Raw genomic sequence first — 56,834 nt, 5'->3', positions numbered from 1 at the left:
AGCAACGCGCCGTCGGCGAACAACGGCCTCAGGCTGTCACGCAGCAACGCGCTTTCGTGATCGCTGTTGCACAAGGCGGGCGCCAGTTGGGTGAATTGCACCTCGATCTCCACGCCATAGCTTTCTGCGTGCCCCTTGGCCAGGGCGTCAATGCGGCTGTTGATCTTCTGCTGGGTCTGGGCCGTGTCAGTGCGCACGCTCAGCAACATACAGGCCTCGTCAGGGATGATGTTGTAGACGGTGCCGGCCTGGATCATGCCGATGCTGATCACGGCGTAGTCCTCGACGCTCAGATTGCGCGACTTGATGGTCTGGATGCCACTGATCAGGCTGTTCAACGCCATCACCGGGTCTACCGACAGCTCAGGCATCGCTCCATGCCCACCTTTGCCGGTAATCCGAATGCTGACACGTTCGGAAGACGCCATGGTGGGCCCCGCCTGCACCACGCACGTGCCCACCGGCAGGCCGGGCATGTTATGCAGCGCATACACCGAGTCGCACGGGAAGCGCTCGAACAGGCCGTCGTCGATCATCGCCTTGGCCCCCGCCAGGCCTTCCTCGTCGGGCTGGAATATCACGTTCAACGTCCCGTTGAACTGGCGCGTAGCCGCCAGTTGCGCAGCGGCTGCCAGCAGGATCGCGGTATGCCCGTCATGGCCACAGGCATGCATGCGGCCGGGGAGCTTGCTGGCATGCGCAAACGCATTCTTTTCGCCCATCGGCAGTGCGTCCATGTCTGCACGCAAACCGATGCTGCGCGGGCTGTCCCCCACTTTCAGCACGCCGACCACACCATGCCCACCTACATTGCGATGCACTTCATAGCCCAACGCTTGCAGCTTGTCGGCTACCAGGGCCGCTGTATCGGAGGTGTCGCCGCCAATTTCCGGCGCAGCGTGGATCTGCCGGCGCAGCATGACGAACTCATCCAGCTCGGCGGCTGAGCTCGGTGTTTGATTGCTCTGCAAAATACCCATATCACTCGCATCCTTTATTTTCGGGGAAGTACCTGAGGCAGGCCAGGCTGACGATGCCGCCGGCCAGCAAGAAGTAAGCTGGCGCCAACGGCGTGCCCAGCGCTGCAATCAGCCAGGTGGCCACCAACGGCGAAAAACCACCGAACAGGGTCACACCCAGGCTGTAGCTGACCGAGGTGCCGAACGAGCGCCTGGCCTTCGGGAAGCCCTCCATGATCAGCGCGAAGAACGCACCGGCACCGATACAGGTCGGCAAGATCAGGATCGCCACGCCCATCATGGCCAGGCCCATGTGCTGCACGTGCCCAAGCAGATAGAACACGGGCAGGGTCAACACCACCGGCGCGGCGACCGTCCACACCAGCAGGCGTTTTCTGAGCTGATACTTGTCGGCGAATTTGCCGGCCAACGGGCAGATGACGGCCATGCAACCGCTACTGATGCAGGCAATCGCCATCGCGCTGCCGGGTGGGTAATGCAAGGCGGTGGTCAGGTAGGTCGGCATGTAGAACACGAACAGGTACATGCCAATGGTCGAGCTGGCCATCAGGCCGATGCCTTGGGCGATGCGTTTGAGCAGTTCGGCATCCAGCCCCTGCTCTGCCTTCTGCGCCGGTGCGGCCTCATGGGTTTCCGGCAACCGCGTGCGTATGTACCAACCGACCGGCCCGATCAGCAGGCCGAAGATGAACGGTATGCGCCATCCCCAGCTTTCCAGCGCCGTGGGGTCGAGCAACTGGCTGAGGGCCAGGCCAAAGCCGGCCCCTACCAAGGCGGCATAGCCTTGGCTGGCGGCCTGCCAGCTGACGCTCTGGCAGCGATTGCCGACTGCACTGGATTCCATCAGGAACACCGACGCGGTACCGACCTCCCCGCCTGCCGACATGCCCTGGATGAGCCGGCCGGTCACCAGCAGCAAGGTGGCGAAAATCCCGATCTGTGAATACGTGGGCGCAAAGGCAATCATTGCGGTGCCCAGGGTCATCAGCCCGATGGTCAGGCTCAAAGCGGCCTTGCGTCCATGCCGGTCAGCATAGCGGCCGATGACCATCGCCCCGACCGGGCGCATCAGGAAACCGACGCCAAAGGTGGCCAGCGACATCAACAACGACGCCATGGCCGAGTCAGAGGGGAAGAAGTGCTTGCCGATCAGTACAGCGAAGAAGCTGTAGATCGTGAAGTCGTACATTTCCAGCGCATTGCCCAACGAGCAGGCGACCAAGGTTTTACGGGAGGACGATACCTGCGCGGCTGAATGCGCACCTTTTTGCAGGCTCGGCGATGTGGGTAGCGGTCTGATCATTGTTGTCTCCGTTGGCAAATCGCGGCGTGCAGCGAATATCAGCCAATCGGGCACCCAATACACTTGCAGTTTCGGCATAGGGATAACCAATGATTAATTAGCTGGCGCGATCGTTGGCCAAATTGCCCTGAGCTGGCGCACAGTCCGCCCTCGCTCCGCGCGCGGCCCCAATAACGCCCACAAATCAGCAGCCGTAGCGCAGCGTTGACGCAGGTACGAAGCCTGTCTAACGTGGATGCGCTCGCCAATCCACACGCCGCGCCAGCCCCTGATTAACCAAACGGCATGACCTGACCGAATAAGCAATCACGCTGCAACGTTCTGTTCACCGACGCTAAAGCCACCCCATCACCGTGCTGGCCTGGAGTCGTGAATGAACACTCGCATTACATCGTTGCTGTTGATGATCCAAGGGGCTTGCCTTGCTGCGCAGGCACAGGCAGAGGGTTTTCCGACGCTCGCGCGGATTGCGCCGGGTTTTGGTTATTACGGGCTGGATTACGGCTTCGATGACACGCTCAAGGTGTACGGCACCGTGGATGCATTCGCCAGCTATCACGACTCACAGCACCACTCGGGTTTCAGGCTGGCCGGTGGCGGCGCCTGGACCAACAAGCTCGGGCTGTACGCACGCAAGGCGCTTGACCCCGATACTGTCGTGGAGCTTGACGTCGAGGAGGGTTTCAACCTCAATGGCGAGGCCCTGGAGGGCACCTGGGACACCGTCGGTACCCTGCGCCTGGCGACCGTCGCCCTGCGCTCGCGCACCCTGGGCAAGCTCGAGTTCGGCAAGACCTACGGCATGGCCACGCCCACCTACGCCGACCCGTTCCTGGCCACCTATGGCTCGCCCTACACCTACCTGGCCCTGCCTGCCGCCGGCAAGGGCGCCTATTACCTTGACCTGCGCCCCAAGCACACCCTGGCCTACACCAGCCCGACCTTCAGCGGCTTCAGCCTCGGTACCGCGCTGAGCTTCGGCTTCGACGATGCCGCCAGCGCTGGGCGCACCGTGCGTGGCGGTGGCGCCCGGCTGCAGTACCGCAACAGCCGGGTGATGTTGCTGGCCTCCTACAACCGTTACTACAGCGACCCATGGGACGACGGCGGCGTTTCACGCCAGACCGCCAACGATTTCAAGAGCCTGTCGGCGTTCTACGATTTCGGCCCGCTGGCCACCAGCCTCACCTGGCAGCGTCAGGATGTGGACCAGGCCGGCACGCCCAGCACCACGCTGTACACTTTCGGCATGATGGCGCCAGTGGGCGAACTGGACGTGCTGCGCCTGGCTGTGATGCAACGCCAGGTCAGCGCCCGCGACAAGGACGCGTGGGGTGTGATGATCGGCTATGACCATTTCATCAACCCCCGCTGGGCCCTCTATGGACGCCTCGGCATGATCGCCAACCAGCGCGCCTCGTCGGTCACCTACGCCGGGACCCCGGTGGACCAGGCGGGCGATAACCCAAGCAACGTCTCGCTAGGCATGTACTACCACTTCTGACCCCACGGGGCGGGTCTGCTTGAGCACCTGCCCGCGCAAGCTGTGGAACAGCTCCTGGGCAGGCGCCGTGAGGCTGTGGCGGTCAATGCAGACCAGGTTGATGGGGTAATCCGGAATCAACTCCTGCACCGCCATGGCTACGAACTCGCAATCGATACCGTAGGTAGACCCTTGGTCCACCGCCAGCTCGCTGATGGCCATCAACGATTCCGTGTTCTTCAACAGCTTCAGCGCCATCATCACTGAAGTGCATTCAACAGTGTTCTGTGGCACCCGAAGGCCATTGGCTTCGAACAGTTGGTGAAACTGCGACGCCTGGTCCGACAACTCGTCCAGGCTGATCCAGGGGGCGTATTGCAAGGTGCGCAGTGACTGGCTGAACTTCTGCCGATTCGAGGCGTGGCAAATCACCCTGCCCTTGATACTGCCCAGCGCCTCCCAGTCCAGGCTCAGCCGACTCAGCGGTTGCTGCGAAGTAATGGCAAAGTCCAGGCTGCCATCGCGCAAGCGCTGCAGGATCTGGCTGGGACGCAGGTCGGTGATGGTGATCTTCACCCGCGGGTACTTGCGCCGAAAGGCCAGGATACTGTCATCGACGCCATCGAGCATCGCCGTCAACGACGTCACCCCGATCGACACGGCGCCCAGCGCCGCATCCTGAATGCTCGCCGCTTCGATCTGCAGGCGGCGTATGCTCTCTACCACGAGGTTGGCATGGCGGATGACACGTTTGCCTTCCTCGGTAAGGGCCATGCCTTTGTGCGACCGCTGCAACAGGGTAAACCCCACCTCCCGCTCCAGCTCCTTGATCGAACGGCTCAGCGCGGGCTGAGTAATGTGCATGAGCTTGGAGGCTTCGAGGATGCTGCCTGCGTTATGAATGGCGACCAGCGCCCTGAGTTGGTGAAGTTTCAACCGTCTGTACCTTGTTGTTAGCGGCCGGTTCGAAAGGTGTTCTGGCAGCCCTGACAGCCGTTGTCGGCAAGGCCTGAAAGGTATGGCTAGCGCAACACAGCCAGCAGGCTGGCCGCATCGCTGACCTCGAACTTGCCGGGGCTTTCAACCGCAATGTACTGGACTACCTGGTCGTCGACCAACATTGCATACCGCTGCGAGCGCCGCCCCAAACCGCGTGCCGAAAGGTCCTGGGTCAGTCCAAGCGCCTCGCTGAATTCGCCATTGCCATCGCCGATCATCTTGACCGCATCCCCGACCTGCATGCTGTTGCCCCAGGCGTTCATGACAAAGGCATCGTTCACCGAGACGCACAGGATTTCGTCAATGCCAGCCGCACACAACGCAGGGGCCGCCGCGACATAACCGGGAACGTGACGTTCAGAGCACGTCGGCGTGAATGCGCCCGGCAACGCGAAGATCAGCACCTTCTTGTGCTTGCAACGCTCGCGAATGGAAAAGGCCTTCGGGCCGATCGCGCAGGCGCCTGCGTCGTTGTTGTATTGATAAAGGGTAACGTCGGGCAATTGATCGCCGGTTTTGATCATCGCTGTCTCCTGGGTGAGGTGAGGGCCAGGCAGCCATGATGCCGCAGTCGACCTGGCAACGCATCATGAGCAGGGCTAAAAAACCTGTGAAATAACTTCAATATCATTCATGCAGCGCCCCGCCTAGGATACGCCTCAATCAAACACATCAAGATTACGGTGTGAACGACTCAGCCTACGCAACTGACCAGCACTGAGTTGCTCACACTCAGGCATCTGGAAGCCGTCACCATGAATAAAACGCCAACATTCACCGTCAAGCGCATTGCGTTCGACGAACATTATCACCCCGCCGAAAACACCCGCATCACGACCAATTTCGCCAATTTGGCACGGGGTGCAAACCGCCAGCAAAACCTGCGCAATACCTTGACGATGATTAATAACCGTTTCAATGCGCTGGCGCACTGGGACAACCCCGAACATGATCGCTACCGCGTAGAGCTGGACATCATATCGGTGGAAATGAATATTGAAAATGCGCAGCACGGCCATGCACTGCCGCTGATCGAAATATTGAAAACCCATATTGTCGACCGCCAAAACAATACGCGCCTCGAAGGCATGGTAGGCAACAACTTCTCTTCGTACGTGCGCGATTACGACTTCAGTGTGCTGTTACTGGAGCATAACAAGCATCGGTCGACCTTCAGCACACCTGATCATTTCGGCGAGCTGCATGGCAACCTGTTCAAATGCTTCGTCAACTCGCAAACCTACCAGGAGCATTTCAGCAAACCACCGGTTATCTGCCTGAGCGTATCCAGCAGCAGGACTTACCTACGCACCGAAAATCAGCACCCTGTGCTAGGGGTTGAGTACCAGCAGGATAAATACTCCCTGACGGATGAATACTTCAAGAAAATGGGCTTGAAGGTGCGCTATTTCATGCCGCCGAACAGCGTCGCCCCGTTGGCGTTTTATTTTGCCGGCGACTTGCTGGCTGACTACACCTACCTTGAACTGATCAGCACCATCAGCACCATGGACACCTTTCAGAAAATCTACCGACCCGAGATCTACAACGCCAATTCTCCCGCAGGCAAGGCCTACCAGCCCAGCCTGCAAAACCAGGATTACTCGCTCACGCGCATTGTCTACGACCGGGAAGAGCGCAGCCGCCTGGCGATCGAGCAGGGCAAGTTTGCCGAGGAGCAATTTGTCAAACCCTACCAGGCCACGCTGGCGCAATGGTCCGCTCAATACGCACGTTGAACATTCAAAGCACAAGGTCACAGTTCATGAACACATTGCTACCCACCTCCACGGCCGGCAGCCTGCCTAAACCCGCCTGGCTTGCTCAACCCGAAACACTTTGGTCACCGTGGAAGTTGCAAGACGCGCAACTGATCGAAGGCAAACAGGATGCCTTGCGCCTGGCCTTGCAAGAACAACAACACGCCGGTATCGACATCGTCAGTGACGGCGAGCAAACCCGGCAGCACTTTGTCACCACGTTTATCGAGCACCTCAGCGGCGTTGATTTCGAACAACGGAAAACCGTTAGAATCCGTGACCGCTACGATGCAAGCGTACCGACGGTTATGGGTGCTGTCGCTCGACAAAAGCCGGTGTTTGTCGAAGATGCCACGTTCTTGCGCCAGCACACCACACAGCCGATAAAGTGGGCGCTGCCCGGCCCCATGACCATGATCGACACACTGTATGACAACCACTACAAAAGCCGCGAGAAACTGGCCTGGGAATTCGCCAAGATTCTCAACCAGGAAGCCAGAGAACTGGAAGCCGCGGGCGTGGACATCATTCAGTTCGACGAACCGGCATTCAATGTTTTCTTTGACGATGTGAATGAATGGGGCGTGGCTACCCTGGAAAGGGCCATCGAGGGCCTCAAGTGCGAAACGGCCGTCCATATATGCTATGGCTATGGCATCAAAGCGAACACCGACTGGAAAAAGACCCTCGGTTCAGAATGGCGGCAATACGAACAGGCCTTCCCCAAACTGCAGCAGTCCAGCATCGATATCATTTCGCTGGAATGCCATAACTCGCATGTTCCGATGGACCTGCTCGAACTGATTCGCGGCAAGAAAGTCATGGTCGGCGCCATCGATGTGGCCACCCATGTCATTGAAACACCCGAACAGGTCGCCGCCACCCTGCGCAAGGCACTGCAATTCGTCGATGCCGACAAGCTCTACCCTTGCACCAACTGCGGCATGGCGCCCCTGCCCCGCCAGGTAGCCAGCGGCAAGCTCAAGGCCTTGAGTGCAGGCGCAGCCATTGTCCGTCAGGAACTCGCTAACGCACGCTGAAATGAATGCAGCCACAGGACCTACCATGTTGCTTTCCGGTACGGCGATCGAGCCGTCGACTTTTCGCCAGGCACTCGGGCACTACGCATCCGGCATCACGGTGATTACATCGCACCACGAAGGTGAGCCGATCGGCTTCACCTGCCAGTCGTTCTACAGCGTATCGATGAGCCCGCCGCTGGTGTCATTCAGTGTGATGTCCCGTTCGGCCAGCTACCCGAAAATTCGCCAGGCTGGCCGCTTCACGGTCAACATCCTGTCAGGTGAGCAGGTCGGCATTTCCAACCAGTTTGCCCGGCGCGGCGCCAACAAGTGGCACGGCGTCGAATGGCAAGCGTCGCCGTTGGGCAACCCGATCATTGCCGGCAGCCTGCATTGGCTTGATTGCGAAATTCACGCCGAACATGCCGCCGGGGACCACCTGATCGTGATTGGCGAAGTCAAAGCGTTGAACCTGCAGGCCACTGCTGCCACGCAGCCGCTGCTGTATTTCAAGGGGCAGTACTGCAACCTCGCCGCGCATCACGCGGCTTGAGCCTCACCCCACTCACGGAAAACCCATCAAAGGAATTGTCAGGATCACGCAGCAGTGAAGAAAACCCGCCATTACTGCGTTGATCCGCCATTTTACTCATGATCGATTTACGCCACCTGCGAACCCTCCACGCGCTGCGTGAAACCGACAGCCTGCACGAGGCCGCCGAGCGCCTGCACCTGACACAATCAGCCCTGTCGCACCAGTTCCGCGATATGGAAGAGCGCATCGGCATGCCACTGTTCGTGCGCAAATCCAGGCCGGTGCGCTTCACCAGCGCCGGGCTGAAGCTGCTGCAGCTGGCCGATCAGGTGCTGCCTCAGATCCGCAATACCGAACGGGACCTGGGCAAACTGGCCGGCGGCTGCGCCGGACGGCTGCACATCGCCATCGAGTGCCACAGCTGCTATCAGTGGTTGATGCCTTCAGTGGATGAGTTCCGCGGCGCCTGGCCTGAGGTGGAACTGGACCTCGCCTCCGGTTTTTCCTTCGCGCCACTGCCAGCCCTGGAGCGCGGCGACCTGGACCTGGTGGTCACCTCCGACCCGGTGACATTGCCGGGTATCAGCTACGTGCCGTTGTTCAGCTACGAGGCACTGCTGGCCATCGACAACCACCACGCCATGCGCCACAAGCCGTACCTGGAGCCCACCGATATCGCCAGCCAGACACTGATCACCTACCCGATCGAACGCACCCGCCTGGACATCTTCACCCGCTTCCTCGACCCCGCCGACGTCGAGCCCGCACAGGTCCGCACCTCAGAACTTACCGTGATGATGATGCAACTGGTTGCGTCCGGGCGCGGCGTCTGCTGCCTGCCCAACTGGGCCGTGCACGAATACAGTTCGCGCGGCTATGTAACCGCCAAGCGCCTTGGCGAACACGGCCTGCAGGCAAACCTCTATGCGGCACTGCGCAGTGACATGCTGGAGGTGCCGTACGTGCGTGATTTTCTGCTGACGGCCAAGGATATTTCGTTCACCACGCTGGCAGGTGTCAGCGTGCCTTCAGGCCCGGTTCTCTGAAAGCCGGGCGTGCGTTTGCGAACCTCAGTGCCGGCCATGGCGCGCCATGCCCCTACGGCCAACGAATCAGCCAGCCTTCGCCAACTGCACTTGCAGAAACGCCATCAGTGCCCCCGCCACAGGTGACAAGCTGCGCCCTTTGCGGGTGAGCATGCCGATGTGCCGTTCTACCTTGGGCTCGACAAGGGGCACGAACGCCAGTTTTTCGTTCTCCTGCGGAAAAGCGAGGTACGGCAAGGTACTGATCCCTACCCCCTCCTCCAGCATGGCGATCAACGAAATCATGTTGGAAATGAACAGCCGGCTATCGGCCAGCAAACCCTCGGCCTCGGTACCCGCCAGTAATTGCGAGGTACCGTTGCGGATCATCGGCACGCCCAGCAACTGCGCCCAATGCAGCTGCCCCCCCGCCTGCACCAGCGGGTGGTCGCTGCGGCACACCACGCCAACCTGATCATTCACGATGGGGGCGAATTCGAGCTGGTCATCGTCCACCCACAGGCTGCTGATGCCGAAATCCACTTGCCCTTGAGCGAGCAACTGCTGCACACGTTCGGCCGTGCCGTCCTGAATGCTGACCTGCACATTGGGGTGCGCGGCCACAAAGCGGGCCAGCGGCCCTGGCAGCATTCGGCTGGCCACAGAAGGCACGGTGGCGATGCTGACCTGGCCGATTTCATGCCGGGCAAACAGCATGGCTTCACGCGCAATACGGTCATGGTGCTCGATCAAGCCACGAAACAACGGGAGGCAATGCTCGCCATATGGCGTCAGCTCTACCCGGCCACCGCCCTTTTCGACCAGTGCCTGCCCCAGCTTCTGCTCCAGTTCACGCAGGGCCAGGGATATCGCAGGCTGGGTGCGAAAGGCCTGGCGGGCGGCCGCGTGGAAACTCTTGTGTTCGGCGACCAGTACGAAGTAACGCAACTGCGCGATTTTCAGCTCGGGCAACATGGTTAGCATTCCTTATCAAAGCATTTTTTTTATTAATTTTTATTTGCTGCATATTGCTCGCATGATGAATGCCATGCAAACGGAGGCGTTCATCCATGTCACACAAGACCTACAACAACTACATCGATGGCCAGTGGTGTGAAGGCCACGCCACTTTGGGCAACTACAGCCCCTCGGACACTGGCGACCTGATCGGCCAGTACCATCAGGCCAGCGCCGGACAGGCCCGCCAGGCCATTCAGGCCGCCCGCGCCGCTCAACCCCTGTGGGCCGCCAGTGGACTGGAAAGCCGCCAGCAAGTGCTGATGGCCATCGGCGACGAGCTGATCGCCCGCAAGGAAGAACTCGGCGAACTGCTGTCGCGAGAAGAAGGCAAACCCTTGGCCGAAGGCATCGGCGAGGTCAACCGCAGTGGCCAGTTCTTCCATTACTACGCCGCCGAAGTGCTGCGCCAGATGGGCGAGACTGCCGCCTCGGTGCGCCCAGGGGTGGACATCGAAGTGCATCGCGAACCGGTGGGTGTGGTGGGCATCATTACCCCATGGAACTTCCCCATGGCCACCGCCGCCTGGAAAATCGCCCCGGCCTTGGCCTTCGGCAACGCCGTGGTGTTCAAGCCGGCCAACCTGGTGCCGGCCAGTGCCTGGGCGCTCACCGAGATCATCAGCCGTCAGGGCCTGCCCAGCGGTACCTTCAACCTGGTGATGGGCAGCGGTGCCGACGTCGGCGAGGCCCTGATCGAGTCCGCCGAGATCGATGCCCTGACGTTCACCGGTTCTCTGCAGACGGGCCGACGCGTAGCGGTGGCCACCGCCGGTAACCTGGTGCGCTGCCAGCTGGAAATGGGTAGCAAGAATGCCCTGGTGGTCATGGACGACGCCGACCTCGAACTGGCCGTGGAATGCGCGCTCAACGGGGCCTTCTTTGGCACTGGGCAGAAATGCACTGCGTCATCACGGCTGATCGTCTGCGACGGCATCCACGACCGCTTCGTCGAGGCGCTGCGCCTGCGCATGCGCCAGCTCAAGGTCGGCCATGCACTGGAGGCTGGCGTCCAGATCGGCCCGGTAGCTGACGCGCGCCAGCTGGAACAGAACCTGGCCTACCTGCAACTGGCCCAGGCCGAAGGCGCCACCCTGATAGAAGGCGGCGAGCGCCTGCAATTGGCCTCCGATGGCTACTACATGCGCCCGGCCTTGTTCATCAACAGCCGCAACGACATGCGCATCAACCGCGAGGAAGTGTTCGGCCCCATCGCCTGCGTGATCCGCGTGCGCGATTTTGAAGAGGCGCTGGCCACGCTCAATGATACCGAGTACGGCCTCACAGCCGGGATCATCACCCAGTCGCTGCGCCACGCCAGCCACTTCAAGCGCCGCGCCCAGACCGGCTGCGTGATGGTCAATCTGCCCACCGCCGGGACCGACTACCACGTGCCATTCGGGGGCCGCAAAGCCTCGAGTTTCGGCCCCCGGGAACAGGGGCAATACGCTCGCGACTTCTACACCGTGGTCAAGACCACCTACCTGCGGCCCTGAAGGAATACATGCCATGCACGACCTTTTGATGATCGACGGCCTGCAGTACTCCAACTGGAGCCAGGAAATATTCCAGCAGATGCAGGCCGGTGGCCTGAGCGCGGTGCACGCCACCATCGCCTACCACGAAAACGCCCGCGAAACCCTGTCACGCCTGGGCGAGTGGAACCGCCGCTTCGAGACATGGCCCGAGCTGATCCGCCCGGTGCGCACGGCCGGCGACATCCGCCTGGCCCACGAGGAGGGCCGGGTGGGTATCTTCTTCGGCTTCCAGAACTGCTCGCCGATCGAGGACGACATTGCCCTGGTGGAGGTTTTCCGCCAGCTCGGGGTGTTCGTCATGCAGCTGACCTACAACAACCAAAGCCTGCTGGCCAGCGGTTGCTATGAGCGCGAGGACAACGGCATCAGCCGCTTCGGCCGCCAGGTGATCGCCGAAATGAACCGCGTCGGCATGCTCATCGACATGTCTCACAGCGCCGAGCGAAGCACGCTTGAGGCCATTGAACTGTCCAGCCGACCGGTGATCATCTCCCACGCCAACCCTGCCAGCTTCCACGCCGCCAAGCGCAACAAATCCGATGCGGTGCTACGCGGGATCGCAGAGTCCGGCGGGCTGCTGGGCTTCAGCACCTATCCGTTCCACCTCAAGGGTGCCTCGGACTGTAGCCTGGAAAGTTTCTGCGACATGGTCGCGCGCACCGCCGACCTGATGGGTGTGGAGCACATCGGCATCGGCACCGACCTGTGCCAGGCGCAACCCTTGTCTGTGCTGGAATGGATGCGCAACGGCCGCTGGAGCAAGGACAAGGACTACGGCGAAGGCTCCAGGGACAACGCCAACTGGCCGGCGCCCTTGCAGTGGTTCCGCGACAGCCGCGACTTCCGCAACATTGCCCAAGGCCTGCGCGCCCGCGGCTTTGCCGAGCACGACGTGGGCAACATCATGGGGCTGAACTGGTTGCGCTTGCTGGAGACCGCCACCACGGCACAGGCCTGAACCCCTTGCACGGACAGCATCAACAATAAAAAGAATCGCAGGTTCCGGAGGTTTCATGAAAAACCCAACTACCTTGCAGGCCGACGGCCAGGCCATGGGCCTGCCTATGGCACGCGATATCGACTGGCCGTTGTTCCTGATCAGCGGCGGATTCCTCGGCGCCTTCCTGCTGGCGGCGCTGATCGACATCGACACCGTGTCGGCGCTGGTCAATACCCTGTTCGCCTGGTCGACAAAGGCCTTTGGCCTCTATTGGCAAGTGCTGATGCTGGCAACCTTCGCCGTCAGCCTGTTCATCGGTTTTTCCAGGTGCGGGCGTGTACGCCTGGGCGGGGTCACCCAGCGCCCGGACGTCAGCACCTTCAACTGGATCGCCGTGATCATGTGCGCCCTGCTGGCAGGTGGTGGCGCCTTCTGGGCCGCTGCCGAACCCTTGATGCACTTTGCCAGCCCACCGCCCTTCTTCGCCGGCCTGCAACCGCACAGCGAAGCGGCGGCCACCGCGGCACTGGCGCAATCGTTCGTGCACTGGGGCTTCCTGGCCTGGGCCGTGCTGGGCAGCCTGCTGGCGATCGTGCTGATGCACCTGCATTACGATAAAGGCCTTCCGCTGGCGCCGCGCACCCTGCTTTACCCCCTGTTCGGCCAGCGAGCGCTCAAGGGCCCGATCGGCACCTTGGCCGACGCTGCCTCGATCATCGCGGTAGTGGCCGGCACCATCGGTCCGATCGGTTTCCTTGGCCTGCAGATCAGCAGCGCCATGCACGCCGTGTGGGGGCTGCCCAACACTATCGTCACCCAGTCGCTGACCATTGTCCTGGTGACCGCGATGTACACCGTCTCGTGCCTGGTGGGCCTCAAAGGCATCCGCTTTGTCAGCGAGATCAACGTCTGGTTGATGATCGGCCTGGCCCTGTTCATGGTGGTATTCGGACCGACGCTGTTCATCCTCGGCGGTTTCCCGGCGGCCTTTGCCCTGCACGTGGAGCACTTCATCCCCCTGACGATGTTCCGCGCCGACCCCAAATGGCTGGACTGGTGGACGGTGTTCTACTGGGGCTGGTTCATCGGCTACGCGCCCATGGTGGCCCTGTATGTCGCGCGGATCTCGCGGGGCCGCACCATCCGCGAGATCATCATGACGCTGTCGATCATCGCACCGCTGGTGACCATGTTCTGGTTCACTGTGGTGGGCGGTACCGGGATCGGCCTGGAGCTGCAAACGCCAGGCATCGTCACCGCCCATGGCGCCAAGCCTGAAGACCTGTTGCTGGGAGTGACGCAGCACCTGCCACTGGGTGGCCTTGTCAGCGCGCTGTTCCTGTTCTTGAGTTTCATCTCGGTGGCCACCAATGGCGACGCCATGGCCTTCACCGTGGCGCTGGCGATGTCCAGCAACGATAAACCGAAGAAGTGGTTGCGCGGTTTCTGGGCAATCGGCATGGGCCTGGCGGCGGTGGTGCTGATCACCATTGGCGCAGGCGGGGTGACGGCCCTGCAATCCTTCATTGTCATCACCGCGGTGCCGGTGTCGCTGGTGATCCTGCCAGCGCTGTGGGATGCCGTGCGCATCGCTCGACACATGGCCCGTGAACAAGGCGTCTGAACATGATCCATCCAGGTACAACAACAATGCCCAACAGCGTGCCTGCAATACCCGCGTTGCGCCCTGCCAGCCAAGTCATGGACCTGGCCCGGCTGGGTAGCCACTTCCAGAGCCCGCTAAGCTTCGTGCGCAGCAGCATGCGGCGGATGATGCAGCAGCGCTGGCAAATCCGGCGCAGCTGTTTCGACCTCGATGGCCAAGGCTTCGGCACTGCGATCTACCGCATCGAAACGCCAAACGGCCATTACCACTGCGTGATCTTCTCGGCCTACCTGCCGCCCGAAAAGCGCAGCGATCGAGTCATCGCCGACCAGTGGGACGTCAGCTTCGTGCTGGTGGCCGGCGATGTCGACTCGGTACAACTGGCCGACCTGCAACGCAACGTGCCGCTGCAGGAAGCCGGTCGCTTCGATGCACGCGTGCTGGTGTTGTCGCGGGCCAACCGTAGCTTGCGCAATTTCGACCGGTTTCTGGCGGCGCTGGCAGAAGGACGCCAGCCCGATCCACAACAACTGGCTGAAGTCGGCTACCTGTATCGCACCACCGCGGTGTACGGTAACGGCAAGTTCGGCATCGCCGATTTTGGTTGCCTGCAAGATAACCCGGACTTCAACCAGCCGTTCAGCGCGCAGATGTTCACCGTCTACCTGCTGCGTCACTTCAGCATCGAGCAGATCAACCACATGGCCCGGGCACTCGCCCCGCAGCGGGCAGTGCAACTGGCCCCGGCGCTACAACGCTACCTGGGGGTCGGCAACGCGACCGGGCTGGGAATGGCCCCTTTTCTGATCAACCACCCTCAACTGGTGGAGCACTGGATCAGTACGCGGGAAACGGCCCTGGCCCTGGTGCTGGCGCAGTCGGCGGAGCCCGACCAATTGGCACGCCTGCAGCAATTGCTGGCGCGCGCCCAGTTGCACCTGAGCCAGTCCCGGACCGAAGACCAGCGCCAGCATGAGCAGAACCTGCAAACCTTGGCCGAGCTTGCTTTACTGGCCACCTGGCTTGGCACGCAAGCCGACGGCGCGGGCCTTTGGCCGCGTCTGCTGGCCTGGGCGCAATTACACACGGGGGTGGGCTGCCAGGAGCTTCTGGTCAGCCTGCTGCTGGAGCTGTACCCCGAGCAGGTCACGCCCCTGGCCGAGCACATGGGGGTCAACGAAAGCTGGCAGCTGGACGCCCAGATGCCCCTTGGGCAACTGCGCCAGCTCATCGAGCAGCAGTATGGCTGGGCGTTGCGCTACGACTTCAGTGCTGCCGATGCGGAGCACTTCTTCTGGTACCGCTCAGCTGAAAAAGAAGAGCCTCGCCTGGGCATTCGCGCAGAGGAGCCAGGGGCCGAAAAAGAAATGCAGCTGGGTATTGCCCGCAATATCCAGCAGTGCCATGGCGCGCTGCTGGAGCACCTGCAACGGCAGCCTCAGGCGCTGACCGCTCACTTCCTGATCGCCCAACCGAGGTTCAAGGGCGCGGTACGCCGCCTGCAAGGCATGGCAAAAACGACCTACGGTGAAATCCGTGCCAATCTGCTGGCCCGGGACATGCTGCCGATTCACCTGCTGCGCTGCAAACTGGCATTTTTCGGCGCGGGGAAATTCGACCCCAAGTCAAGCCGCTGGGTGCGTATCACGCTGTTCCAGGGCGCGCCGCTGGTCAGCGACATCGGTCAGCCGTTCGCAGACGACTGGAATTTCGCAGTCATGCCGCAAAGGGAGCTTTGACCATGCGCGTATCGCTTAACGAAATACAGGTGATGTGCCGCAAGGCATTCGAAGGCATGGGCTTCGCCCCGGGCGACTGCGAGGATGCCGCCGAACTCGTGGGCTGGTTGCAACTGCAGGGGCTCGATGGCGTCGGTGCACTGGAAAAGGCGTTGCGTTATCTGCAAGCCGAAGCTGCACGGCCATACGCCTTGTGCCATGAGGATAACGCCCTGCTGGTGATCGACGCCAAGGGCCAGAGCGTGTTGCGCTGCGCCGCCACGGTGGTGGAACTGGCGGCAGCCAAGGCCATGCGCTGTGGTCAGGCTGAACTGCGCATACGCCACTGCCACAACCGTTTGCTGTTGCTGGGCTACCTGAGCCGGGCAGCGGTGCAGGGGCTGCACGTGCAATCACGCTGGGAGGACGCCCGCCAATGCCACCTGGCCGATTTTACCGCCGGCATGCCGCGCCCGGAACTGAGCAGTGAAACCCGGCCCCAGGCCATTGAAGCGGCCGCGCAAGACGTAACGGTGCTGTTCACCCGAGCAGGCCAGACCGCCCAGGCAATAAGCGACCCGCAGCGCCCACTGCAGCAAGGTTTTACCGTCAACGAACATACCTGGCAAAGGCTCAGGCAGCTGGCCGAACACATCCTTGTCGAGAGCACCGATGCCTCACGCCGCCACGGTGCAGGCGGCGGCAGCGACGCCGACTGAACACCCTTGCCACTGAGGAAAAAACCCATGAAGCATGCGATAAAGACCGAGCTGTTCGCCTCCAGGGCGCCACTGGAATGGGCGGTCGTCGGCAACGGTACGTTGTACACGGCCCAGATCCCAATCGATACGCAGGGCCAGGTGGTTGCCGGCGGCATCGAGGCCCAGGCCCGCCAGACACTGGACAACCTGCGCCACACCCTGGAAGCCGCTGGCAGCTCGCTGGATGCCGTGACCCAGGTACTGATCTACGTGACCGACCGCCGTTATCTGGCGACTGTGAATGCCGTGTACGCCGAGTATTTCCAGGCACCCTACCCCAACCGTGCGGCCGTAGTGGTGGCTGGCCTCGCCCGGGAAGAAATGCTGGTGGAGCTGGTGGTCTACGCCTGCCTCTGACGCCCTGAAGGCGCCCGTCTCACGATATTCAGCGTTCGCGCAATCGAGTGCCGCCCGCGCGGCGCTCGATGCATGCACCCTCCACCCCACGTCATGCACCCGGAATACTCCCTTTTTCTCCCGCCAGGCACCGGCCTGCGCCCCATTTCGGTTCAAAACCCGCGCCCGGATCAAAAGCGCCCTTTTTTGATGCGCCGGCCCTTGCGGCCAGGCAGCACACATCGGGTGTGCCCCTCACATTTCCTGCATCGCCAGAACCGCCAGGCGTATTCGGCACTTTTATTGCACAGACTGGTTGTACTCAACGCACAGGCAATCTACCGAAACCGAGGTTAACGCGAGACACAGCTCCCACTTACCCCAGCAAGGCAGCACCCTGAAAGACGCAGATGAACCGCAATGAAGCTGCCGGCAACGGCGGCAAGGAGTGGGTATGTCCCGGGCTTTTTTCAATGAAATGTACGAAGCGGACGGCAACTGCCGCCCGCATTACCAGGAGTTCGCCCGCTGGCTGGCCAACACCCCGCTGGAGTTGCTGGAACAGCGCCGGCGCGAGGCCGACCTGCTGTTTCACCGCGCAGGCATCACCTTCACTTTGTATGGCGACAAGCAGGATACCGAGCGCCTGATCCCCTTCGATATCATCCCGCGCAGCATCCGCGCCAGCGAATGGCGCACGGTCGAGCGTGGCTGCATTCAACGGGTACAGGCGCTGAACCTGTTCCTGGAGGACATCTACCACGACCAGCGCATTCTCAAGGCCGGCATCATCCCGCCAGAGCAAGTGCTGGCCAACGAGGGCTACCAGATCGCCATGCAGGGCCTGGACCTTCACCGTGGGCTGTATGCGCATATTGCCGGTGTCGACCTGGTACGTGACGGCGATGGCAGCTACTTCGTGCTGGAAGACAACCTGCGTACCCCCAGCGGCGTCAGCTACATGCTCGAAGACCGCAAGATGATGATGCGCCTGTTCCCCGAACTGTTTGCCGCCCAGCGCATCGCGCCCATCGATCACTACCCCAACCTGCTGCTGGACACGCTCAAGAGCGCCAGCCCACTGGACAACCCCACCGCGGTGCTGCTCACGCCCGGCCGTTTCAACAGCGCCTATTTCGAGCATGCCTTCCTGGCCCGGGAAATGGGCATCGAGTTGGTCGAAGGCGCCGACCTGTTCGTGCGTGATGAGCATGTCTACATGCGCACCACGGCCGGCCCCCAACAGGTGGACGTGATCTATCGTCGCCTGGACGACGACTACCTCGACCCGCTGTCCTTCAACCCTGACTCCATGCTGGGCGTGCCGGGGCTGATCTCGGTTTACCGCGCCGGCAATGTGGTACTGGCCAACGCCGTCGGCACTGGCGTGGCCGATGACAAATCCATCTACCCCTTCGTCGACGACATGATCCGCTTTTACCTGAGCGAAGAACCGATCCTGAACAACGTGCCGACCTGGCAGTGCCGCAAGCCGGCGGACCTGTCCCATGTACTGGCCCACCTGCCCGAACTGGTGGTCAAGGAAACCCAGGGCTCCGGCGGTTATGGCATGTTGGTCGGGCCCGCCTCGACCAAAGCCCAGATCGAGGACTTCCGCGCGCGCATCAAAGCCCGCCCGCACGCCTATATCGCTCAACCGACGCTGTGCCTGTCAACCTGCCCGACCTTCGTCGACAGCGGCATCGCACCGCGTCACATCGACCTGCGCCCGTTCGTGTTGTCGGGCAGTGAAACCCGCCTGGTGCCCGGTGGCCTGACGCGCGTGGCGCTCAAGGAAGGCTCGCTGGTGGTCAACTCGTCGCAAGGCGGCGGTACCAAGGACACCTGGGTAGTGGAGGACTGAGCCATGCTTTCGCGAACCGCTTCCGACCTGTACTGGATGTCCCGCTACCTGGAGCGTGCAGAAAACCTCGCGCGCATGCTCGAGGTCAGCTACTCGCTGTCGCTGATGCCCCAGGCCGGGCGCAGCGACGGCCATGCCGAACTGGCAATGTCGCTGATGGCCTCGGGCATGCTGGACGACTACCTGCGTCGGCACAATGAACTCGACACCGAGCGCATGCTGCACTTCTTCGCCCTCGACGCCACCAACCCCAGCAGCATCTATTGCTGCCTGCAGGCCGCCAGGACCAATGCCCATGCAGTGCGCGGCCGTATCACCGCCGACATGTGGGAGAACATCAACGCCACCTGGATCGAAATGCGCAACATTGCCAGCAACGGCCTGGGTCGCTATGGCATCAGCCAGTTCTGCGACTGGGTAAAGGAACGGTCGCACCTGTTCCGCGGTGCGACCTCTGGCACCATCATGCGCAACGATGCCTACAGCTTCATTCGCCTGGGGACCTTCCTGGAGCGGGCGGACAACACCCTGCGCCTGCTCGATTCGCGCTATGAAATGTTCGGCGAGGCCTCCGAAGAGGTCAGCGACGACTCCGCCCGCGGTTATTACCAATGGAGCGCCCTGCTGCGCGCGCTGACCTCGTATGAGGCCTTCAACGAGCTCTATCGCGCCGCGCCCAGTGCCCGGCCGGTGTCCGAGCTGCTGCTGTTGCGGGTGGACGTGCCGCGCTCGCTGCATGCCTGCATCGAGGAACTGGACCTGATCCTGGCGGGCCTGCCGGGCAGTACCGGGCGTGCCGCCCAGCGCATGGCCGCCGAACTGAACGCGCGCCTGCGCTACACCGCCATCGACGAAATCCTTGATGCAGGGTTGCACCCCTGGCTAAGCGACTTCATCGGCCGCATCAACCAACTGGGCCAGGCCGTCCATCACTCCTACCTGGAGGTTGTATGAAACTGTCCATTCGCCACGACACGACCTATAGCTACGCCAGCGACGTGTGCAACAGTATCCAGTTCCTGCGCCTGACGCCGCGCAGCAGCGAACGCCAGCGTATCAATCAATGGCAACTGGACCTGCCCTGCAAGGTCAAGGGCCAGATCGACCCTTACGGCAACATCCTGCATGTGCTGACGCTGGACAAACCCCATGGTCATCTGGCGCTTACCGCACACGGCCAGGTCGAGATCGACCCGGATTGCGAACACGAAACCGAGAGCCAGTCTCCCCTGCCGTTCCTGCGCGGTAGCCACCTGACGCTGGCCGACAACACCCTGATTGCTTTCGCCGCCCGGCAATGTGGCAGTCACCGTGACCGGGCAGCACTGATCGGGCTGATGCAAGGCCTGGCCGAGCACATGCCCTACAGCCCTGGGGCCACGTCGGTGGGCACCACGGCCATCGAAGCCTTCAACGGTGGCGCAGGCGTGTGTCAGGACCACACCCACGCCTTCCTGGCCTGCGCACGCAGCCTGGGGGTGCCGGCACGCTATGTGTCCGGCTACCTGTGCACCGAGGACGAACAACACCTGGCCAGCCACGCCTGGGCCGAAGCCTGGGTCGACGAAGCCTGGTACAGCTTCGACATTACCAACCGCCTGACCCGGCCAGAGCGTCACCTGAAGCTCGCGGTGGGCCTGGACTACCTCGATGCCTGTCCGGTCAGGGGCGTACGCCGCGGCGGCGGCGCCGAATCGATGCAGGCCAGCGTCCACGTGCATCGCCAGTGACAGGCTGGCGTCAGACCGGTCTTGCCGCGCGAGTGCGGCAAGACCCTTCCACACGCAACACAAGGGAAACCGCATGACTTACTGTGTCGCCATGCACCTGGAGGACGGGCTTGTCTTCATCAGCGACTCACGCACCAACGCCGGCATCGACCAGATCTCCACGTTCACCAAGTTGTTCGTCTTCAGCGCCCCGGGCGAGCGGCTGATCGTGCTGCAGACCGCCGGCAATCTGGCGACCTCGCAGTCGGTGGTAAACCTGCTGCAGCAACGCACCCAGGGCAACGGCCCCCATCTGCTGAACGTTGCCACGCTCTACGATGCAACGGTGCTGGTCGCCGACACCCTGCGCGAGGTGGTCAAAAGAGACCGCAGCAAGCTCACGGCCGATATCGACCTTAGCAGTTCATTCATCGTCGGCGGCCAGATAGCCGGCGGCCCCATGGCCATCTACAACGTGTATGCACAAGGCAATTTCTTCCAGGCCACACCGGACACCCCGTTTCTGCAACTGGGTGAAAGCAAGTACGGCAGGCCAATACTCGACCGCAACCTGGATTACCGCACGCCGCTCGATGAAGCGCTGCGCTGCGGCCTGATTTCGTTCGACTCCACCATCCGCAGCAACCTGTCGGTGGGCATGCCGCTGGACTTGCTGGTGTACCGCAACAACAGCCTGGAAAGCATGACGCGCAAGCGCATTACCAGCGACGATGCCTATTACCAGCAGATTCGCAGGCAGTGGAGCGACGGCTTGAAAACCCTGCTGGCCGAACTGCCAGCGCCGCCTTATGGCTGAGTAAGCGAACTGTCCAGATCCTTTGGTGCCTGGACAGGCACCTTCGCGGTCTGGCCCGCGCCCACAGGTACTGTGCAAGCCTTGAAGGCGGTGATGGCCTGTGGGAGCGGGCGAGCCCGCGAACAGGCCGGTACAGGCAACACCTCAGTAAAACCAATGTGTAATGTTCGAAACTCCGTGGGTTATCCTGCGCCTTCCCCCCCTGTCACGAGCCTGTCATGTCGTGCGCTGCCACACCGGTGCAAATCCGCCGCGCCGACCAGACTCCCGCAATGCCGCCCCATGCCATGCATGACATGGGCTCACCTATGGGGTGAGGAGTGATCGTTTGAGTCGATCAAATCGCTGAAATCTAATGGGTGCAAACCAACAAGAAGCTCGCACGGAAGCGATCAGCGATAGAGAAAACCACACGATGACTCCAACGTTCTCATTACTCGTCCTGGGCACCGCGATACTCCTGATCGTCGTCATGATCAGCAAACTCAAAGTACACCCGTTTCTGGCCTTGATGGCCGCAAGCCTGGTGGTCGGTGTCGGCACCGGCATGGCGCCAACGGCAATCGTGGCGGCATTCGAGAAAGGCATGGGCAGCACGCTGGGCTTTCTTGCCGGCATCATCGGCCTGGGCAGTATCCTCGGCAAACTGCTGGAGGAATCCGGAGGTGCCAGGCGCATCGCCACCACACTGCTGAACAGGCTGGGGGAACGCAATGCCTCGTGGGCAATGATGCTCGTCGGCTTCATCGCCGGCATCCCGGTATTCTTCGAAGTCGGCTTCGTCCTGCTGATTCCGTTGATCTACGTGGTTGCACGGCAAACCCGTATCAGCATGCTATACCTCGGCGTGCCGCTGGCCACCTCGCTGATGGTGGTGCACTGCATTCTCCCGCCACACCCGGCCGCCACAGCCATCACCGGCATGCTCAATGCGGATATCGGTACGGTCATCCTGTACGGCCTGATCGTTGGCCTGCCGACCGCTATCATCGCGGGCCCGGTGTGGGTTCGCTTCACCTGTAACCGTGAAGCCGGCGAATCCCAGCAGGCCTTCCTGTCTGCGCGCACGGTGGCTCAAGCAGAAGAGCAGGCAATGCCCGCGTTCGGCATCACACTCACCACCGTACTGCTGCCACTGGTGTTGATGGTCGGCAAAACGTTGGCCGTCACGGTCCTGGACAAGGGCTCTGCGCTGTACGAGTGGGTGGCCTTCCTGGGCAGCCCACTGATTGCCCTGACGCTGTCGGTGGTGTTCGCCTACTGGGCACTGGGCTTGCGCCGCGGCCTGGATATGGCAGGCCTGCTGAGCCTGACCCAGCGCTGTTTCCCTCCCCTGGCCGGCATTTTGCTGATCATCGGTGCCGGCGGTGCCTTCAATGACATGCTCGTGGGCAGCGGCATCGGCAAGGCACTGGCCGATGTGCTGAACCAGACGCAGCTCAACCCGATCATCCTCGCCTGGTTGGTCGCCGGGATCATGCACTTTGCCGTCGGCTCGGCCACCGTCGCGATGATCAGCGCGGCCGGCATGGTAATGCCAATCCTTGGCCAGCACCCGGAATACAACCGGGAAATCCTGGTGATCGCCATCGGCGCCGGCGCCATCGGCTGGACCCATATCACCGACTCGGCGTTCTGGGTGGTGAAGGAGTACCTGGGCCTTTCCCTGAGTGATGCACTGAAGAAGTTCACTGCCGCTACAGTGCTGGCCTCGGTAGTCGCCTTGTGCCTGACCCTGCTCCTTTCGAAGATTGTCTGATCTACTCTGCACATACCGCACTACAGGTGAAATCATGATTCACGGAAAAACCCTGGAAGCCTGGCAACAAAGCCACCCGATCATCGCCGAGCTGGTGGCCCTGAAGCCAACCAGCTGGTTCAACCCTGGCATCGCCAAGGCTGCAGAAGCCCTGCACGACGTGGGCCTGACGGCGGCCGACGTGCAAGTCACCAGCGCGCGACTGCAGCGGTTCGCGCCTTACCTGGCCACCGTGTTCCCCGAGACGGCAGCGGCCGGCGGGGTCATCGAGTCGCACATCACCCCGCTGCCTCAGCTGCGCCAGCTGCTTGTCGAGGAGGGATCGCTGCAGAACGCAGGCAGCCTGTGGCTCAAGGCGGACAGCGACTTGCCTATCTCCGGCTCGATCAAAGCCCGGGGCGGCATCCATGAGGTGCTCAAGCACGCCGAGGACCTGGCCCTGGCTGCCGGCTTGATCACGCCAACGGATGACTACACCAAACTGGCGAGCGACCAGGCCCGCGCATTCTTCAGCCAGTACACGATCGCCGTGGGCTCGACCGGCAACCTGGGGCTGTCGATTGGCATCATGAGCGCCAAGCTGGGCTTCCAGGTGAGCGTGCACATGTCGTCTGACGCCAGGCAATGGAAGAAGGACAAGCTGCGGGCCAACGGTGTCACGGTGGTCGAACACGCCTCCGACTACAGCGTGGCGGTCGAGCAAGGCCGCCAGCAGGCAGCATCCGACCCCAGCTGTTACTTTGTCGACGACGAAAACTCCCCGCAGCTGTTTCTCGGCTATGCCGTGGCCGCCGAACGGTTGGCGCGGCAATTCGACCAGGCGGGCATCCAGGTAAACGCAGATCATCCATTGTTCGTGTACCTGCCGTGCGGCGTAGGGGGCGGCCCAGGCGGTGTTGCGTTCGGGCTGAAACTGGTATTCGGCGATGCGGTGCACTGCATCTTTGCCGAGCCCACCCATTCCCCCTGCATGCTGCTGGGTGTCTATACCGGCCTGCACGATGAAACCAGCGTGCAGGACTTCGGCATCGACAACATCACCGCCGCCGACGGCCTGGCGGTCGGGCGCCCATCAGGGTTTGTCGGCAAAGCCATGCAGCGCCTGATCGATGGTTACTACACCGTGACCGACGAAGAACTGTACCGCTTGATGGTCATCGCCCATGAGCAGGACAAGGTCAAACTGGAACCCTCTGCCCTGGCCGGCGTACCCGGTATGCTGCGGGTGCTGCAAGCAGGCGAGTACCTGGCTCGCCAGGGCTTCACCCCAACCCAGCTGCAGCAGGCTACACACCTCGTCTGGGGGACGGGTGGCAGCATGGTGCCGGACGATGAATTCAACGCCTATCTGGCGAAAGGGCGCAGCCTGCAGGCAAACGTGTAACCGCAATCAGCTCACGGCGCAGGAAGGATTGATCAATGAAAAAGCCCGGCGGCGGCGCCGTGAAACTCAATGGCTCGCACCTGGGCAGCCTGCATGTCTTTCTGGTGGCGGCACGCCACTTGAGCTTCTCGCGCGCCGCCGATGAGCTGTGCCTGACGGCCAGTGCCGTGAGTCACCGCATCAATCGCCTGGAAGATGAGCTGGCGCTCAAGCTGTTCCACCGCATGCCGCGCAAGGTCAGCCTCACCGAAGACGGCGAGCGCCTGTTCGCGGTCATGCAACGGACCATGGATGAGTTAAGCGAGGCCGTGCAGGAACGTGCTCACGCCGAAATCGCCGGCCAGTTGACGTTGTATGTGCGCCCGTCAGTCGCACAATGCTGGCTGGTGCCGCGGCTGGCGCAGTTCACCGCCCGCTACCCTGATATCCAGCTGGATATCAGGGTGGGCAACGAGAGCATCGATTACCGCACCCGCAAGATCGACCTGGTCCTGTGTTATTCGGATGGTCATCACCCGGGGTTGCAGAGCATCCACTTGATGGACGAGCGGATCGCCCCGGTGTGCTCCCCCCGTTACGCAGAAACCCATGCATTGACCGGTGACCTGCACCCGCTGGATCATTGCACCGCCTTGCATGACGTAGCGGCCTGGGACAACGCTGCATTCGATGCAGAATGGCAGCTCTGGGCCAACACCACAGGTGCGGGTATCAGCCTCCCGCGCCGATTCCTCACATTCGATCGCTCCGACCTGTGCACGCTCGCCGCGCTGAATCACGTAGGCATCGCCATTGGCCGCGAACAGCTGGTCAAGGATCGCATTGCACGAGGTGAGCTGGTTTTGCCGTTCGGTGGTTTCGTCGACACCCCCAACTATGGCTATTACCTGGTCTACCCGCATCATGACCCGATGCCCAAACGCCTGCAGGTGTTGATCGACTGGCTCGTGGAATGTGCCCACTCATCCAGTGCAAGTCATTGAGCGACTCAACCTGTTCAGCAGTCAACGGGTCTCAGCGTTCGCTGGGCGGGGCCGTATCAAGGCCTACCCCAGTAACTGGCTCAGCACCGCCCGTAACTTGCCCGGTTTGACCGGTTTGTTCAGCAATGGCGCGCCTAGCTTCTGCAATGATCGCCGGCACTGGTCACTACGATCTGCGGTGATGATCACGGCAGGAATGGCACTGGCAAAGTGTTCGCGCAAGTGCCTGACCACCTCACATCCGACCACGCCGTGGTCCAGGTGAAAGTCCGCCAGGATCAGTTCCGGTGCCTGCCCCTGCAGCGCCAGCAAAGCCGCCTCCTGGTCGGTAGCGGTGACCACCTCGCAGCCCCACTGCCCAAGCAGAGCCCCCATGCTCTGGAGAATGCTCACTTCGTTATCCAACACCAACAAGCGGCGGCCCGGCAATGGATTGCCGGCACTTGGCTGCAGCAATGCCTGGTGAACGGCCTGCGGCAGCTGCTCGCCAATCGGGACCTCGATGCTGAACACCGAACCACGCCCCGGCCACGAACGTACCTCAATCCGGTAACCGAGAATCTTGGCGATCCGCTCGACGATGGCCAGCCCCAGGCCAACGCCCTTGCGATCCGCTGCGCGGCCAACGTCCAGCTGGTTGAACTCGAGAAATATGGCCTGCAGCCGATCCTGCGCTATGCCCCGCCCGGTATCCCACACCTCCAGCCGCAAATGACCACCGCGGCGCCTCGCCCCCAGCAAGATCCGGCCTTCGTCGGTGTAGCGGCAGGCGTTGCTGAGGAAGTTGCGCAGGATACGTGTCATCAGTCGCAGGTCAGTGCTGATGGCACAGTCCGGGATGCGCGCATGCAGCTTCAGGCCCGCCGCATCGGCCACTGAGCTGAACTCCGAGACCAGCGGCGCGAACAGCTCGTCCAGGCGGTACACGGCCACATCCGGCTTTACCGCCGCCTGGTCGAGCCGGGAAATGTCCAGCAGGTCGGTCAGCAGGTCTTCCGCGCCCTCCAGGGCCTGGTGGGTCCGCTCCACCAGCACATGCTCGGCCTCTGGCAATGGCCGCTCGCGCAAGGTCGAGATCAGCAAGCGGGCGGCGTTCAGCGGTTGCAGCAGGTCATGGCTGGCGGCGGCGAGGTATTTGTCCTTGCTGCGGTTGGCAGCTTCAGCAGCATCGCGCGCCTCCAGCAATTCATCGGTACGCGCAGCGACCCGTTGCTCCAGTTCGTCATTGAGCTGTTGCAGGCGTTGCTGGGCCAGCTTGCGTTCGGTGATGTCGGCAACGAACCCCTCCACCAGCCCTTCATGGCCGGGTTTTAGCAGCAGGTTCATGAGCACATCGAGATGGCTGCCGTCCTTGCGCCGCAAACGGGTTTCGTAGCCGTGCAGGCTGTGCTCACGGGCGAGCACCGCGGTAATGGCCTGTAACTCCTCGGCACCGCCGTCAAACAGGTTCGCGGCCAGGTCCGTCAGGGAAAACAGCACCGATTGCGGGTCGTCATAGCCGAGCATGCGCGCCAGCGCCGGGTTGGCGGCACGCATGCCGTCCTGAAGGCTGGCCTGGAAAATACCGTGCACGGCGTTTTCGAACAGCCATTTGTAACGGTTGCGTTCGGCTTCCAGTTCGTCCAGGCGGGCGGACAGCTCCGGGTAATGGCTTTTGCGCGCCGAGTGGTCACCCAGCCCCAGCAGCCCGGCCAACGCCCGCTGCTGCTCGTCAGAGGGCCTCGCCATAAACGACCTCGACATCACGCTGGCTCGACGCACGGGGGTTGGTGAGGATGCACGGGTCATCCATCGCATGTTGCGACAGGAACGGAATGTCCGCGGTGCGCACCCCGTGCAGGCCCAGGGTTTCATGGAAGCCGATGGCACGCTTCAGGGCAATCAGGTGCTCTACCAACCGACCGCAGATCTGCCGGTGATTGAGACCGCGGCAGTCGATACCAAACACTTCGGCGATCACTTTGAAACGCTCCGGCGCCGAGCTGTAGTTGAACGCCACCACGTGCTCCACCAGCACCGCGTTGCACAAGCCATGGGGCAAGTCGAGGAAGCCGCCCAGGCTGTGCGACATGGCGTGCACTGCGCCTAGGATCGCATTGGAGAACGCCAGCCCCGCCTGCATGCTGCCGAGCATGATCTTTTCACGCAGTGCAATATCGGTGGGGTTGGCGATCATCTCCACCAGGTTGCCATTGATCAGGCGCATGGCTTCCAGCGCATGGGGATCGGTCAGCGGCCCGTGGCCGGTAGACACGAAGGCCTCGATGGCATGCACCAACGCATCGATGCCGGTACAGGCCGACAGGAACGGGTCCATGCTCAGGGTGGTCTGCGGGTCGATCAGCGACACGTCCGGCACCACCGCCTTGCTGACGATGGAGAACTTCATGCGTTCCTGCTGGTTGGAAATGATCACGAACTGCGACACGTCCGCCGAGGTGCCGGCGGTGGTCGGAATCAGGATCAGCGGCGGGCTGGGCACGCGGATCATGTCCACGCCTTCGAATTCGAGGATGCTGCGCCCATGGGCAACCACGATACCGATGGCCTTGCCGCAATCCATCGGGCTGCCGCCACCGACGGCGACGATCACGTCACAGTGGTTCTGCCGATAGATTTCGGCGCCGAGCATCACCTCTTCGACCCGCGGGTTGGGTGACACCGCTGTGTACAGGCAGTAGTCGATACCCTGGGCCTGCAGGCTGGCCTCCACATCCGCCACCCAGCCGGCCGCGATCACGCCAGGGTCGCTGACCACCAGTACCTTGCGCGCACCGAAGGTTTTGGCGTAATTGGCCACATTGTGCCGGCAGCCGGCACCAAAGATGATTTCAGGCGATACGAACTTGCGAAGGGGGCTGAAACTCTGGCTCATTGGTAAGCCTGTTCTTATTGTTCTGGAAGATAACCGCCAGCGTAAAGCATCCCACCACGAAAGCAACCAGACCAAAGCGGGGCTACCGGTCATTCTATCCAGGATTTGGCGCGGGCCACCTCCAGAAACGCCAGTACGTCCTCTTCGAGCCCCGGTACATCGGGGAAGCGTTGTGCCAGGCGGTCGATGACCGTTGCCACGGTACTGTGGCCGTCCAGCAGCGCCAGGACCCAGCCGGCACTGGCATTGAGCTCGATGATGCCCCCGGCGTACAACAGCACGTGGCAAGCCTTCTGTGGCTCCCAGTCCAGGCGCAAGCCTCGCCCCAAGGCAAGGGCTTGCTGGCGATCAATCAGGTTCACAGGCACATGCTCCAGGAGGATCCGGCCACCGTGGCGATGGCCGGGCCGTCATCAACGGTTGGCGAAATACATCGTCACTTCGAAGCCAATGCGCAGGTCGGTATAGGCGGGTTTAGTCCACATAGGGCAAGTCCTCTTCTTGTGCCGGAGGATTCCGGTAGAAGCATTAATGCACGGGGGCGGACCGGACCGAATGCTACTTTGGAACGAGCTGGCGGGGTGCGTTGGTACGGGTAGGCCGTTACGTTTGCCGGCCTCTTCGCGGGCAAACCCGCGCCCACAGGTTCTGCACCGGTTCTGGAACCAGCGGTGAACCTGTGGGGGCGGGCGAGCCCGCGAAGGCCGCGACGCGGTTTAGAAGAAGCCCAGCGGATTGATGTCGTAGCTCACCAGCAAGTTCTTGGTCTGCTGATAATGGTCAAGCATCATCTTGTGGGTCTCACGGCCAACACCGGACTTCTTGTACCCCCCGAACGCCGCATGCGCCGGGTACAGGTGGTAGCAGTTGGTCCACACGCGCCCGGCCTTGATCCCGCGGCCCATGCGGTAGGCGCGGTTGATGTCGCGGGTCCACAGGCCGGCGCCCAGGCCGAATTCACTGTCGTTGGCGATCGCCAACGCTTCGGCTTCGTCCTTGAAGGTGGTCACGCCCACCACTGGCCCGAAGATTTCTTCCTGGAACACGCGCATCTTGTTGTTGCCCTTGAGCAGGGTTGGCTGAATGTAGTAACCGCTGGCCAGGTCACCCTGCAGCCGCTCGGCACCACCGCCGGTGAGCAGCTGCGCGCCCTCCTCCCGGGCAATTTCCAGGTACGAAAGGATCTTGTCGTACTGTTGCTCGGACGCCTGGGCACCCACCATGGTTTCGGTATCCAGCGGGTTGCCGCGGGTGATCTTGGCGATCTTCTTCATCACCTCGGCCATGAACGGTTCGTAGATCGACTCCTGGATCAGCGCCCGTGACGGGCAGGTGCACACCTCGCCCTGGTTGAAGAACGCCAGCACCAGGCCTTCGGCAGCCTTCTCGATAAACGCCGGCTCGGCCTGCATGATGTCTTCGAAGAAAATGTTCGGCGACTTGCCACCCAGTTCGACGGTGGACGGGATGATGTTCTCGGCCGCGCACTTCATGATGTGCGAGCCCACCGGGGTGGACCCGGTGAACGCGATCTTGGCAATGCGCTTGCTGGTGGCCAGCGCCTCGCCGGCCTCACGGCCAAAGCCCTGGACGATGTTCAGTACGCCTGCCGGCAACAGGTCGGCGATCAGTTCGGCAAAGACGGTAATCGACAGCGGCGTCTGCTCCGCGGGCTTGAGCACCACGCAGTTGCCAGCGGCCAAGGCCGGGGCGAGCTTCCAGGCGGCCATCAGCAGCGGGAAGTTCCACGGGATGATCTGCCCCACCACACCCAGCGGCTCGTGGATGTGATAAGCCACGGTACCTTCGTTGATTTCGCCTACGCCACCCTCCTGGGCGCGGATGCAACCGGCAAAATAGCGGAAGTGGTCCGCTGCCAGCGGCACGTCGGCATTCAAGGTTTCGCGTATGGCCTTGCCGTTGTCCCAGCTTTCGGTAACCGCCAGCACTTCCAGGTTCTGTTCGATGCGGTCGGCAATTTTCAGCAGTACCCGCGCACGGTCTTGCACCGAGGTCTTGCCCCAGGCTTCGGCGGCGGCATGCGCGGCGTCCAGGGCGCGCTCGACGTCCTGGGCCGTGGAGCGCGGGAATTCGGCAATCGGCTGGCCATTGACCGGCGAGCTGTTGGTGAAGTACTGGCCAGCCAACGGCTGCACGAACTCGCCACCGATGAAGTTGCCATAACGGGGTTTGAAGGATACGACGGCGCCTGGAGTTCCGGGTTGTGCGTAGATCATGCTGAGCCTCTGCGGGTCGGTGCCTGTCCCACGACAGGCGATGCACCGATGGTAAGAAGCCCCGCGTGCCGGGCGAATGCATCGTTGGCAGCGGGGCTCTCGTCATTTGGTAGTAGGCTCTGTACGAAAAGTCTTGAGACGCAGGTCAGGCAAGGCGAAAACAGCCGAGGAACGGCCGGGGTCGCGCCCGACTGTACTGGAGTACATGAGCATTCCGAGGCGGTTTTCAACGCAGCATGAACAAGTATCAAGGCTTTTCGTCAGAGCCTAGGGCCGCTTGCCACCGATCAGCGGCAACAAGCGGCAGTAGGCAGGCGTTATGGCTTGGCGCTTGCCGTTTGCTGCAACTGCTTGGGCAACTTGAAGGTCCAGAGCATGCCGCCCTGGTTGAAGTCCTTGACCCGTTTGGCCACTTCGCCGCCCCACAGCGGCACCGCGCCGCCCCAGCCGGAGACCACCGAAACGTATTGCTCGCCGTCCATTTCCCAGGTGACGGGCGAGCCAAGCACGCCTGAGCCGGTCTGGAATTCCCAGACCTTGTCGCCGGTCTTGGCGTTGAATGCCTGCAGGAAGCCCTCTGGCGTGCCCGTGAACACCAGGTTGCCCTTGGTGGTCAGCACACCGCCCCACAGCGGCGCGTAGTTCTTGTGGCGCCACACTTCCTTGCCGCTGATCGGGTCGATGGCGCGCAGCACGCCGATGTAGTCTTCATTGAGCGGCTTGATGGTGAAGCCGGCGCCGAGGAACGCCGCACCTTTCTTGTAGGCGATGCCTTCGTTCCAGATGTCCATGCCCCACTCGTTGGACGGCACGTAGAACAGCCCTGTGTCCTTGTTGTAGGCCATCGGCATCCAGTTCTTGGCGCCGAGGAAGGCCGGCGCGACGAACACCGAGCTGCCCTTGGCCTCGCTGCCGGGGGCACCCGGGCGGCTGGCGTCGTTGTAGATCGGCCGGCCGTCCTTGTCCAGGCCCGTGGCCCAGGTGATCTTGTCAACGAAGGGGAAGCCGCGGATGAACTTGCCGTTGGTGCGATCGAGCACGTAGAAGAAACCGTTGCGGTCGGCCGTGGCGGCAGCCTTGACCTCCTTGCCGCCGTCCTTGTAGTTGAACGAGATCAGCTCGTTGACGCCGTCGAAGTCCCAGCCGTCATGCGGCGTGCTCTGGAAGTGCCACTTGATGGTGCCGTCGTCAGGGTTCAGCGCCAGGCGTGAGGAGGAGTACAGGTTGTCACCGGGGCGCAGGTGCGAGTTCCACGGGGCCGGGTTACCGGTACCAAACAGGATCAGGTTGGTTTCCGGGTCGTAGTAACCACCCAGCCACGGCGCAGCGCCGCCGGTCTTCCACAGGTCGCCAGGCCAGGTCTTGCCCGCCTCACCGCCGGAAATACCGTTCTCGATCGCCTTGCCGTCCTTGTACACATAGCCCATGTGCCCTTCCACGGTGGGGCGCATCCACAGCAGCTCGCCGTTCTCCGGGTTGTACGCCTGGATCTTGCCCACCACGCCGAACTCGCCGCCGGCAACGCCAGTAATCAGCTTGCCATTGACGATCATCGGCGCGGCACTGATGGAGTAGCCTTCTTTGTGGTCGGCGACCTTCTTGCTCCAGACCACCTTGCCGGTGTCCTTGTTCAGGGCCACCAGCTTGGCGTCCAGCGTGCCGAAGAACACCAGGTTGCCGTACAGTGCGACGCCGCGGTTGATCACGTCGCAGCAAGGGCGGATGTCATCCGGCAGACGTGCATCGTATTGCCACAGTTTCTTGCCGGTGCGGGCATCCACGGCGAACACCCGCGAGTAGGAGCCGGTCAGGTACATCACCCCGTCCTTGATCAGCGGCTGGGCCTGCTGGCCGCGCTGCTTCTCCCCGCCGAAGGAAAACGCCCAGACCGGGCGCAGCTCCTTGACGTTATTGACGTTGAGCAGATCCAGCGGGCTGTAGCGCTGGCCCTGGACGCCCAGGCCATTGGTCACGATCTGCTGCGGGTTCTTCGGGTCCTGGAGGATTTCTTCATTGCTGACAGCGGCGTGCGCCGCGCCGGCAAGCAGCATGGCGCTGAGCACCAGGCTCACGGCGAACAAGGGGCGACGTGGGGATCGGGTCATGACGGCTACCTTTGGTTTTTTTGTTGTGCCCGGGAAAATTTCCCGGTGTGCCGGGAATTCTTGGTCCCGACCCGATTGCCAACAATTGCCCGCAGTGCGGAGTTTTCTAGTTCCTTGGTAGGGGCCTGAGCGATGGACGGGGGCAGCCATAGAGCGCGGCACGGACGGCGCGGGGGCTCACAGGCATCGAAATGTCATGGCAAGCGCTGCAACTGCTGGCGCTCGTAACGCGGGTACAGGTGGCTGACACTGCGGATCAGCTCATAACGCGTCAGGCTGATCCCGGCAAACCGTTCGGGAATGGGGCTGCGGATCATCTCAGCCATGTCGTCACCGCGCGCCGCGCCATCACGCATCAGGCCATCGAGCCAGCCCAGGTAGTCACGCATCTGCACGAACGGCTGCGCATCACTGGCCAAGGGGCCATGCCCGGGTACAAGCTGTTTCCAGGGCAGTGCCTGCAGGGTATCCAGGTCCTTGAGCCACACGTCCAGCCCCGGGCTGTTGGGCGTGGTCAGGGCGCGTTCGTAGAACACCAGATCGCCGGCAAACAGCACGCCGGTCTTTTCATCGAAAATCGCCAGGTCGGCCCCCGTATGCCCGCCCAGGCCCAGCAACCTCAGGCGGTGCCCACCCACCTCATGCACGCCCGGCTGCAGCAGCCGGGTCGGCAGCACCACCTCGGTACCGCGCATCCAGTCGCCGACCAGGCGATACATGTTCTCGGCCATGGCATCGCCTTGCTGGCGCAGCAGGTCGCGGGTGCCGGCCAGGGCACCGATCGGCACATCGGCAAAGGCTTGGTTGCCCAGCACATGGTCAGGATGATGATGGGTCAGCAGCACCTCCACTACCGGCTTGTCGGTGAGGGTGGCAATTGCCTTGCGCAATGCCTCGCCATAGCCCTTCGACGGCCCGCTGTCGATCACCACCACACCGCTGTCGGTGACGATGAACGCGGTGTTGACCACATTGCCGCCATTGGCCTTGGCGAAATTGTCGGTGCTGCCTTCCAGCAACCAGGTGCCCTCGGCGATCTGCCGGGGGGTAAGCCGGTACGTCAGATCAGCCTGGGCCGGCAGCCCCAGGCACAGCAGCAACAGCAGGATCCAACGCATGACGGTGCCTCGGTTCAGGGTGAAATCAGACAACGCGCTCAGGGCAGCGCCGCCTCGAACTGGTTGCCGCTGTTGTCCTGCAACAGCAGCCGTGTTGGCCCCGGGCCCTGAATGTCAAAGCCCAGGTTGGGGTTTTCGCTGACCGCCGGGTACAGCTCCAGGCTGGCCAGGCGCTGGCCATCTGCACCTTGCAACTCGGCATGGTTGAGAAAGAATTCAGGAATGCCGCTGACCAGGCCGTTATCCATCGGGTGGGCCACCTGCAGGCGCAGGCGGCTGCTGTCGCCACGCGGGTAGCGCCCGCCCAGCACCTCCCCGAGGTGCTCCTCCCAGCCGGGCTGGGTGCGCACCACGCTGGGTGCGGTACAACCGCCGCCGGCAGCATCGATCAGGGTCGAACCAACGTGCCACAGGCCATCGCGTGTCAGTACGGCGGCGCGCAACGGTGTGGCCTGTTCGATGCGGATGCGGATCGACAACCAGGGCAATACGCGCTCGCCGGGCTGAAAGTCGACGATGCGCGGCAGAGGGTTCAGTTCTGCCCAGGCGATAATCCGCACCACATCGCCCGTGAACGCCCGGGCGTCGATCTCCAGCGGTACCTGCCGTGCATCCTCGGCAAAGGGCGGCGCCAGAAGCTTGACCCGGTCATCGAAGACGAACGCGGCCTGGCCCAGCAACTGCTTGTGGTAGAAGTCCCACATCACAGAAGGCACCGGGTCTGTGTGGGTGCCTTGTGTCGCAGCCTGGGCGGCCCAGGGCATCCAGCAGGCCAGTAGGAAAGTTGCTTGCCAGTTCATGGCCACTCCTATTGATACATCTCCGGGACCTCGTAACGCAGGCCGTATGCGGCATACATCGCCTTGAGCCGGCCATCGCGAATCATCGCTTCCATGGCCTCCTCCACGGCATAGGCCAGCTGCCGGTTGCTTTCATGTACGGCCATGCCGATTTCCCAGGCCTGTTTGCCAAGGTTCGGGTAGGCGTTTTCTGCCAGGGCCAGTTGCGGGTCGGCGGCCTGGTGCAGCTGCCAGTCAACCTCGCCGCGCATCGCCATCACTGCGTCCACCTGGCCGGCCTGCATGGCAGCGAAAGCTTGCTGCACGCTGGGGTAATGGTGGGTCCTGGCGCTGAGCATGCCGTTGAACACCGATGTCAGGTAGAACGACGGCACGCTGTCCACCTCGACCCCGATAGGATGCTGCTGGAATACCGCGACACTGGCCACCGAGGCCAGGCGACGGCGATCGTAGGCCACCTGCCAACGCTCCTGCTGATAGGGGCCGAACATCACCACCTGGGCGTTTTCCAGCTCCCCCAGCTCGTTGCGCCGCTGCGCGTAGGCGCGATCGTAAGGCACCCGCATCATCAGGTCGGCCAATTGCTGATGACGCAGCGGGCTGCCACGCCAGATGTAGTCGCGCAGGTCATCGTCGAGCTTTTCTCCGGGTGGCGCCCAGATCAGTTGCAGGCGTACCCCCAAGGCCGTGGCCAGGGCCTGCGCCAGCTCCACATCGACACCACGCGGCTGGCCGTGGTCCTGGAAACTGTAGGGGGCGAAATCCTTGTACACTGCCACCTTGAGCTCGCCGGCGGCGATGATCGCGTCATAGTTGCGCACCTGCGCCTGGGCCGCCGCGCAACACAGCAGCAGGCCACTCAACAGCACCGCCCACAGACGCATGGCCGTCACTCCTCGACGTGCACGCTGTCGAGGTAGGTGCGCACCGCCCACAGGGCTTCCTGGCTGAGGTAGTCGGCCATCTTCGGCATGTACACGCGGCCGTCGCGAACCGCGCCGTGGCGTACCCGCTCGACGAACCATTCATCGCCGGCATCACCCGCATCGAGCATGCGCAAGTCAGGGGCGATACCACCCGACTTGGCCTCCAGGCCATGACAGGCAGCGCAGTTCTGGTTGTAGGCCGAGGCGCCGATTTCCACGGCCTTTTCGTGCTCGGGCGAGCTGCGGTACGGGTTGACCGCGGCCCAGCCGTCGCCGTCCAGGCTCACGCCAGTGTCCTTGATCGGGGTCAGGCCCTTGGTCTCCACTGCCTGGGGCACCACGTTGCCATGGGCCCAGGCTGTACCGGTCAGCACGGCTGCGGCCAGCAACCCAGCAGCAAGCAACACATTGCATTTTGTTGTCATTGTTATGCCCTCACCTTTGCACACAAAGCCTCAACCACAGAGGCCGTGCCGCCATCTTAGAAACAGCCCGCGGGCGGCCGAATGCTGCTTTGGTGGCCGGGCCTTAATCCCTTGGTAGTAGGGCTTGTGGCGAAGGGCCAATTGAGGTGCCGTGCGGGAACTATTCCCGGCAAGGGCGGGACTTTTTCCGTATCCCGCGATGGCCGCTGCGCCCCACCCTGTGCAGGCCAAAACCTCCACTGGGAACTGCAACCATGACAATAAGATCGCTACCCGCCCTTTCCCCGCTGGCCCTGAGCGTGCGCGTCCTGCTGATAGCCGGTAGCCTGGCCCTGGGCAATGTGGCAACAGCGGCCAGCACACCCGCTGCACCTGCCGGCAAGAACGTCACCTGGGAAGACATCGCCAATGACCACCTGACCACCCAGGACGTGCTGCAGTACGGCATGGGCACCAATGCCCAGCGCTGGAGCCCGCTGGCCCAGGTCAATGACAAGAACGTGTTCAAGCTGACCCCGGCCTGGTCCTACTCCTTCGGCGACGAGAAGCAGCGCGGCCAGGAATCCCAGGCCATCGTCAGCGATGGCGTGGTCTACGTCACCGGCTCGTACTCACGGGTATTCGCCCTCGATGCCAAGACCGGCAAACGCCTGTGGACCTACAACCACCGCCTGCCCGACAACATTCGTCCCTGCTGCGACGTGGTCAACCGCGGGGCGGCGATCTACGGCGACAAGATCTACTTTGGCACCCTCGATGCGCGTGTCATCGCCCTCGACAAGCGCACCGGCAAAGTGGTGTGGAACAAGAAGTTCGGCGACCACAGCGCCGGCTACACCATGACCGGTGCGCCAGTGCTGATCAAGGACAAGACCAGCGGCAAGGTGCTGCTGATCCACGGCAGCTCCGGCGATGAATTCGGCGTGGTCGGCCAGCTGTTCGCGCGCGACCCGGACACCGGTGAAGAAGTGTGGATGCGGCCCTTCGTCGAGGGCCACATGGGCCGCCTGAACGGCAAGGACAGCACCCCGACCGGTGACGTCAAGGCGCCGTCCTGGCCAGACGACCCAACCACCGAAACCGGCAAGGTCGAAGCCTGGAGCCACGGCGGCGGAGCCCCTTGGCAAAGCGCGAGCTTCGACCCCGAGACCAACACCATCATTGTCGGCGCTGGCAACCCCGGCCCTTGGAATACCTGGGCGCGCACGTCGAAAGACGGCAACCCGCATGACTTCGACAGCCTGTACACCTCCGGCCAGGTCGGCGTCGACCCGAGTACCGGCGAGGTCAAGTGGTTCTACCAGCACACCCCCAACGATGCCTGGGACTTCTCCGGCAACAACGAGCTGGTGCTGTTCGACTACAAGGACAAGAACGGCAACGTGGTCAAGGCCACCGCCCACGCCGACCGCAACGGCTTCTTCTATGTGGTCGACCGCAACAACGGCAAGCTGCAGAACGCCTTCCCCTTCGTCGACAACATCACCTGGGCCAGCCATATCGACCTGAAGACCGGCCGCCCGGTGGAAAACCCCGGCCAACGCCCGGCCAAGCCGCTGCCGGGTGAAACCAAGGGCAAGCCGGTGGAAGTCTCGCCACCGTTCCTGGGCGGCAAGAACTGGAACCCCATGGCCTACAGCCAGGACACCGGGCTGTTCTACATCCCCGGCAACCAGTGGAAAGAGGAATACTGGACCGAGGAAGTGAACTACAAGAAGGGCTCGGCTTATCTGGGCATGGGCTTCCGTATCAAGCGCATGTACGACGACCACGTCGGCACGTTGCGCGCCATGGACCCGACCACCGGCAAGCTGGTCTGGGAACACAAGGAGCACCTGCCGTTATGGGCCGGGGTGTTGGCGACCAAGGGCAACCTGGTGTTCACCGGTACCGGCGACGGCTTCTTCAAGGCCTTCGACGCCAAGACGGGCAAAGAGCTGTGGAAGTTCCAGACCGGCAGCGGCATCGTCTCGCCGCCCATCACCTGGGAACAGGACGGCGAGCAGTACATCGGCGTGACCGTGGGCTACGGCGGTGCAGTACCACTGTGGGGCGGCGACATGGCCGAGCTGACCAAACCGGTGGCTCAGGGTGGTTCGTTCTGGGTGTTCAAGATCCCGAGCTGGGACAACAAGACTGCACAGCGTTGACCTGCAGCGGGGAGCGGCCTGCGCCCCTCCCCGTTTCTGCCCTTCTCCTGCCCAGAGGCTTTTGCCATGAATTACCTGCCCTTTACCTTGCTGCTGGCGCTATACCCTGCCTTGGCAGTGAGCGCCGACGACGCCGGCAACGATACCCCCTTGACCATCAACGGCTGTGTGATTGCCGAAGCCAGCCAGTGCCCGGGGGCCAACCTGCGCGGCGCCAACCTGGCCAACCAGGACCTACGCAAGATGAACCTGGCCGGTGCCGACCTGCGCGATGCCGACCTGCGTCATGCCCAGCTGGACCTGGCAAATCTGGAAAAAGCCCGCCTGCAAGGTGCCAACCTGACCCGCGCCAGCCTGCAACAGAGCAATCTGCGCCTGGCTGACCTGAGCAACAGCAGGCTGGTGGCCATTCAAGGCTGGGGCTTGTTCGCCCAGGGTGCACAGTTTGAAAAGGCGGACCTGCGCGCAGCCTACCTGCAGTTCGCCAGGCTGTCCGGGGCAAAGCTGCAGCAGGCCAACTTGCAGGCGGCGGACCTGGAGATGGCCTGGTTGAGCAAGGCCGACCTGCAAGCGGCCAACCTGGGCGATGCCAACCTGCAGGAGGCCAAGTTTGGCCAGAGCAACCTGGCACACGCCGATTTGCGCGGGGCGCGGCAGCATTACGGGAATTTTCAGGAGGCCAACATGGAGGGGTGCAAGGGGTGCCCTGAAACCTGGGACAAATGAGCGGCCTGTAGGCGCGGGTTCACCCGCGAAAGGGCCGGGCCTGCTGGCCAATTTCCACCCGCCGTTCACTGTTGCTGCCGCTACCGTATTCGCGGGTAAACCCGCTCCTACGCCTGATTCGGGGGTGGACACATGTCGGGGGCTGGACACATTCCGTTGTGCGCGGAGGGCTGCGACGCAGCCCCAACAGGTGCAATGAAATACCTCACCCCGCCACCCGCACCACCCCCAGGTCAATCCCCAGATGCACCAGCTCGGCATGCGAGCTGACCTGCAACTTGCTCTTGAGCAAGGTCAGGTGGTTGGACACAGTCTTGGCACTGATACACAACTGCTCGGCAATCACCCGCGCCGGGGTACCCTTGGCCAGCATCGTGAATATCTCCAGTTCGCGCTGGGTCATGCGCTGCAACCGGGGGTCACTGGTGCTTTGCTGTGACAGGCAAGCCAGCTGGGTGGCCAGGGGCTGCTCGATGTAGGCATGCCCGGCCAACACCCGCTGTACCGCCTCGATCAGCACCTCGGGCGCCGAGTTCTTGGTCAGGTAACCCGAAGCCCCCGCATCCAGCGCCTGGCGCACCAGCGGCAGTTCATCGTGCATGCTGAAAAACAGCACCCGCAACTGCGGCAGGCGCTGGCGCAGGCGGCGGGTGGTTTCCAGGCCACTGATACCGGGCAGGCCAAAGTCCATGATCACCAGGTTGGGCACCTGCTCCTGTACCCTGGCCAGCGCCTCTTCACCACTGGCGGCCTCACGCACCTGCACCAATGGCAGCACCGCCCGCAGCAAGCTGGCGTAGCCCTGGCGGACCACGGCGTGGTCATCGACCAACACGATATTCATCGCACCTCCTCGGGAATGTTAAGGGCCAGCGCCCAGCCACCGCCCGGGCGGCTGAAAATGCGTAACTCCCCCCCAAGGCTGCGGGCGCGCTCGGCCATCGAGTGCAGGCCTACCCCTGGGCGCTGGGGCTGGCACCCGCCGCAGCCGTTGTCGCGAATGAACAGGCGCAAGCCCTTGGTACTGCGCTGCAGGCGCACCCGCACCTGGCTGGCACCGGCATGCCGGGCGACGTTGGTCAACGCCTCCTGCAGCAAGCGGTACAAATGCGTTCTGCTCGCCCCAGGCAGCGCCGGCAAGTGCTCGCCAACCCGCAGCCGGCATTCGATGCCCTGGCTGGCCTGCCACTGGCTCACCAACAGCCCGAAGGCCTCGGCCAACGGCATGTAGTGCAGCGCCACCGGATACAAGTTGTGCACCAGCGCGCGAAAACCCTGCTGCAGGCGCTCACAATTGAATTCAAGGGCCTGCGCCGTCTGCGTCACCACTTCAGGCTGTTCGGCCACCATACGCAGCAGGCATAGCTGGGCACGTATGCCTGCCAGGTATTGCCCCAGATCATCGTGCAGGGTCTGCGCCAACTGGGTACGTTCCTGCTCCTGCACCGCCAGCAGGGCCTGGGTCAGGTGGGCATTGTCGGCCTGAGCCTGCTCCAGGGTTGCGGCCATGCGGTTGAAGTGTTTGGCCAGCTGGCGCGCTTCCGGCAGGCCGGCTTCGCGCAGGCGTGCCGTCAATTGCCCGCCTGAGACCTGGTGCAAGGCGCCCAGCAGCTCATCCAGCAGGCCCATGGCCCGCCGTACCGCCCAGCGGATGGTCAACAAGCTCAGCAACAACGCCAGGCCACAAACGACAAGCAGTTGTTGCAGGGAGTCCCAGACTTCATCGATTTCATCCCGCGCATCCACGGCAATCAACACGCGACGGCCATCACTCAAGTCCAGCAGCCGGCTGCTGTGGTAGCGCTCGCCGAACAACTGGCGGCCGAGCCAGGCATCCATACCGGCCTCTTGCGGCAGCCTTGGCACCTCACCTGCTGCCAGCCAATGCACCCGCACATGGCGCAGGCTCTTGGTCAAGCCGGGCTGCAGGTTTGCCGGGTCGCGTTCGGCGGTGTCGCCCAGGTATGCCACCACGGCTTCGGCTGACTGCAACTCACGCTCGACGTCGGCCACCGCCTGGTGCAACAGCACCCCGGCACAAGCCAGCGTCACCAAGGCGAAGCATAACGTGACCCAGAGGTTGACTCGCCACAGGGCCGACAAGTTGACAAGGCGCACAAGCGGTTCTCCTCAGGCCGTTGTGGACCATCGTAAAACTGCGGCCTGCGCACTGAATTACTACCTTGGTACCGGCCGAGCGCTACTTTCTGCATATTCCCCCCTCCTGGCAGGCTTCCTATGCTGGCGCCATCTGCCGTGGAGTGTGTTATGCGCCAGCCTGCCCACCTTGCCTTGACCTGCCTGCTGGCCTTGGCCGCAACGCTGGCTACGCCCCAGGCGCCCGCCGCTCAGGGCCAGGCCGCAGCCCCGCTGCACATACGCATCGGCTACCTGGGCTATCGCCCCGCCGCTGGCCCGCTGCTGTCCAATGTCATTCCCGAACCCGGCGATGCCGGGCTCCAAGGTGCCGAACTGGCCATTGTCGACAGCAACAGCACCGGGCGCTTCCTGAAGCAGCAATTTCAGCTGACCAGCGCCAAAGTCGACAGCCCCGAGGCCCTGCTGCAAGCCGCCAGGGCCCAGCATGAACAAGGCCTGCGCCTGTTCGTGGTGAATGCCCCGGCCGCCAGCCTGCGCGCGCTGTCTGCCGCCCTGCCCGACAGCCTGCTGTTCAACGCCGGCAGCCCCGACGACAGCCTGCGCAGCAGCCAGTGCCTGGGCAATGTCCTGCACAGCCTGCCGAGCCGGGCCATGCTGGCCGATGCCTTGGCGCAGTTTCTGGTGCTGCGCAAATGGCAACGGGCATTGCTGGTGGTCGGCCAGACCCCGGACGACCAGGCTTACGCCGCTGCCCTGCGGCGGTCGGTGAAGCGCTTTGGCGTGCAACTGGTCGCGGAAAAAACCTGGACCTTCGATAACGACCAGCGCCGCAGCGCCCAGGCCGACATGCCGCTGTTCACCCAGACTGCCGAGTACGATGTGGTACTGGTGGCCGACGAACGCGGTGACTTCGGCGAGTACCTGCCCTACCAGACGTGGTATCCACGCCCGGTGGCCGGTACCCAGGGCCTGACCCCCACGGGCTGGCACAAGACGGTGGAAACCTTCGGGGCGGCGCAGTTGCAAAAACGCTTCGAGGCCCAGGCCGGGCGCTGGATGAATGACCGTGACTTCGCCGCCTGGATGGCTGTGCGCAGTGTCGCCAGTGCGGCCAGCAAGCTGCGCCTGGCCGAACCGCGCGCGCTGCAGCAACTGCTGCTCAGCGAGCAGTTGCCGCTGGACGGTTTCAAGGGGCGCAAGCTCAGTTACCGCCCGTGGAACGGCGAACTGCGCCAGCCGATCCCGTTGGTTCAGCCCCGCGCCCTGGTCAGCACCTCGCCGCAGGAGGGCTTCCTGCATCCCTTCAACGAAATGGACAGCCTGGGCTATGACAAGCCCGAAGTGACGTGTAGCTACCCCTGACCCGACAACCACAACAATAAGGAATCCGCCATGCGCCGCCCCCTCTTCCACCGGGCCCTGATTTACCCCAGCCTGCTGTCGGGCGCCCTGGCGCTGGCCAGCAGTCACGCCATGGCTGCCACCGCCTGGGTCTCCAACGAGAAGGACAACAGCCTCAGCCTGATCGACATGCAAACGCTGGAAGTCACCGAAACCCTGCCGGTGGGCCAGCGCCCGCGTGGCTTGCTGCTGTCACACGACAGCAAGCTGCTGTACATCTGCGCCAGCGATTCGGACCGGGTGCAGGTGATGGACGTGGCCACACGCAAGATCATCAAGGAGCTGCCTTCCGGCAAGGACCCCGAGCAGTTCGCCCTGCACCCCAACGACCGCTGGCTGTATGTGTCCAACGAGGACGATGCGCTGGTGACAGTGATCGACACCGTCACCGACAAGGTGCTCGGGCAGATCGAAGTCGGCATCGAACCCGAAGGCATGGCGGTCAGCCCTGACGGCAAGTGGGCGGTCAACACCAGTGAAACCACCAACATGCTGCACTGGATCGACACCAGCACCCAGACCCTGGCCGACAGCACGCTGGTCGACCAGCGCCCGCGCTTCGTCGAGTTCAGCAAAGACGGTTCGCGCCTGTGGGCCTCGGCAGAAATCGGCGGCACGGTGACCATACTTGACGTGGCCACGCGCCAGGTGCTGAAAACCCTGAATTTCCAGATCAAGGGCGTGCACCCGGACAAAGTCCAGCCAGTGGGCATCAAGCTCAGCGCCGATGGCAAGTACGCCTTCGTCGCCTTGGGCCCGGCCAACCACGTGGCGGTGATCGATGCCAAGACCTTTGATGTGCTCGACTACCTGCTGGTCGGGCGGCGGGTCTGGCAGCTGGCATTCACCCCGGACCAGCGCCAGTTGCTGGCCACCAACGGTGTCAGCGGTGACGTTTCGGTCATCGATGTGAAGCAGCTCAAAGTGCTCAAGTCGGTGAAAGTCGGGCGCTACCCCTGGGGCGTGGTGGTGACACCATGAATGCCCTCGACGTCAGTGACGTGAGCTTTGCCTATGGCCAGCGCGAGGCACTCAGGCAGGTCGGTTTCAGCCTGGCACCTGGGCGCTTCGCCGCATTGCTGGGCCCCAATGGTGCCGGCAAGTCGACCTTGATCGCCCTGCTCACGCGCCTGTACGACCTGCAGCATGGCGACATCCGCGTGTGCGGCTGCTCATTACGCAACGCTGCACGCCCGGCCTTGCGCCAGCTGGGCGTAGTGTTTCAGCAAAGCACCCTGGACCTGGACCTGAGCGTTGAGCAGAACCTGCGCTACCACGCCGCCTTGCATGGCCTGTCGCGGCGTCAGAGCCACCTGCGGGTCGAAGCCGAACTGGCCCGCCAAGGCCTTGGCGAACGCCGGCGCGATCGTGTGCGTGAGCTGAACATCGGCCATCGGCGGCGGGTGGAAATTGCTCGGGCGCTGCTGCATGAACCGCGCCTGCTGCTGCTGGACGAAGCCAGCGTCGGCCTCGACCCGGCCAGCCGCCTGGCGCTTAACCAGCACCTGCGCCGGTTGTGCCGCGAGCAGCAGCTCAGTGTGCTGTGGGCCACTCACCTGCTGGACGAAGTGCAGCCCAGCGATGATTTGTTGATTCTGCATCAGGGGCGCCTGGTGGCCAGTGGCACCGCCGATGCGCTGAGCCTTGAGCACGGCGGTGACCTCGATCACGCCTTTGCCCGCTTGACCAACGCCCCCTCAGGAGCCAACGCCCGATGAACGCTTACTGGCAATGTTTCAACGGCATCATGCTGCGCGAATGGCTGCGCTTCGTGCTGCAGCGTACACGCCTGCTCAGCGCGCTGGTGCGCCCGCTGCTGTGGTTGCTGGTGTTCGCTGCCGGCTTTCGCGCAGCGCTGGGCATTGCCATCATCGAGCCCTACGACACCTACATCCCCTACGAGGTGTACATCATCCCCGGCCTGGCCTGCATGATTCTGCTGTTCAACGGCATGCAGGGCTCGCTGTCGATGGTCTACGACCGCGAGATGGGCAGCATGCGCGTGTTGCTGACCAGCCCGCTGCCACGCCCGTTCCTGCTGGGCAGCAAACTGCTGGCAACTTCATTGATTTCACTGCTGCAAGTCTATGCCTTCCTCACCATCGCCTGGTTATACGGGGTACAGCCACCGGCTGCAGGCCTGCTGATGGCGCTGCCAGCGTTGCTGCTGGTGGCCTTCATGCTCAGTGCCTTGGGGCTATTGCTGTCGAACGCCATCCGCCAGCTGGAGAACTTCGCCGGGGTGATGAACTTCGTGATCTTCCCGCTGTTCTTCCTGTCGTCGGCGCTGTACCCGTTGTGGAAAATGCGCGAGGCCAGCCAGTGGTTGTACTGGCTGTGTGCTGTGAACCCGTTCACCCATGCCGTAGAGCTGGTGCGGTTTGCACTTTATGAGCGGTTGAACCTGCTGGCGCTGGCGGTGTGCCTGGGCTTGACCGGGCTGTTCACCCTGCTGGCGATCCTCACCTTCAACCCCCAGCATGCAGCGCTGCGCAAGCCGCGCTGAAACCTGGCGTGCAACGCGTGTGGGAGCAGCCTTGTGTCGCGATTGGGCCGCAAAGCGGCCCCTAGATTTCAGCTGCACCGCACACATTGCCGGGGCTGCTGCGCAGCCCTTTCGCGACACAAGGCCGCTCCCACACCTTGGGCGTCTCCCTGCCTTCAGGCGCCCGGCCATCTACTACTTTAGTACTGCATTTACTGTCTATCGTCGCATTCACAAAGCACCGCCACTGGCATGTAATGAGTCCATAACAAAAAGGAAAAACCTCCATGCCACGTGCCCTGCCCCGGCTGCCACGCCCTTTGCTGGCGGTACTTTCGCTGAGCCTGACGCTAGGCATTGCCCAGGCTGACACGGCGCCGCTGTTCTCCGCCGACGGCTATCGCAGCACGCACTATCGCAGCCCGACCCCGCAACAGGTCGAAGGCGGCCAGGTCGTCGACACCGCCACTTTGCAAAGCCTGCTGGGCCAGACGCCCAGGCCGGTGCTGATCGACGTCTATCGCCGCCAATGGCTGCAAGGTCGTTTCATCGAAGACGAACCACACAGCAACCTCCCCGGCAGCCTGTGGCTGGCCAACACTGGCGATGGCGAACTGAGCCCGGCATGGCAGGACTACTTCGTGCGTAACCTGCAAAAAGCCACGGCCGGGCACCCGGACCAACCACTGGTCTTTTACTGCCGCTCCGATTGCTGGTTAAGCTGGAACGCGGTAAAACGCGCGAAAGCCTTGGGCTATAACAACCTGTATTGGTACCGCGACGGCCTGGATGCATGGCAGCAAGCCAACCTGCCATTGCAGCCGGCACAACCGGTGCCGTTCCCCTGAAATGCCTGTGTATGCGTGCCCCGCTCCATCCAATAAAAACAAGGTGAAAAGGCCATGTACAAAATTCTGATTGCCGACGATCACCCCCTGTTTCGCGAAGCCATCCACAATGTCATCAGCGATGGTTTCCAGGGCAGCGAGGTCATGGAGACCGCCGACCTTGAAAGCGCCCTGGCCCTGACCCAGGCGCATGACGACCTCGACCTGATCCTGCTCGACCTGAACATGCCCGGCATGCACGGCCTCAATGGCCTGATCACCCTGCGCAACGAGGCGCCGACCACGCCGGTGGTCATCGTTTCGGCCGAGCAGGAAAAGCAGATCGTGCTGCAGGCCATTACCTACGGTGCCGTGGGCTTCATCACCAAGTCGTCGCCACGCTCACAGATGATCGAAGCGATCGAGCAGATCCTCAATGGCAATGTCTACCTGCCGCCAGACATCATCCGCGCGCAAAAAAGCAGTACCAGCCGGCGCCATAACGATGCCCCGAGCTTCCCGCCGGAAATGCTCCAGGCCCTGACCCGCAAGCAACTGCTGGTGCTCGAGCGCATGACCAAAGGCGAATCGAACAAGCAGATCGCCTACACGCTGGACATCGCCGAAACCACAGTCAAGGCCCACGTTTCGGCGATCTTGCGCAAACTCAATGTGCACAACCGGGTACAAGCCATCCTCAGTGCTGGCGATATCGATTTTGCTGATTATCTGCGCCGTTGACCTGTTCCGGCCGCTTCGCGGGTAAACCCGCGAAGCGGCCAACCGCTATGCCACGCCACTGGCCAGCAGATGGCTCATCGCCGTCTTGAGTTTCATCGGCCTTACGGGCTTGTGCATCAGCGTGTGACCCAGCTCGCGGATCTGCTGTTTGAGATCGTTGCTGTAGTTGGCCGTGATCATCAGCGCCGGTAGCGGCTGGGCGCGGCGGGCATTGATCCGCGCTACGGCGTCGACACCATTGCAGTCATTGTCCAGGTGGTAGTCGGCAATCAGCAGGTCGGCCTCGGCGTGGTAGTTGTCCACCTGGCGCGCCAGGTCTTCCTCCGACAGCGCAGTGACCACCCGGCAGCCCCAACCTTCCAGCAAGGTGCGCATGCCCGCGCAAATCGCCGCATCGTTATCCAGTACCCACACCCGCGCCCCGCGCAGGCGTTCGAGCATTGGCTCGCAGATCGCCTGGCTCGGCTGGGCCTTGGGTGCAGTGGCGCTCAGCGGCACCTCGACAGCGAACACCGAGCCTTTGCCCAGCCATGACCGCACGCGGATCCGGTGGCCGAGGATGCCGGCGATCTTCTCCACGATTGCCAGGCCCAGGCCCAGCCCACGGTCCTGGTCCGGGCGCTGCACATCACCCCGTTTGAACTCCAGGAACATGTCTTCCAGGTGTTCTTCGGCAATGCCGATGCCGCTGTCCCACACTTCAATCCGCACGCCACCGCGCTGGCGCCGACACCCCAGCACCACGCGCCCGCTGCGGGTGTAGCGGATAGCATTGCTGAGCAGGTTGCGCAGGATGCGCGCCAGCAGCTGGATGTCACTGCGCACGACGGCAGAACACCCCACAAAATGCAGCTCTAACCCTTCGCTACGCGCCACCTGGGCGTATTCGGCAGCCAGGTTGTCCATCAGTTCGTGGAGGGCAAACGGGGCGACATCGGCCTTGATCACCCCGGCATCGAGCTTGGAAATATCCACCAGGGTACCCAACAGGTTTTCCACATCCTCCAGTGAATTGCTGACATTTCGCACCAGGTGGGCAGCGTTTTGCGGTTCGTCGCGCTCAAGCAATGCACTGGTGAACAGCCGCGCCGCGTTCAGCGGTTGCAGCAAGTCATGGCTGACCGCAGCCAGGAACTTGGTTTTCGACAGGTTGGCCTGCTCGGCCTCGCGCTTGGCCTCGCGCAGACGCGACTCGGCCTGGCTGCGCTCTTCGATTTCGCGCAGCAACTGGTCGTTGAGGCTGGTCAGTTCGGCAGTGCGCTCGCGCACCCGTTGCTCCAGGTGTTGATACGCCTGGTGCAACGCCTGTGCGGTGTTGCGGCGCTCGGTGATGTCGCGGATCAGCACGAAGATACCCACCACTTCGCCACTGGCCAGGCGGTTCGGCACGTAGGAGCGCAGCATGTAGCGTTCCTGGCCGTTGATATTGGTCTCGGCGAACTCGAACGTTACGCTCTCCCCCGCCAGCGCCCGCGCCACGTAGCCTTCCAGGCGCTGGTAATGCTGCTCGCTGTGGGCCTCGCGCAGGCTCTGGCCCAGCATCACGCCATGCGGCCAGCAATACCACTCCTCGTAAACCTTGTTGGTGAATTCGTAGACCAGATCGGCGTTCAGGTAGGCGATCAGCGCCGGGACGTTGTCGGTAATCAGGCGAATCTGGTGCTGATGGGCCGTCTCAGCCCGCTGCCGGGCCTCGCTGAGCAGGCGGTTGACGGCCTTGAGCTCGGCCATGGCCTGGTTCAACGCATCGGTGCGTTCGCGCACCTGCTCGGCCAGCACCACTGAATGCTGGAACGCGGCGTATGGGTCGTTGCCCCGGGTCACGCCCGATTCGATGCGCTCGATCAGTGCGTCATTGATGCGCTGCAGCTTGTGGTTCTGGTGCTGCAGCCGGGTCAGCTCGGCCTGCAGTTCAGCGACCGACAGGAGGCCGGTTGCGGGCAATGGCGACCCCGGTGAAGGTCTGGTTGATGTGCATGCCATTGAACTGTTCTCCGTAGGTGTTGAAGCCGATCACCCGTTGCTCGCGCAGGAACGCGCCGACCGGCTCCAGGCCGTGGTGGGCCTCCAGTTCCAGCCGCCGCAGGAAACAATCACAACCGATGGTCAGCAGCAACGGTCCGAGACGCTGGTGCAGGCCATCGAACAGCTGGTGCAGGTTCGGCAACAGCGGGCCCGGGGTCATGGCCGTGAGCACGATGCCGTTCTCCACCGCGCAGTAGAAGCTCAAGCTGAGGTCAGGGTGCATTTGCTGGATCGCCCGCACGTAGTACTGATCATGAATGCGCACGGCCAGCGGGTGGGCGGCGAACACCCGGTGATCGAGCGCAGCCACGGGCACACCGATGTGGCGGGCATATTCCTCGGCCGCCGGCTCGGCATTCAGTTCGAAAACCCGGCGCTGGGCGCTGTCGGCACCGGTGACCACCAGCTTTTCCTGGCGCGGCAGGATGTGATGCGTGGTGAACACTTCGAAGTCGAGCCAGGTGTTGACCAGCACCACCACGGCTGCACCGTTGTGGAATGTACCGCCGTAATACACATGGGTGCGGTTCAGGTAGTTGTCGTCACCGGCCGAGCCGCCGAAGTGCGGGATATCCCCCAGTGCTGCGCTGAGTGCGGCAAGCACCATCTCCTCGCGGCTGGACAAGCCATCGAGCAGCGTGAGTGCAAAGCTGTGGCCCTTGATTGGCGCCAGGGTATTGCTGCGGCAGGTGCCGACCAGCCGCTCGACCATCTGCTGCGCGTCGATCAGGCTGAAGCGCTCCATCTCATCGATCAACGCGGTGGCGATCGAAAAGTGCCGGTGATCGAAGCCCACCGCCGTCACGCAATTGCGGCCGTAGCCCAGCGGGGTGATTTCACCGGCGCTGGTGCAGCCGACCAGGCGTATGCCGCCAAAGTCTTGTTCCAACGCTTCGCCCAAAGCCTGCAAGTCGTATTCGGCGGAGCAGAAGAACAGCACGAACCCCAGGTGCGGGTGCAGCAACTGCCGCGCCAGGTCCTGAGCGGCCAGCCGTGCGTCGGTAGCCTGCGACATGGCACTGACCACACCGTCGTTATGAGCCTGCTGCATCGTGGTCTCCGGCACGGGGTGGCTGAATGATCAGTTTAAGGAGGTGGTGGTGGGTGACGAATGCTACTTGGGTAGCGGGTGGGCGGTTCCATGGGCGTAAAAGACCGTGTCATTCGGGGCCGCCTTGCGGCCCCGGCCGCTTACCAGGTCAACACCGCGCCCACCGCAAAGGTATCGGTGTCTTCGTTCTGCGCACTGGTGTCATGCCCGTCGATGGAAAACTGGTTGTACTCGGCCACCAGTTTCAGGTTGTCGTTAATGTCATGGAACAGCGCTACACCCCGGGTCTCGTAGTCCGCGCCGCTGCCAACCGCACCGTTGCCATCGTCCTTAGTCTTGCCATAGGACAGCGCCACGCGGTTCTTGCCGAACTTGTACGAGCCCTGCAGCAGGTAGCCATCACTGTCGACATTGCGCAAAACCGGTTCGCCGGCATTGTTGGTGAAGAACGGGTTGATGCCTTTGGCCTGGAACCCCGAGCCGGTCAGCGACCAGCCGCCCATCTTTGCCTGCACCCCGTAACCCACCCCCTTGGAAGTGATCGTTTCTACCGTGGAGTCAGTATTGTCCGAGGTCTGGTAACTGCCGTTGACCCAGCTGTAGATCTGCGCCCCACCCAGGTCGAACTGGTAGGTGATCTCGCTCTCGGTGCGTGGGTTTTCCTGGTAGGCCTTTCCGGTCGGGCTGCTGTCGTTGGTGTCCACCGGGTCCATGATGCCCACCGCCACCCGCAGGCCCTCCATCACGGGCGTACGGTAGGTGATCTGTGAGGTAGGGAACGGGTATGGGTAGCCGCTGCCAATGTTGCCGAACGACACCCCGCCGCCGTCCACCAGCCCCAGGGTGTCGCTGACCTGGCCATAGCCGGCCAGCAGTTCGTCGAGCAGGATGTTGGAGCGGGCGAACAGCCCGAAGTCCTTGCCGATCAGCACCTCGCCCCACTCGGGGTTGGCCACCGTGCCGTAAAACTGGCGCACGTCGATGGCGGTGTCGGTGCCGTTGGTTTCACTGTCGTTGATGGTTACCCAGAACGAGGCACGCGCGCCGAGCTTCAGGTCATCCACCTGCTTGCCCATGTTGAAGCCAAGGTAGTTGGGCAAGAAGCCCATCTTCACCCGCGACTGGCGGCGGTCAAACTGCTCGCCCTCACGGTCGACCTCGCTATTGACGTAGAAGGCATTGATATAACCATCGGTAGAGAACGTCGTCTGGTCCTTGTCGTACAGCATGATCTCGGCTTCGGCGACGCTGCTCAGGCCAAGCGCAGAAAAGCTGGCGATGGCGGCTGCGAGAAAACGAGGCGGCAGGTGCTTATTGTTGTTGTGCATGGCGCGCTCCAAACGGGGACGGGATGTCGGAGGCGATTATCAGAAGTGGGCAAATTGCCAGAAACGCTGCTTTGGCGTGGGGTGGCGAGTGCTTTGGGGCGGGAGGGTGTGGCCCGGTGATTTGGTCCCGGTACCTGCTTGGGTCTGGGTTCGAGACTTAGGACTTAGACATGAGTGGTAGGCAGGTATCAGTACCGCTGCATGAGCGGGTTAGTACGGTCAATTGCAGGCATGGCTGTGTTGAAGATGCGCGGGGGATGGCACCGGCATTGCCGGTGTTCGCGGCTAAAGCCGCTCCTACAGATGCCGTGCAAGACCCGAAGGTTGCGAGCGTCCTGTGGGAGCGGGTTTACCCGCGAAGGATGCTACGCGGTCGCTGGCATTGCGTCCGTTCAGGAAGCCAGTGCCTGCGAACGCTGGCAAGCGGGCATTTCATAACGGTGCGGTTGCTGCCAGGCCAGCCGTGCCTGCACATCCACCACCGCGTCCTTCACCTTCTGCGCCCAGTGCTCATCCTTCGGGCACACCACCACCACGCGGAAACCGTGGTCGACACCTTCCAGGCGCACACCTTCGGAATCATCTACGTGCAAATCGATATCAAAAGCCGAAGGCAGCTTGGAGGGTGAGTTTTCCAGCCCGTTCTGGGCCAGGATGTGCTGGTGCCGATCGCTGTTGACCACGCCATCGACATGAATGCCGTAAAGCATCAGCCAGCGGCGGATGTAAGCGGGGGTACGCCCCGAGGAGGTGTAGATCCAGATGCTGCAGCCCTGGCGGCGCAGGTCGCGGATCAGTTCGCGGGTGCCGCTGCGCAGGGGCTCACCCAGCCAGCGATGGACGAAACCCGGCAGCTTGCTGTCCTCGGCGGCGGCGTGTTCGGGCAGGCAGGCCAGCGTGTCGTCGATATCGAACGAAATGCGTACCTGGCCACGCTTGAGCTTGCGTTCGATGGCTTGCCGCCCTCGTGCAAACAGGGATGAACCTTGCATCAGCGGCTCCCCTCACAGGCAGGCACGGGCGTGCCGTTCAGGAAGAACTTGCCGGGCTCAGGCGCCTTCGCTTCCAGGAACGCGGCGTACTTTTTCTTGATCTTGGGGAGTTCGTACAAAGCCTTGACACCGTGTTTGGCGGAGTTGCGTATGACCGAGGACGGGTTGAAGTAACCCTCGGCGTTGTCCAGCGACAGCACGAATGGCGGCAGCCCGGCACGCATCAACAAATAGCTGACAATAAGCGAACCCGTGCGGTTGTTGCCTTCGATGAACAGCTGCGGCTTGCTGAGGATCCGTACATACACACCCGCTGCCCGCTTCCAGATGGAATCGCTGCGGTACGCGCAGTACCAGTTGTACAAATCCTTGATGCCACCTTCCACGTTGTTGAAAAAGTGCGCTTCGGTTGCCGCAAGGTGCGGGGCGAATTCCAGGCGACGGGCCGGATCGCTGCCGCATAGCACGGTGGCATTGATTTCCAGCATCAGGTTCAGCTGTTGAAGGTCGAACAGGTCGATACCGCGAGCGACATAGTCGTCAATCAGCGCATAGCCTTCAACCACATTCAGCAGCACCTCGTCGGTAAACGGGTCCCGCGGTTCGGTGAAATGCTGGCTGAGTTCGGCAAAACGGCCCTGCACCTCGCGCAGTGCGCGCTCTACCGCTGACAGATCAAGACGACGCGTCGCTCGCATTGGTAATCCCGGGTAACACTTTAACGGAAGGTAACGCGGCCGGGTGTTGCAACCTTCCTGGCTGCAACACCCGCCCACCTTGAGCTTGCATGGTTTAGCTGAACTTGCCGCTGATGTAGTCGCTGGTCAGCTGCTCGCGCGGGTTCTGGAAAATCTGCGCGGTCGGGCCCATCTCGACCAGGTAGCCGGTGCGGGTGCCCTGGGAAATATCCACCGAGAAGAACGCGGTGGTGTCGGCCACACGAATCGCCTGCTGCATGTTATGGGTCACCAGGGCGATGGTGTAGTCCTTTTTCAGCTCGACCATCAGCTCCTCCACGCGGCGGGTGGCAATCGGGTCGAGTGCCGAGCAGGGCTCGTCCAGCAACAGCACTTCCGGCTCGGTGGCGATGGCACGGGCGATGCACAGGCGCTGCTGCTGGCCACCGGACAGTGACAGCCCGCTGACCTTGAGCTTGTCCTTCACTTCGTCCCACAGCGCGGCGCCTTGCAAGGCGTGCTTCACGCGATCGCCCAAGTCGCCTTTGTAGCGGTTCAGGCGCAGGCCGAAGGCCACATTGTCGAAGATGCTCATCGAGAACGGGTTGGGCTGCTGGAACACCATGCCGATATAGCGGCGCACTACAACAGGGTCGACGCCCTTGCCGTAGACATCCTGCCCAAGAAAGTGCACATGGCCTTCGAAACGGAAGCCCTTCACCAGGTCGTTCATACGGTTCAAGCTACGCAGCACGGTACTTTTGCCGCAGCCCGAAGGGCCGATGAAACCGGTGATCTCGTTTTTCCTGATCGGCACATGGCTGTCACGCACGGCCATGAAGTTACCGTAGAAAATCTTGTCGAGCTTGCAGTCCATGACGATGGGGGCTTCGCTGACCATGGGAGCGGCTCTTTGCGCAGTGGATACGTTCAAGTTGGATGCTCCCTTTCTCAATACTTGGGCTTGCCGAAGACTCGGCTCAAAATGTTGATGACCAGCACGATCATTACCAGTACCAGCGAGGCCGCCCAGGCGAGCTCCAGCTGGTTGTCGAACGGCATGCCGGAGAAGTTGTAGATCAGTACCGCAAGCGAGGCTGTGGGGTTCATCACCGCCAGGTCGCCGTCGTGGTAGATCCAGTAGTTGCTGAACAACGCGGTGAACAGCAGGGGCGCGGTTTCGCCAGCGGCGCGGGCCACGGCCAGCATCACCCCGGTAAGGATGGCCGGCAGGCCGGTGGGCAGGACGATCTTCCAGATCACCTGGGCACGGGTGCAGCCCATGCCGTAGGCAGCATCCTTCATGATCTTGGGCACCATCTTCATCGACTCTTCAGCGGTGAGCACCACGATCGGCAGCATCAATACCGCCAGCGCCACGCCGCCTGCCGGTGCCGAGTAGGTACCGGTGGTCATCACCACCAGGGCGTAGGCAAACACCCCGGCCAGGATCGAGGGCAGGCCAGTGAGCATCTTGGCGGCAAAGCGTGCGGCATTGGCCAGCTTGCTGTCCGGGCCGAGCTCGGCGAGGAACACCGCTGCCAGGATACCGACCGGCACAGCGATGGCGGCGGCAATGCCGACCATGACGAAGGTACCGGCCATGGCGTTACCGAAACCACCGCCCATCTCGAAGCCGGTCGGCGGCAGCTCGGTGAACACTTCCAGGTTAAGGCGTGCCCCGCCGCGAGTGATCAGCATGTACAGCACGGAAATCAGCGGCACGCTGGCCACCAGTGCCGCGAACCATGCCAGGGTGGTCAATACCAGGCTGCGCAGGGCGCGGCCTTCCAGCTTGCGCTGCAGGCTGGGCAGCGCGGCAACAGGGGTCGTCAGGTCAGTCATTGTTTGTTACCCCGCTGGGCGTAGAGCATGATCATCGAGCCGAGGACGTTCACCAGCAGGGTGATGAACATCAGTACCAGTGCCGCGTACATCAGCACTTCGACCTCGTTCGGGCCGGCTTCCGGGAAGTTCAGCGCCAGCAGCGCCGCCAGGGTGTTGGCCGGTGCGAACAAGGACAGGGAAATGGTGTTGGCGTTGCCGACCAGCATGGCCAGCGCCATGGTTTCGCCGAGTGCACGGCCCAGGCCGAGCACCAACGAGCCGAAGATGCCGGTAGCCGCCGAGGGCACCATCACCTTGAGGATGGCTTCCCAGTGGGTGGTCCCCATGCCGTAGGCAGCCTGCTTGGTTTTCATCGGTACGCTGGTCAGCGCATCCTGGGAAACCGCCGCGATGGTCGGCAGGATCATGATCGCCAGTACCAACGCCGCAGGCAGCAGGCCTGGGCCACTCAGGGAAGTGCCGAAAAACGGGATCCAGCCCAGCTCGCTGTTCAGCCAGGCGGTCAGCGGGCGAATCGCCGGGATAACCACATAGATGCCCCACAGGCCGTACACCACGCTGGGGATGGCGGCAAGCAGCTCGACGATGGTGCGAAACACCGCGGCAAGCTTGGCCGGAAGGAAATCCTGGGTCAGGAAAATGGCCATGCTGACGCCGAAGAAACCGGCGATCAACAGGGCGATCAAGGCGCTGTACAGCGTCCCCCAGATCGCTGGCAGAATACCGTACTTGCCTTGGTTAACGTCCCAGACGCTGCCGAACAACACGTCAAAACCGTGCTTTTCAATGCCGGGCAGTGCCTTGCGGCCGACTTCGTAGACCAGCGCGAAGACCAGCGCGAGTACCAGCACCACGCCAATGCGCGCAAGCGCACGGAAGGTGCGATCGACCAGAAAGTCTTTCGTAGACGGTGGCTGGCACGCGGAGTCGGGGTTATCCGGTATGGCAAAAGGAGTGTTCATTGGCGAGTTCCGGGACAAGGGACAAACACCCCCGGCATGGCTTCATGCCGATACCGGGAGCGCCTGGGTATTACTGGATGTTGGCGGACGCTTTACGCACCTGGTCGACTACCGACGGCGGCAGCGGGATGTACCCCATCGAGTCGGCGATGGTCTGGCCTTTGGTCAGGCTGTACTCGACCATTTCACGCATGGCCTTGGCTTTTTCCGGGTTGCCGTTGTCCTTGCGGAAAATCATCCAGGTATAGGAAGTGATCGGGTAGGACTTGGCACCGTCCGGGTCAGGCAGCCAGGCCACCAGGTTTTCCGGCATGTTCACCGCCGCCAGTGCTTCAGCACCGCTCTCGGCATTCGGCACGACGTATTGGCCAGCCTTGTTCTGCAACATGGCGAAGTCGACCTTGGCCAGCTTGGCGAAGCCGTACTCGATGTAGCCGATGGCGCCCGGGGTCTGGCGGACGGTGGCGGTTACGCCGTCGTTCTTCGGCGACTTGATGAACTTGTCGGTGGCCGGCCAGTTGACGGTGTTGCCTTCGCCCAGCCCTTGCTTGAAGTCAGCGTTGATGGCCGACAGGTGCTTGGTGAAGACGGCAGTGGTGCCGCTGGAGTCGGCACGCACGACCACGGTGATCGGGGTGGCAGGCAGCTTCAGGTCAGGGTTGGCCGCCGCGATTTGCGGGTCGTTCCACTGGGTGATCTTGCCGAGGAAAATATTGGAGTAGACGTCGCGCGGCAGCTTCAGCCCTTTAGGGTTACCCGGCAGGTTGTAAGCCAGGACGATTTCACCGGCGGTCATTGGCAGCAACTGCACGCCTTCGCCAACCTTGGCAATGTCTGCTTCGCTCATGGCCGAGTCGCTGGCGGCGAAGTCGACGGTCTTGTTCAGGAAGTCCTGAACGCCCGCGCCGCTGCCCTTGGACTGGTAATCGACGGTGACGCCAGCCGTGTTCTTGCTGAAGTCCTTGAACCAGGTCAGGTAGATCGGTGCAGGGAAGCTGGCGCCCGAACCGGTCAACCGAACGTTTTCTGCAGCAAAGGCTGCCGAGGTGGCGCAAAGGGAAACGGCAACGGCGAGTGCAGCAGACTTCATCAGGCGTTTCATCAAAATGTGCTCCATGTGATGGCCGGCACACTTTGCATCAGCTGTGTTACAACTTTGTGACTATTGAATGGCAGGCCGCGCAGTAGAGCTTATCGACTGTGCCATCAGACGCCGAGCCGGAACCCTGAAACGGCTCCGGCCTCAACGCTAACGCTTGAATGTGCCGATTGGATGACGGCCGTACGAGGCCAAAGCACCGCTCGCCCATTAGCCGGCACTTTTTAGACGCGCAGGGTTTCAACCGTTCAGGCAAACCGGCAAGCGCGAAGACCCTGCAACGCAGCACCAGGAACAGGAACCTGGCCACTGCAGGCGATCAACCGATGCCGGCGAGACCTGTATCACCGCCATCCCCACAGCGGTTGCGGCATGCACATTCGAACTCAGCCTGGGC

General features: G+C 62.5%; 53 protein-coding genes (2 of these 53 running past the window's edge). 26 read left to right on the top strand and 27 right to left on the bottom strand.

Features of this window, described 5'->3' with window-relative positions:
• Positions 1-980, bottom strand: the 5' portion of a protein-coding gene (locus tag BJQ17_RS03225; protein ID WP_070095513.1) for a M20 aminoacylase family protein. Its footprint begins 205 nt before the window's first position; only the first 980 of its 1,185 coding nucleotides appear in the window; its start codon is at positions 978-980; its stop codon lies off the left edge, out of view.
• Position 981: 1 nt separating this feature from the next.
• Entirely contained in the window at positions 982-2,283 is a 1,302-nt protein-coding gene (locus tag BJQ17_RS03220) for an MFS transporter (RefSeq protein WP_070095512.1), read from the bottom strand.
• A gap of 373 nt (positions 2,284-2,656) precedes the next feature.
• Between BJQ17_RS03220 and BJQ17_RS03215 the strand changes: the two genes are divergently transcribed.
• Positions 2,657-3,787 carry a porin gene (locus tag BJQ17_RS03215; RefSeq protein WP_004576495.1) on the top strand — a complete coding sequence of 377 codons (1,131 nt, stop codon included), beginning with the start codon at positions 2,657-2,659 and terminating at the stop codon, positions 3,785-3,787.
• Here the strand turns inward: BJQ17_RS03215 and BJQ17_RS03210 are convergent.
• Entirely contained in the window at positions 3,764-4,702 is a 939-nt protein-coding gene (locus tag BJQ17_RS03210) for a LysR family transcriptional regulator (protein WP_070095511.1), read from the bottom strand. The genes BJQ17_RS03215 and BJQ17_RS03210 overlap by 24 nt on opposite strands.
• Before the next feature lie 86 nt (positions 4,703-4,788).
• A complete protein-coding gene (locus BJQ17_RS03205) occupies positions 4,789-5,289 on the bottom strand; it encodes a peroxiredoxin (RefSeq protein WP_003254050.1) in 501 nt (166 codons plus the stop codon).
• 231 nt (positions 5,290-5,520) lie between these two features.
• On the opposite strand from BJQ17_RS03205, the gene BJQ17_RS03200 reads away from it, so the two are divergent.
• From BJQ17_RS03200 to BJQ17_RS03185, 4 genes are all read left to right on the top strand, one after another.
• Positions 5,521-6,504, top strand: coding sequence for a DUF1852 domain-containing protein (locus tag BJQ17_RS03200; RefSeq protein WP_003254053.1), 984 nt, complete (start codon positions 5,521-5,523; stop codon positions 6,502-6,504).
• Positions 6,505-6,530: 26 nt separating this feature from the next.
• Positions 6,531-7,565, top strand: coding sequence for a methionine synthase (locus BJQ17_RS03195; protein WP_003254055.1), 1,035 nt, complete (start codon positions 6,531-6,533; stop codon positions 7,563-7,565).
• Positions 7,566-7,590: 25 nt separating this feature from the next.
• The gene (locus BJQ17_RS03190) at positions 7,591-8,100 is read left to right on the top strand and encodes a flavin reductase family protein (protein WP_070095510.1); all 510 of its coding nucleotides are present in this window, start codon (positions 7,591-7,593) and stop codon (positions 8,098-8,100) included.
• A gap of 98 nt (positions 8,101-8,198) precedes the next feature.
• Positions 8,199-9,128, top strand: a complete 930-nt coding sequence (locus BJQ17_RS03185) for a LysR family transcriptional regulator (RefSeq protein WP_004576489.1) — start codon at positions 8,199-8,201, stop codon at positions 9,126-9,128.
• 66 nt (positions 9,129-9,194) lie between these two features.
• Here the strand turns inward: BJQ17_RS03185 and BJQ17_RS03180 are convergent, their stop codons facing one another.
• Complete coding sequence (locus tag BJQ17_RS03180) at positions 9,195-10,082, bottom strand: LysR family transcriptional regulator (RefSeq protein ID WP_070095509.1); 888 nt, start codon at positions 10,080-10,082, stop codon at positions 9,195-9,197.
• Positions 10,083-10,177: 95 nt separating this feature from the next.
• Here BJQ17_RS03180 and BJQ17_RS03175 point away from each other — a divergent pair, with 95 nt between their 5' ends.
• The 13 genes from BJQ17_RS03175 (at position 10,178) to dsdC (ending at position 25,539) form a co-directional block, all read left to right on the top strand.
• The gene (locus tag BJQ17_RS03175; RefSeq protein WP_070095508.1) at positions 10,178-11,620 is read left to right on the top strand and encodes an aldehyde dehydrogenase family protein; all 1,443 of its coding nucleotides are present in this window, start codon (positions 10,178-10,180) and stop codon (positions 11,618-11,620) included.
• Positions 11,621-11,633: 13 nt separating this feature from the next.
• Positions 11,634-12,620 (top strand): dipeptidase, encoded by a 987-nt coding sequence (locus tag BJQ17_RS03170; protein ID WP_070095507.1) that lies wholly within the window; start codon positions 11,634-11,636, stop codon positions 12,618-12,620.
• 55 nt (positions 12,621-12,675) lie between these two features.
• Positions 12,676-14,226, top strand: coding sequence for a BCCT family transporter (locus BJQ17_RS03165; protein ID WP_004576485.1), 1,551 nt, complete (start codon positions 12,676-12,678; stop codon positions 14,224-14,226).
• Between the two features lie 26 nt (positions 14,227-14,252).
• Positions 14,253-15,947, top strand: coding sequence for a hypothetical protein (locus BJQ17_RS03160; protein WP_070095506.1), 1,695 nt, complete (start codon positions 14,253-14,255; stop codon positions 15,945-15,947).
• A gap of 2 nt (positions 15,948-15,949) precedes the next feature.
• Positions 15,950-16,645 (top strand): DUF3726 domain-containing protein, encoded by a 696-nt coding sequence (locus BJQ17_RS03155; protein WP_070095505.1) that lies wholly within the window; start codon positions 15,950-15,952, stop codon positions 16,643-16,645.
• 27 nt (positions 16,646-16,672) lie between these two features.
• A complete protein-coding gene (locus BJQ17_RS03150; RefSeq protein WP_003254071.1) occupies positions 16,673-17,044 on the top strand; it encodes a RidA family protein in 372 nt (123 codons plus the stop codon).
• A 433-nt stretch (positions 17,045-17,477) separates the two neighbouring features.
• The gene (locus BJQ17_RS03145; protein ID WP_010953605.1) at positions 17,478-18,887 is read left to right on the top strand and encodes a circularly permuted type 2 ATP-grasp protein; all 1,410 of its coding nucleotides are present in this window, start codon (positions 17,478-17,480) and stop codon (positions 18,885-18,887) included.
• 3 nt (positions 18,888-18,890) lie between these two features.
• Positions 18,891-19,841 (top strand): alpha-E domain-containing protein, encoded by a 951-nt coding sequence (locus BJQ17_RS03140; protein ID WP_012052764.1) that lies wholly within the window; start codon positions 18,891-18,893, stop codon positions 19,839-19,841.
• Positions 19,838-20,617 (top strand): transglutaminase family protein, encoded by a 780-nt coding sequence (locus BJQ17_RS03135; protein WP_047602997.1) that lies wholly within the window; start codon positions 19,838-19,840, stop codon positions 20,615-20,617. The genes BJQ17_RS03140 and BJQ17_RS03135 overlap by 4 nt, the downstream gene beginning before the upstream one ends.
• 73 nt (positions 20,618-20,690) lie before the next feature.
• Positions 20,691-21,413: a proteasome-type protease gene (locus BJQ17_RS03130; RefSeq protein ID WP_054888213.1), complete on the top strand. Its 723-nt coding sequence runs from the start codon at positions 20,691-20,693 to the stop codon at positions 21,411-21,413.
• A gap of 415 nt (positions 21,414-21,828) precedes the next feature.
• Entirely contained in the window at positions 21,829-23,172 is a 1,344-nt protein-coding gene (locus BJQ17_RS03125) for a gluconate:H+ symporter (protein WP_070095504.1), read from the top strand.
• A gap of 34 nt (positions 23,173-23,206) precedes the next feature.
• Entirely contained in the window at positions 23,207-24,556 is a 1,350-nt protein-coding gene (locus BJQ17_RS03120) for a D-serine ammonia-lyase (RefSeq protein WP_060544999.1), read from the top strand.
• 35 nt (positions 24,557-24,591) lie between these two features.
• Positions 24,592-25,539, top strand: a complete 948-nt coding sequence (gene dsdC / locus BJQ17_RS03115) for a DNA-binding transcriptional regulator DsdC (RefSeq protein WP_003254082.1) — start codon at positions 24,592-24,594, stop codon at positions 25,537-25,539.
• Between the two features lie 63 nt (positions 25,540-25,602).
• Here the strand turns inward: dsdC and BJQ17_RS03110 are convergent, their stop codons facing one another.
• From BJQ17_RS03110 to pedF, 10 genes are all read right to left on the bottom strand, one after another.
• On the bottom strand, positions 25,603-27,267 hold the full coding sequence (locus BJQ17_RS03110) for a NahK/ErcS family hybrid sensor histidine kinase/response regulator (RefSeq protein WP_003254084.1): 1,665 nt from the start codon (positions 27,265-27,267) through the stop codon (positions 25,603-25,605).
• The gene (gene ercA, locus BJQ17_RS03105) at positions 27,251-28,414 is read right to left on the bottom strand and encodes an alcohol dehydrogenase-like regulatory protein ErcA (RefSeq protein ID WP_003254086.1); all 1,164 of its coding nucleotides are present in this window, start codon (positions 28,412-28,414) and stop codon (positions 27,251-27,253) included. Before ercA ends, BJQ17_RS03110 begins: the two co-directional genes overlap by 17 nt.
• Positions 28,415-28,503: 89 nt before the next feature.
• On the bottom strand, positions 28,504-28,776 hold the full coding sequence (pqqD, locus tag BJQ17_RS03100) for a pyrroloquinoline quinone biosynthesis peptide chaperone PqqD (protein ID WP_003254087.1): 273 nt from the start codon (positions 28,774-28,776) through the stop codon (positions 28,504-28,506).
• 51 nt (positions 28,777-28,827) lie between these two features.
• Positions 28,828-28,899 (bottom strand): pyrroloquinoline quinone precursor peptide PqqA, encoded by a 72-nt coding sequence (pqqA, locus tag BJQ17_RS29610; protein WP_003243383.1) that lies wholly within the window; start codon positions 28,897-28,899, stop codon positions 28,828-28,830.
• A 231-nt stretch (positions 28,900-29,130) separates the two neighbouring features.
• A complete protein-coding gene (locus BJQ17_RS03095; RefSeq protein ID WP_003254088.1) occupies positions 29,131-30,651 on the bottom strand; it encodes an aldehyde dehydrogenase family protein in 1,521 nt (506 codons plus the stop codon).
• A gap of 317 nt (positions 30,652-30,968) precedes the next feature.
• Positions 30,969-32,756 carry a PQQ-dependent alcohol dehydrogenase PedH gene (gene pedH / locus BJQ17_RS03090; protein WP_003254089.1) on the bottom strand — a complete coding sequence of 596 codons (1,788 nt, stop codon included), beginning with the start codon at positions 32,754-32,756 and terminating at the stop codon, positions 30,969-30,971.
• 194 nt (positions 32,757-32,950) lie between these two features.
• Entirely contained in the window at positions 32,951-33,874 is a 924-nt protein-coding gene (locus tag BJQ17_RS03085; RefSeq protein WP_070095503.1) for a quinoprotein relay system zinc metallohydrolase 1, read from the bottom strand.
• Positions 33,875-33,912: 38 nt separating this feature from the next.
• The gene (locus BJQ17_RS03080; protein ID WP_060538204.1) at positions 33,913-34,674 is read right to left on the bottom strand and encodes a quinoprotein dehydrogenase-associated SoxYZ-like carrier; all 762 of its coding nucleotides are present in this window, start codon (positions 34,672-34,674) and stop codon (positions 33,913-33,915) included.
• 8 nt (positions 34,675-34,682) lie between these two features.
• A complete protein-coding gene (locus BJQ17_RS03075) occupies positions 34,683-35,558 on the bottom strand; it encodes an ABC transporter substrate-binding protein (protein WP_012052781.1) in 876 nt (291 codons plus the stop codon).
• Positions 35,559-35,563: 5 nt separating this feature from the next.
• Complete coding sequence (gene pedF / locus BJQ17_RS03070) at positions 35,564-36,025, bottom strand: cytochrome c-550 PedF (protein ID WP_014860448.1); 462 nt, start codon at positions 36,023-36,025, stop codon at positions 35,564-35,566.
• Between the two features lie 254 nt (positions 36,026-36,279).
• On the opposite strand from pedF, the gene exaA reads away from it, so the two are divergent.
• The gene (gene exaA, locus BJQ17_RS03065) at positions 36,280-38,175 is read left to right on the top strand and encodes a quinoprotein ethanol dehydrogenase (RefSeq protein ID WP_012052783.1); all 1,896 of its coding nucleotides are present in this window, start codon (positions 36,280-36,282) and stop codon (positions 38,173-38,175) included.
• A 66-nt stretch (positions 38,176-38,241) separates the two neighbouring features.
• Positions 38,242-38,901 carry a pentapeptide repeat-containing protein gene (locus tag BJQ17_RS03060; RefSeq protein WP_070095502.1) on the top strand — a complete coding sequence of 220 codons (660 nt, stop codon included), beginning with the start codon at positions 38,242-38,244 and terminating at the stop codon, positions 38,899-38,901.
• Between the two features lie 205 nt (positions 38,902-39,106).
• Here the strand turns inward: BJQ17_RS03060 and BJQ17_RS03055 are convergent, their stop codons facing one another.
• Entirely contained in the window at positions 39,107-39,745 is a 639-nt protein-coding gene (locus BJQ17_RS03055) for a response regulator transcription factor (RefSeq protein ID WP_003254098.1), read from the bottom strand.
• A complete protein-coding gene (locus BJQ17_RS03050; protein WP_070095501.1) occupies positions 39,742-41,019 on the bottom strand; it encodes a histidine kinase in 1,278 nt (425 codons plus the stop codon). Before BJQ17_RS03050 ends, BJQ17_RS03055 begins: the two co-directional genes overlap by 4 nt.
• 150 nt (positions 41,020-41,169) lie before the next feature.
• On the opposite strand from BJQ17_RS03050, the gene BJQ17_RS03045 reads away from it, so the two are divergent.
• From BJQ17_RS03045 to BJQ17_RS03020, 6 genes are all read left to right on the top strand, one after another.
• The gene (locus tag BJQ17_RS03045; RefSeq protein WP_003254101.1) at positions 41,170-42,363 is read left to right on the top strand and encodes an ABC transporter substrate-binding protein; all 1,194 of its coding nucleotides are present in this window, start codon (positions 41,170-41,172) and stop codon (positions 42,361-42,363) included.
• Between the two features lie 30 nt (positions 42,364-42,393).
• Positions 42,394-43,383, top strand: a complete 990-nt coding sequence (locus tag BJQ17_RS03040) for a YVTN family beta-propeller repeat protein (protein ID WP_054888204.1) — start codon at positions 42,394-42,396, stop codon at positions 43,381-43,383.
• Entirely contained in the window at positions 43,380-44,120 is a 741-nt protein-coding gene (locus tag BJQ17_RS03035; protein ID WP_003254104.1) for an ABC transporter ATP-binding protein, read from the top strand. Before BJQ17_RS03040 ends, BJQ17_RS03035 begins: the two co-directional genes overlap by 4 nt.
• Positions 44,117-44,908: an ABC transporter permease gene (locus BJQ17_RS03030; protein WP_003254106.1), complete on the top strand. Its 792-nt coding sequence runs from the start codon at positions 44,117-44,119 to the stop codon at positions 44,906-44,908. Before BJQ17_RS03035 ends, BJQ17_RS03030 begins: the two co-directional genes overlap by 4 nt.
• Before the next feature lie 266 nt (positions 44,909-45,174).
• Entirely contained in the window at positions 45,175-45,735 is a 561-nt protein-coding gene (locus BJQ17_RS03025; RefSeq protein ID WP_003254107.1) for a PQQ-dependent catabolism-associated CXXCW motif protein, read from the top strand.
• Positions 45,736-45,789: 54 nt separating this feature from the next.
• On the top strand, positions 45,790-46,455 hold the full coding sequence (locus BJQ17_RS03020) for a response regulator transcription factor (protein ID WP_003254108.1): 666 nt from the start codon (positions 45,790-45,792) through the stop codon (positions 46,453-46,455).
• 45 nt (positions 46,456-46,500) lie between these two features.
• Here the strand turns inward: BJQ17_RS03020 and BJQ17_RS03015 are convergent, their stop codons facing one another.
• The 10 genes from BJQ17_RS03015 to BJQ17_RS02970 form a co-directional block, all read right to left on the bottom strand.
• Positions 46,501-48,399: a NahK/ErcS family hybrid sensor histidine kinase/response regulator gene (locus BJQ17_RS03015; RefSeq protein ID WP_014860443.1), complete on the bottom strand. Its 1,899-nt coding sequence runs from the start codon at positions 48,397-48,399 to the stop codon at positions 46,501-46,503.
• On the bottom strand, positions 48,368-49,531 hold the full coding sequence (gene nosP, locus BJQ17_RS03010; protein ID WP_003254110.1) for a nitric oxide-sensing protein NosP: 1,164 nt from the start codon (positions 49,529-49,531) through the stop codon (positions 48,368-48,370). Before nosP ends, BJQ17_RS03015 begins: the two co-directional genes overlap by 32 nt.
• Before the next feature lie 140 nt (positions 49,532-49,671).
• Complete coding sequence (locus BJQ17_RS03005) at positions 49,672-50,859, bottom strand: porin (protein WP_010953581.1); 1,188 nt, start codon at positions 50,857-50,859, stop codon at positions 49,672-49,674.
• Between the two features lie 392 nt (positions 50,860-51,251).
• Complete coding sequence (locus tag BJQ17_RS03000) at positions 51,252-51,851, bottom strand: hypothetical protein (protein ID WP_003254112.1); 600 nt, start codon at positions 51,849-51,851, stop codon at positions 51,252-51,254.
• The gene (locus tag BJQ17_RS02995; RefSeq protein WP_004574211.1) at positions 51,851-52,549 is read right to left on the bottom strand and encodes a hypothetical protein; all 699 of its coding nucleotides are present in this window, start codon (positions 52,547-52,549) and stop codon (positions 51,851-51,853) included. The genes BJQ17_RS03000 and BJQ17_RS02995 overlap by 1 nt, the downstream gene beginning before the upstream one ends.
• Positions 52,550-52,643: 94 nt before the next feature.
• Complete coding sequence (pstB, locus tag BJQ17_RS02990; protein WP_003254117.1) at positions 52,644-53,429, bottom strand: phosphate ABC transporter ATP-binding protein PstB; 786 nt, start codon at positions 53,427-53,429, stop codon at positions 52,644-52,646.
• A gap of 50 nt (positions 53,430-53,479) precedes the next feature.
• The gene (gene pstA, locus BJQ17_RS02985; RefSeq protein WP_003254119.1) at positions 53,480-54,373 is read right to left on the bottom strand and encodes a phosphate ABC transporter permease PstA; all 894 of its coding nucleotides are present in this window, start codon (positions 54,371-54,373) and stop codon (positions 53,480-53,482) included.
• A complete protein-coding gene (gene pstC, locus BJQ17_RS02980) occupies positions 54,370-55,338 on the bottom strand; it encodes a phosphate ABC transporter permease subunit PstC (protein WP_003254121.1) in 969 nt (322 codons plus the stop codon). The genes pstA and pstC overlap by 4 nt, the downstream gene beginning before the upstream one ends.
• A gap of 70 nt (positions 55,339-55,408) precedes the next feature.
• Positions 55,409-56,440 (bottom strand): phosphate ABC transporter substrate-binding protein PstS, encoded by a 1,032-nt coding sequence (pstS, locus tag BJQ17_RS02975; protein ID WP_003254123.1) that lies wholly within the window; start codon positions 56,438-56,440, stop codon positions 55,409-55,411.
• 316 nt (positions 56,441-56,756) lie between these two features.
• Positions 56,757-56,834 carry the 3' end of a hypothetical protein gene (locus BJQ17_RS02970; protein WP_054889537.1) on the bottom strand. Its footprint extends 156 nt past the window's final position, so only the last 78 of its 234 coding nucleotides appear in the window; its start codon lies off the right edge, out of view — the gene reads right to left on this strand; its stop codon occupies positions 56,757-56,759.

The sequence above is a fragment of the Pseudomonas sp. NBRC 111139 genome (assembly GCF_001753955.1).
Taxonomy (GTDB): domain Bacteria; phylum Pseudomonadota; class Gammaproteobacteria; order Pseudomonadales; family Pseudomonadaceae; genus Aquipseudomonas; species Aquipseudomonas alloputida.
The sequence above is the reverse complement of the archived record's forward strand: the minus strand, read 5'-3'. Positions and strand labels throughout refer to the sequence as shown.

Bases quoted from the DNA above. Each gene is read 5' to 3' on its own strand.
- pstA (WP_003254119.1), bottom strand. From the start codon at position 54,373: ATGACTGACCTGACGACCCCTGTTGCCGCGCTGCCCAGCCTGCAGCGC.
- BJQ17_RS03175 (WP_070095508.1), top strand. From the start codon at position 10,178: ATGTCACACAAGACCTACAACAACTACATCGATGGCCAGTGGTGTGAA.
- BJQ17_RS03165 (WP_004576485.1), top strand. From the start codon at position 12,676: ATGAAAAACCCAACTACCTTGCAGGCCGACGGCCAGGCCATGGGCCTG.
- pstS (WP_003254123.1), bottom strand. From the start codon at position 56,440: ATGAAACGCCTGATGAAGTCTGCTGCACTCGCCGTTGCCGTTTCCCTT.
- BJQ17_RS03185 (WP_004576489.1), top strand. From the start codon at position 8,199: ATGATCGATTTACGCCACCTGCGAACCCTCCACGCGCTGCGTGAAACC.
- pedH (WP_003254089.1), bottom strand. From the start codon at position 32,756: ATGACCCGATCCCCACGTCGCCCCTTGTTCGCCGTGAGCCTGGTGCTC.
- BJQ17_RS03215 (WP_004576495.1), top strand. From the start codon at position 2,657: ATGAACACTCGCATTACATCGTTGCTGTTGATGATCCAAGGGGCTTGC.
- BJQ17_RS03060 (WP_070095502.1), top strand. From the start codon at position 38,242: ATGAATTACCTGCCCTTTACCTTGCTGCTGGCGCTATACCCTGCCTTG.
- BJQ17_RS03155 (WP_070095505.1), top strand. From the start codon at position 15,950: ATGCGCGTATCGCTTAACGAAATACAGGTGATGTGCCGCAAGGCATTC.
- BJQ17_RS03030 (WP_003254106.1), top strand. From the start codon at position 44,117: ATGAACGCTTACTGGCAATGTTTCAACGGCATCATGCTGCGCGAATGG.
- pstB (WP_003254117.1), bottom strand. From the start codon at position 53,429: ATGGTCAGCGAAGCCCCCATCGTCATGGACTGCAAGCTCGACAAGATT.
- BJQ17_RS03200 (WP_003254053.1), top strand. From the start codon at position 5,521: ATGAATAAAACGCCAACATTCACCGTCAAGCGCATTGCGTTCGACGAA.
- exaA (WP_012052783.1), top strand. From the start codon at position 36,280: ATGACAATAAGATCGCTACCCGCCCTTTCCCCGCTGGCCCTGAGCGTG.
- pedF (WP_014860448.1), bottom strand. From the start codon at position 36,025: ATGACAACAAAATGCAATGTGTTGCTTGCTGCTGGGTTGCTGGCCGCA.
- BJQ17_RS03140 (WP_012052764.1), top strand. From the start codon at position 18,891: ATGCTTTCGCGAACCGCTTCCGACCTGTACTGGATGTCCCGCTACCTG.
- BJQ17_RS03120 (WP_060544999.1), top strand. From the start codon at position 23,207: ATGATTCACGGAAAAACCCTGGAAGCCTGGCAACAAAGCCACCCGATC.
- nosP (WP_003254110.1), bottom strand. From the start codon at position 49,531: ATGCAGCAGGCTCATAACGACGGTGTGGTCAGTGCCATGTCGCAGGCT.
- BJQ17_RS03170 (WP_070095507.1), top strand. From the start codon at position 11,634: ATGCACGACCTTTTGATGATCGACGGCCTGCAGTACTCCAACTGGAGC.
- BJQ17_RS03045 (WP_003254101.1), top strand. From the start codon at position 41,170: ATGCGCCAGCCTGCCCACCTTGCCTTGACCTGCCTGCTGGCCTTGGCC.
- BJQ17_RS03080 (WP_060538204.1), bottom strand. From the start codon at position 34,674: ATGAACTGGCAAGCAACTTTCCTACTGGCCTGCTGGATGCCCTGGGCC.
- BJQ17_RS03220 (WP_070095512.1), bottom strand. From the start codon at position 2,283: ATGATCAGACCGCTACCCACATCGCCGAGCCTGCAAAAAGGTGCGCAT.
- BJQ17_RS03135 (WP_047602997.1), top strand. From the start codon at position 19,838: ATGAAACTGTCCATTCGCCACGACACGACCTATAGCTACGCCAGCGAC.
- BJQ17_RS03110 (WP_003254084.1), bottom strand. From the start codon at position 27,267: ATGGCGAGGCCCTCTGACGAGCAGCAGCGGGCGTTGGCCGGGCTGCTG.
- BJQ17_RS03190 (WP_070095510.1), top strand. From the start codon at position 7,591: ATGTTGCTTTCCGGTACGGCGATCGAGCCGTCGACTTTTCGCCAGGCA.
- ercA (WP_003254086.1), bottom strand. From the start codon at position 28,414: ATGAGCCAGAGTTTCAGCCCCCTTCGCAAGTTCGTATCGCCTGAAATC.
- BJQ17_RS03095 (WP_003254088.1), bottom strand. From the start codon at position 30,651: ATGATCTACGCACAACCCGGAACTCCAGGCGCCGTCGTATCCTTCAAA.
- pstC (WP_003254121.1), bottom strand. From the start codon at position 55,338: ATGAACACTCCTTTTGCCATACCGGATAACCCCGACTCCGCGTGCCAG.
- dsdC (WP_003254082.1), top strand. From the start codon at position 24,592: ATGAAAAAGCCCGGCGGCGGCGCCGTGAAACTCAATGGCTCGCACCTG.
- BJQ17_RS03085 (WP_070095503.1), bottom strand. From the start codon at position 33,874: ATGCGTTGGATCCTGCTGTTGCTGCTGTGCCTGGGGCTGCCGGCCCAG.
- BJQ17_RS03020 (WP_003254108.1), top strand. From the start codon at position 45,790: ATGTACAAAATTCTGATTGCCGACGATCACCCCCTGTTTCGCGAAGCC.
- BJQ17_RS03180 (WP_070095509.1), bottom strand. From the start codon at position 10,082: ATGTTGCCCGAGCTGAAAATCGCGCAGTTGCGTTACTTCGTACTGGTC.
- BJQ17_RS03130 (WP_054888213.1), top strand. From the start codon at position 20,691: ATGACTTACTGTGTCGCCATGCACCTGGAGGACGGGCTTGTCTTCATC.
- BJQ17_RS03160 (WP_070095506.1), top strand. From the start codon at position 14,253: ATGCCCAACAGCGTGCCTGCAATACCCGCGTTGCGCCCTGCCAGCCAA.
- BJQ17_RS02995 (WP_004574211.1), bottom strand. From the start codon at position 52,549: ATGCGAGCGACGCGTCGTCTTGATCTGTCAGCGGTAGAGCGCGCACTG.
- BJQ17_RS03000 (WP_003254112.1), bottom strand. From the start codon at position 51,851: ATGCAAGGTTCATCCCTGTTTGCACGAGGGCGGCAAGCCATCGAACGC.
- BJQ17_RS03195 (WP_003254055.1), top strand. From the start codon at position 6,531: ATGAACACATTGCTACCCACCTCCACGGCCGGCAGCCTGCCTAAACCC.
- BJQ17_RS03075 (WP_012052781.1), bottom strand. From the start codon at position 35,558: ATGCGTCTGTGGGCGGTGCTGTTGAGTGGCCTGCTGCTGTGTTGCGCG.
- BJQ17_RS03150 (WP_003254071.1), top strand. From the start codon at position 16,673: ATGAAGCATGCGATAAAGACCGAGCTGTTCGCCTCCAGGGCGCCACTG.
- BJQ17_RS03205 (WP_003254050.1), bottom strand. From the start codon at position 5,289: ATGATCAAAACCGGCGATCAATTGCCCGACGTTACCCTTTATCAATAC.
- BJQ17_RS03055 (WP_003254098.1), bottom strand. From the start codon at position 39,745: ATGAATATCGTGTTGGTCGATGACCACGCCGTGGTCCGCCAGGGCTAC.
- BJQ17_RS03040 (WP_054888204.1), top strand. From the start codon at position 42,394: ATGCGCCGCCCCCTCTTCCACCGGGCCCTGATTTACCCCAGCCTGCTG.
- BJQ17_RS03145 (WP_010953605.1), top strand. From the start codon at position 17,478: ATGTCCCGGGCTTTTTTCAATGAAATGTACGAAGCGGACGGCAACTGC.
- BJQ17_RS03025 (WP_003254107.1), top strand. From the start codon at position 45,175: ATGCCACGTGCCCTGCCCCGGCTGCCACGCCCTTTGCTGGCGGTACTT.
- BJQ17_RS03005 (WP_010953581.1), bottom strand. From the start codon at position 50,859: ATGCACAACAACAATAAGCACCTGCCGCCTCGTTTTCTCGCAGCCGCC.
- BJQ17_RS03125 (WP_070095504.1), top strand. From the start codon at position 21,829: ATGACTCCAACGTTCTCATTACTCGTCCTGGGCACCGCGATACTCCTG.
- BJQ17_RS03035 (WP_003254104.1), top strand. From the start codon at position 43,380: ATGAATGCCCTCGACGTCAGTGACGTGAGCTTTGCCTATGGCCAGCGC.